At 65.0% G+C, this 53,527-nt stretch carries 62 protein-coding genes (1 of these 62 cut by a window edge); 37 read left to right on the forward strand and 25 right to left on the reverse strand.

Annotated elements, in window-relative coordinates:
* Together VLA65_RS08640 and VLA65_RS08645 are read left to right on the forward strand one after the other, a co-directional pair.
* Positions 1–576, forward strand: the 3' portion of a protein-coding gene (locus VLA65_RS08640; RefSeq protein WP_332602245.1) for a histidine phosphatase family protein. The gene continues 9 nt to the left of window position 1, outside the view; only the last 576 of its 585 coding nucleotides appear in the window; its start codon lies beyond the left edge, outside the window; the stop codon is at positions 574–576.
* Positions 497–1,981, forward strand: coding sequence for an alkaline phosphatase family protein (locus tag VLA65_RS08645; protein ID WP_332602246.1), 1,485 nt, complete (start codon positions 497–499; stop codon positions 1,979–1,981). Before VLA65_RS08640 ends, VLA65_RS08645 begins: the two co-directional genes overlap by 80 nt.
* Positions 1,982–2,027: 46 nt before the next feature.
* Here VLA65_RS08645 and VLA65_RS08650 read toward each other — a convergent pair whose 3' ends face one another.
* The 3 genes from VLA65_RS08650 to VLA65_RS08660 all read right to left on the reverse strand — a co-directional run bounded on the left by VLA65_RS08650 (position 2,028) and on the right by VLA65_RS08660 (position 4,767).
* On the reverse strand, positions 2,028–3,143 hold the full coding sequence (locus VLA65_RS08650) for an AI-2E family transporter (protein ID WP_307053391.1): 1,116 nt from the start codon (positions 3,141–3,143) through the stop codon (positions 2,028–2,030).
* A 151-nt stretch (positions 3,144–3,294) separates the two neighbouring features.
* Positions 3,295–4,464 carry a carboxylate-amine ligase gene (locus VLA65_RS08655; protein WP_332602247.1) on the reverse strand — a complete coding sequence of 390 codons (1,170 nt, stop codon included), beginning with the start codon at positions 4,462–4,464 and terminating at the stop codon, positions 3,295–3,297.
* Between the two features lie 99 nt (positions 4,465–4,563).
* Entirely contained in the window at positions 4,564–4,767 is a 204-nt protein-coding gene (locus tag VLA65_RS08660) for a hypothetical protein (protein ID WP_059389943.1), read from the reverse strand.
* Positions 4,768–4,867: 100 nt separating this feature from the next.
* On the opposite strand from VLA65_RS08660, the gene VLA65_RS08665 reads away from it, so the two are divergent.
* The 6 genes from VLA65_RS08665 (at position 4,868) to VLA65_RS08690 (ending at position 11,605) form a co-directional block, all read left to right on the forward strand.
* Positions 4,868–5,791 carry a phosphotriesterase gene (locus tag VLA65_RS08665; protein ID WP_332602248.1) on the forward strand — a complete coding sequence of 308 codons (924 nt, stop codon included), beginning with the start codon at positions 4,868–4,870 and terminating at the stop codon, positions 5,789–5,791.
* Between the two features lie 19 nt (positions 5,792–5,810).
* The gene (locus VLA65_RS08670; protein ID WP_332602249.1) at positions 5,811–6,764 is read left to right on the forward strand and encodes a phosphotriesterase family protein; all 954 of its coding nucleotides are present in this window, start codon (positions 5,811–5,813) and stop codon (positions 6,762–6,764) included.
* 69 nt (positions 6,765–6,833) lie between these two features.
* The gene (locus tag VLA65_RS08675; RefSeq protein WP_332602250.1) at positions 6,834–7,988 is read left to right on the forward strand and encodes an FAD-dependent oxidoreductase; all 1,155 of its coding nucleotides are present in this window, start codon (positions 6,834–6,836) and stop codon (positions 7,986–7,988) included.
* A complete protein-coding gene (locus VLA65_RS08680; RefSeq protein ID WP_332602251.1) occupies positions 7,985–8,926 on the forward strand; it encodes an alpha/beta hydrolase in 942 nt (313 codons plus the stop codon). Before VLA65_RS08675 ends, VLA65_RS08680 begins: the two co-directional genes overlap by 4 nt.
* Positions 8,923–9,891, forward strand: coding sequence for an MBL fold metallo-hydrolase (locus VLA65_RS08685; RefSeq protein ID WP_332602252.1), 969 nt, complete (start codon positions 8,923–8,925; stop codon positions 9,889–9,891). Before VLA65_RS08680 ends, VLA65_RS08685 begins: the two co-directional genes overlap by 4 nt.
* Positions 9,884–11,605 carry a CocE/NonD family hydrolase gene (locus VLA65_RS08690; RefSeq protein WP_332602253.1) on the forward strand — a complete coding sequence of 574 codons (1,722 nt, stop codon included), beginning with the start codon at positions 9,884–9,886 and terminating at the stop codon, positions 11,603–11,605. Before VLA65_RS08685 ends, VLA65_RS08690 begins: the two co-directional genes overlap by 8 nt.
* A gap of 184 nt (positions 11,606–11,789) precedes the next feature.
* Here the strand turns inward: VLA65_RS08690 and VLA65_RS08695 are convergent, their stop codons facing one another.
* The 4 genes from VLA65_RS08695 to VLA65_RS08710 form a co-directional block, all read right to left on the reverse strand.
* Positions 11,790–12,395 (reverse strand): DUF1326 domain-containing protein, encoded by a 606-nt coding sequence (locus VLA65_RS08695; protein ID WP_284989115.1) that lies wholly within the window; start codon positions 12,393–12,395, stop codon positions 11,790–11,792.
* Between the two features lie 79 nt (positions 12,396–12,474).
* A complete protein-coding gene (locus VLA65_RS08700) occupies positions 12,475–12,813 on the reverse strand; it encodes a YciI family protein (RefSeq protein WP_059389936.1) in 339 nt (112 codons plus the stop codon).
* Positions 12,810–14,153, reverse strand: coding sequence for an RNA polymerase sigma factor (locus tag VLA65_RS08705; RefSeq protein ID WP_332602254.1), 1,344 nt, complete (start codon positions 14,151–14,153; stop codon positions 12,810–12,812). Before VLA65_RS08705 ends, VLA65_RS08700 begins: the two co-directional genes overlap by 4 nt.
* Before the next feature lie 40 nt (positions 14,154–14,193).
* The gene (locus VLA65_RS08710; RefSeq protein ID WP_113990748.1) at positions 14,194–14,520 is read right to left on the reverse strand and encodes a YciI family protein; all 327 of its coding nucleotides are present in this window, start codon (positions 14,518–14,520) and stop codon (positions 14,194–14,196) included.
* A gap of 214 nt (positions 14,521–14,734) precedes the next feature.
* On the opposite strand from VLA65_RS08710, the gene VLA65_RS08715 reads away from it, so the two are divergent.
* Genes VLA65_RS08715 through VLA65_RS08755 form a run of 9 tightly spaced genes read left to right on the forward strand, consistent with a single transcriptional unit; the run spans position 14,735 to position 24,847 of the window.
* Positions 14,735–15,613, forward strand: coding sequence for an FAD binding domain-containing protein (locus VLA65_RS08715; RefSeq protein WP_332602255.1), 879 nt, complete (start codon positions 14,735–14,737; stop codon positions 15,611–15,613).
* A 5-nt stretch (positions 15,614–15,618) separates the two neighbouring features.
* Complete coding sequence (locus VLA65_RS08720) at positions 15,619–16,155, forward strand: (2Fe-2S)-binding protein (RefSeq protein ID WP_284989119.1); 537 nt, start codon at positions 15,619–15,621, stop codon at positions 16,153–16,155.
* Positions 16,152–18,545 carry an aerobic carbon-monoxide dehydrogenase large subunit gene (locus tag VLA65_RS08725; protein WP_307053794.1) on the forward strand — a complete coding sequence of 798 codons (2,394 nt, stop codon included), beginning with the start codon at positions 16,152–16,154 and terminating at the stop codon, positions 18,543–18,545. The genes VLA65_RS08720 and VLA65_RS08725 overlap by 4 nt, the downstream gene beginning before the upstream one ends.
* A 1-nt stretch (position 18,546) precedes the next feature.
* On the forward strand, positions 18,547–19,500 hold the full coding sequence (locus tag VLA65_RS08730; RefSeq protein WP_332602256.1) for an XdhC family protein: 954 nt from the start codon (positions 18,547–18,549) through the stop codon (positions 19,498–19,500).
* Positions 19,487–20,428 (forward strand): AAA family ATPase, encoded by a 942-nt coding sequence (locus VLA65_RS08735; RefSeq protein ID WP_284989122.1) that lies wholly within the window; start codon positions 19,487–19,489, stop codon positions 20,426–20,428. The genes VLA65_RS08730 and VLA65_RS08735 overlap by 14 nt, the downstream gene beginning before the upstream one ends.
* Entirely contained in the window at positions 20,421–21,710 is a 1,290-nt protein-coding gene (locus VLA65_RS08740) for a vWA domain-containing protein (protein WP_332602257.1), read from the forward strand. The genes VLA65_RS08735 and VLA65_RS08740 overlap by 8 nt, the downstream gene beginning before the upstream one ends.
* A complete protein-coding gene (locus tag VLA65_RS08745; protein WP_332602258.1) occupies positions 21,703–22,641 on the forward strand; it encodes an ABC transporter ATP-binding protein in 939 nt (312 codons plus the stop codon). The genes VLA65_RS08740 and VLA65_RS08745 overlap by 8 nt, the downstream gene beginning before the upstream one ends.
* The gene (locus tag VLA65_RS08750) at positions 22,638–23,747 is read left to right on the forward strand and encodes an ABC transporter permease (protein ID WP_307053790.1); all 1,110 of its coding nucleotides are present in this window, start codon (positions 22,638–22,640) and stop codon (positions 23,745–23,747) included. Before VLA65_RS08745 ends, VLA65_RS08750 begins: the two co-directional genes overlap by 4 nt.
* Positions 23,747–24,847: an ABC transporter permease gene (locus VLA65_RS08755; RefSeq protein WP_332602259.1), complete on the forward strand. Its 1,101-nt coding sequence runs from the start codon at positions 23,747–23,749 to the stop codon at positions 24,845–24,847. The genes VLA65_RS08750 and VLA65_RS08755 overlap by 1 nt, the downstream gene beginning before the upstream one ends.
* A gap of 47 nt (positions 24,848–24,894) precedes the next feature.
* On the opposite strand, the gene VLA65_RS08760 is transcribed toward VLA65_RS08755, so the two are convergent.
* A complete protein-coding gene (locus tag VLA65_RS08760; protein WP_284989127.1) occupies positions 24,895–25,821 on the reverse strand; it encodes a LysR family transcriptional regulator in 927 nt (308 codons plus the stop codon).
* Positions 25,822–25,973: 152 nt separating this feature from the next.
* Between VLA65_RS08760 and VLA65_RS08765 the strand changes: the two genes are divergently transcribed.
* Complete coding sequence (locus tag VLA65_RS08765) at positions 25,974–26,273, forward strand: muconolactone Delta-isomerase family protein (protein ID WP_307053787.1); 300 nt, start codon at positions 25,974–25,976, stop codon at positions 26,271–26,273.
* A 21-nt stretch (positions 26,274–26,294) separates the two neighbouring features.
* On the opposite strand, the gene VLA65_RS08770 is transcribed toward VLA65_RS08765, so the two are convergent.
* On the reverse strand, positions 26,295–26,561 hold the full coding sequence (locus tag VLA65_RS08770) for a GlsB/YeaQ/YmgE family stress response membrane protein (RefSeq protein ID WP_059388932.1): 267 nt from the start codon (positions 26,559–26,561) through the stop codon (positions 26,295–26,297).
* 95 nt (positions 26,562–26,656) lie between these two features.
* Complete coding sequence (locus VLA65_RS08775) at positions 26,657–27,556, reverse strand: diacylglycerol/lipid kinase family protein (protein WP_332602260.1); 900 nt, start codon at positions 27,554–27,556, stop codon at positions 26,657–26,659.
* A 290-nt stretch (positions 27,557–27,846) separates the two neighbouring features.
* Here VLA65_RS08775 and VLA65_RS08780 point away from each other — a divergent pair, with 290 nt between their 5' ends.
* Positions 27,847–28,746, forward strand: coding sequence for a transglycosylase domain-containing protein (locus tag VLA65_RS08780; RefSeq protein WP_332602261.1), 900 nt, complete (start codon positions 27,847–27,849; stop codon positions 28,744–28,746).
* Between the two features lie 26 nt (positions 28,747–28,772).
* Here the strand turns inward: VLA65_RS08780 and VLA65_RS08785 are convergent, their stop codons facing one another.
* The 3 genes from VLA65_RS08785 to VLA65_RS08795 all read right to left on the reverse strand — a co-directional run bounded on the left by VLA65_RS08785 (position 28,773) and on the right by VLA65_RS08795 (position 31,407).
* The gene (locus VLA65_RS08785; RefSeq protein ID WP_148667581.1) at positions 28,773–29,417 is read right to left on the reverse strand and encodes a hypothetical protein; all 645 of its coding nucleotides are present in this window, start codon (positions 29,415–29,417) and stop codon (positions 28,773–28,775) included.
* Positions 29,418–29,494: 77 nt separating this feature from the next.
* The gene (locus tag VLA65_RS08790; protein WP_332602343.1) at positions 29,495–30,526 is read right to left on the reverse strand and encodes an aldo/keto reductase; all 1,032 of its coding nucleotides are present in this window, start codon (positions 30,524–30,526) and stop codon (positions 29,495–29,497) included.
* A gap of 8 nt (positions 30,527–30,534) precedes the next feature.
* The gene (locus VLA65_RS08795) at positions 30,535–31,407 is read right to left on the reverse strand and encodes an NAD-dependent epimerase/dehydratase family protein (protein WP_284989130.1); all 873 of its coding nucleotides are present in this window, start codon (positions 31,405–31,407) and stop codon (positions 30,535–30,537) included.
* Between the two features lie 392 nt (positions 31,408–31,799).
* On the opposite strand from VLA65_RS08795, the gene VLA65_RS08800 reads away from it, so the two are divergent.
* From VLA65_RS08800 to arfB, 3 genes are read left to right on the forward strand one after another with little or no spacing between them, the layout of a single operon-like run.
* Positions 31,800–32,054, forward strand: coding sequence for a hypothetical protein (locus VLA65_RS08800; protein WP_059388936.1), 255 nt, complete (start codon positions 31,800–31,802; stop codon positions 32,052–32,054).
* Positions 32,055–32,099: 45 nt separating this feature from the next.
* On the forward strand, positions 32,100–32,684 hold the full coding sequence (locus tag VLA65_RS08805; protein WP_332602262.1) for an HhH-GPD-type base excision DNA repair protein: 585 nt from the start codon (positions 32,100–32,102) through the stop codon (positions 32,682–32,684).
* Positions 32,685–32,735: 51 nt separating this feature from the next.
* A complete protein-coding gene (gene arfB, locus VLA65_RS08810; protein ID WP_059388938.1) occupies positions 32,736–33,158 on the forward strand; it encodes an alternative ribosome rescue aminoacyl-tRNA hydrolase ArfB in 423 nt (140 codons plus the stop codon).
* A gap of 5 nt (positions 33,159–33,163) precedes the next feature.
* Here arfB and VLA65_RS08815 read toward each other — a convergent pair whose 3' ends face one another.
* From VLA65_RS08815 to trxA, 4 genes are all read right to left on the reverse strand, one after another.
* Positions 33,164–33,544 (reverse strand): carboxypeptidase-like regulatory domain-containing protein, encoded by a 381-nt coding sequence (locus tag VLA65_RS08815; protein ID WP_332602263.1) that lies wholly within the window; start codon positions 33,542–33,544, stop codon positions 33,164–33,166.
* A gap of 10 nt (positions 33,545–33,554) precedes the next feature.
* Complete coding sequence (locus tag VLA65_RS08820; protein ID WP_332602264.1) at positions 33,555–33,926, reverse strand: hypothetical protein; 372 nt, start codon at positions 33,924–33,926, stop codon at positions 33,555–33,557.
* A 46-nt stretch (positions 33,927–33,972) separates the two neighbouring features.
* Positions 33,973–34,362, reverse strand: a complete 390-nt coding sequence (locus tag VLA65_RS08825; RefSeq protein ID WP_442880273.1) for a heavy metal-responsive transcriptional regulator — start codon at positions 34,360–34,362, stop codon at positions 33,973–33,975.
* Between the two features lie 65 nt (positions 34,363–34,427).
* Positions 34,428–34,754, reverse strand: coding sequence for a thioredoxin (gene trxA / locus VLA65_RS08830; RefSeq protein WP_307053779.1), 327 nt, complete (start codon positions 34,752–34,754; stop codon positions 34,428–34,430).
* A gap of 409 nt (positions 34,755–35,163) precedes the next feature.
* On the opposite strand from trxA, the gene VLA65_RS08835 reads away from it, so the two are divergent.
* Complete coding sequence (locus VLA65_RS08835; RefSeq protein ID WP_332602266.1) at positions 35,164–35,724, forward strand: hypothetical protein; 561 nt, start codon at positions 35,164–35,166, stop codon at positions 35,722–35,724.
* Between the two features lie 16 nt (positions 35,725–35,740).
* On the opposite strand, the gene VLA65_RS08840 is transcribed toward VLA65_RS08835, so the two are convergent.
* Positions 35,741–36,280 carry an SDR family oxidoreductase gene (locus VLA65_RS08840; RefSeq protein ID WP_332602267.1) on the reverse strand — a complete coding sequence of 180 codons (540 nt, stop codon included), beginning with the start codon at positions 36,278–36,280 and terminating at the stop codon, positions 35,741–35,743.
* Positions 36,281–36,302: 22 nt separating this feature from the next.
* Positions 36,303–36,953: a dihydrofolate reductase family protein gene (locus tag VLA65_RS08845; RefSeq protein WP_332602268.1), complete on the reverse strand. Its 651-nt coding sequence runs from the start codon at positions 36,951–36,953 to the stop codon at positions 36,303–36,305.
* A gap of 252 nt (positions 36,954–37,205) precedes the next feature.
* On the opposite strand from VLA65_RS08845, the gene VLA65_RS08850 reads away from it, so the two are divergent.
* Genes VLA65_RS08850 through VLA65_RS08860 form a run of 3 tightly spaced genes read left to right on the forward strand, consistent with a single transcriptional unit; the run spans position 37,206 to position 39,397 of the window.
* Positions 37,206–37,634: a hypothetical protein gene (locus tag VLA65_RS08850; protein ID WP_059390279.1), complete on the forward strand. Its 429-nt coding sequence runs from the start codon at positions 37,206–37,208 to the stop codon at positions 37,632–37,634.
* Positions 37,635–37,685: 51 nt separating this feature from the next.
* Complete coding sequence (locus VLA65_RS08855) at positions 37,686–38,312, forward strand: dihydrofolate reductase family protein (RefSeq protein WP_284989136.1); 627 nt, start codon at positions 37,686–37,688, stop codon at positions 38,310–38,312.
* Positions 38,309–39,397 carry a DNA polymerase IV gene (locus VLA65_RS08860; RefSeq protein WP_332602269.1) on the forward strand — a complete coding sequence of 363 codons (1,089 nt, stop codon included), beginning with the start codon at positions 38,309–38,311 and terminating at the stop codon, positions 39,395–39,397. The genes VLA65_RS08855 and VLA65_RS08860 overlap by 4 nt, the downstream gene beginning before the upstream one ends.
* Positions 39,398–39,406: 9 nt before the next feature.
* On the opposite strand, the gene VLA65_RS08865 is transcribed toward VLA65_RS08860, so the two are convergent.
* Positions 39,407–40,213, reverse strand: coding sequence for an MGH1-like glycoside hydrolase domain-containing protein (locus VLA65_RS08865; RefSeq protein WP_332602270.1), 807 nt, complete (start codon positions 40,211–40,213; stop codon positions 39,407–39,409).
* Between the two features lie 131 nt (positions 40,214–40,344).
* On the opposite strand from VLA65_RS08865, the gene VLA65_RS08870 reads away from it, so the two are divergent.
* The 8 genes from VLA65_RS08870 (at position 40,345) to VLA65_RS08905 (ending at position 46,497) form a co-directional block, all read left to right on the forward strand.
* Entirely contained in the window at positions 40,345–40,941 is a 597-nt protein-coding gene (locus tag VLA65_RS08870; RefSeq protein WP_442880266.1) for a sulfite oxidase-like oxidoreductase, read from the forward strand.
* On the forward strand, positions 40,938–41,675 hold the full coding sequence (locus VLA65_RS08875; RefSeq protein WP_172465595.1) for a ferredoxin reductase: 738 nt from the start codon (positions 40,938–40,940) through the stop codon (positions 41,673–41,675). Before VLA65_RS08870 ends, VLA65_RS08875 begins: the two co-directional genes overlap by 4 nt.
* Positions 41,672–42,019 carry a DUF6510 family protein gene (locus VLA65_RS08880; protein WP_253257337.1) on the forward strand — a complete coding sequence of 116 codons (348 nt, stop codon included), beginning with the start codon at positions 41,672–41,674 and terminating at the stop codon, positions 42,017–42,019. Before VLA65_RS08875 ends, VLA65_RS08880 begins: the two co-directional genes overlap by 4 nt.
* Before the next feature lie 90 nt (positions 42,020–42,109).
* Positions 42,110–43,099, forward strand: coding sequence for an MTAP family purine nucleoside phosphorylase (locus VLA65_RS08885; protein WP_332602271.1), 990 nt, complete (start codon positions 42,110–42,112; stop codon positions 43,097–43,099).
* Positions 43,096–44,160, forward strand: a complete 1,065-nt coding sequence (locus VLA65_RS08890; RefSeq protein WP_307053770.1) for an NAD-dependent epimerase/dehydratase family protein — start codon at positions 43,096–43,098, stop codon at positions 44,158–44,160. Before VLA65_RS08885 ends, VLA65_RS08890 begins: the two co-directional genes overlap by 4 nt.
* A gap of 116 nt (positions 44,161–44,276) precedes the next feature.
* Positions 44,277–45,050, forward strand: a complete 774-nt coding sequence (locus VLA65_RS08895; protein ID WP_332602272.1) for a glycosyltransferase family 2 protein — start codon at positions 44,277–44,279, stop codon at positions 45,048–45,050.
* Entirely contained in the window at positions 45,047–45,751 is a 705-nt protein-coding gene (locus tag VLA65_RS08900; RefSeq protein ID WP_332602273.1) for a TIGR04282 family arsenosugar biosynthesis glycosyltransferase, read from the forward strand. Before VLA65_RS08895 ends, VLA65_RS08900 begins: the two co-directional genes overlap by 4 nt.
* On the forward strand, positions 45,748–46,497 hold the full coding sequence (locus tag VLA65_RS08905) for a class I SAM-dependent methyltransferase (RefSeq protein ID WP_332602274.1): 750 nt from the start codon (positions 45,748–45,750) through the stop codon (positions 46,495–46,497). The genes VLA65_RS08900 and VLA65_RS08905 overlap by 4 nt, the downstream gene beginning before the upstream one ends.
* Here VLA65_RS08905 and VLA65_RS08910 read toward each other — a convergent pair.
* Both VLA65_RS08910 and VLA65_RS08915 read right to left on the reverse strand, forming a co-directional pair.
* Positions 46,458–46,970 carry a hypothetical protein gene (locus VLA65_RS08910; RefSeq protein WP_332602275.1) on the reverse strand — a complete coding sequence of 171 codons (513 nt, stop codon included), beginning with the start codon at positions 46,968–46,970 and terminating at the stop codon, positions 46,458–46,460. The genes VLA65_RS08905 and VLA65_RS08910 overlap by 40 nt on opposite strands.
* On the reverse strand, positions 46,970–48,187 hold the full coding sequence (locus tag VLA65_RS08915; protein WP_332602276.1) for a molybdopterin-dependent oxidoreductase: 1,218 nt from the start codon (positions 48,185–48,187) through the stop codon (positions 46,970–46,972). Before VLA65_RS08915 ends, VLA65_RS08910 begins: the two co-directional genes overlap by 1 nt.
* 112 nt (positions 48,188–48,299) lie before the next feature.
* On the opposite strand from VLA65_RS08915, the gene VLA65_RS08920 reads away from it, so the two are divergent.
* Positions 48,300–49,694 carry a glycosyltransferase 87 family protein gene (locus tag VLA65_RS08920; RefSeq protein WP_332602277.1) on the forward strand — a complete coding sequence of 465 codons (1,395 nt, stop codon included), beginning with the start codon at positions 48,300–48,302 and terminating at the stop codon, positions 49,692–49,694.
* A gap of 24 nt (positions 49,695–49,718) precedes the next feature.
* Here the strand turns inward: VLA65_RS08920 and VLA65_RS08925 are convergent, their stop codons facing one another.
* Positions 49,719–50,201 carry a MarR family winged helix-turn-helix transcriptional regulator gene (locus tag VLA65_RS08925; RefSeq protein WP_059388955.1) on the reverse strand — a complete coding sequence of 161 codons (483 nt, stop codon included), beginning with the start codon at positions 50,199–50,201 and terminating at the stop codon, positions 49,719–49,721.
* 144 nt (positions 50,202–50,345) lie between these two features.
* On the opposite strand from VLA65_RS08925, the gene VLA65_RS08930 reads away from it, so the two are divergent.
* A complete protein-coding gene (locus VLA65_RS08930; protein ID WP_332602278.1) occupies positions 50,346–51,041 on the forward strand; it encodes a maleylpyruvate isomerase family mycothiol-dependent enzyme in 696 nt (231 codons plus the stop codon).
* Positions 51,042–51,133: 92 nt separating this feature from the next.
* On the opposite strand, the gene VLA65_RS08935 is transcribed toward VLA65_RS08930, so the two are convergent.
* Entirely contained in the window at positions 51,134–51,595 is a 462-nt protein-coding gene (locus VLA65_RS08935; RefSeq protein ID WP_332602279.1) for a GyrI-like domain-containing protein, read from the reverse strand.
* An 11-nt stretch (positions 51,596–51,606) separates the two neighbouring features.
* Positions 51,607–51,912 carry a hypothetical protein gene (locus tag VLA65_RS08940; protein WP_332602280.1) on the reverse strand — a complete coding sequence of 102 codons (306 nt, stop codon included), beginning with the start codon at positions 51,910–51,912 and terminating at the stop codon, positions 51,607–51,609.
* Between the two features lie 224 nt (positions 51,913–52,136).
* Between VLA65_RS08940 and VLA65_RS08945 the strand changes: the two genes are divergently transcribed.
* Positions 52,137–53,255: an alanine racemase gene (locus tag VLA65_RS08945; RefSeq protein WP_332602281.1), complete on the forward strand. Its 1,119-nt coding sequence runs from the start codon at positions 52,137–52,139 to the stop codon at positions 53,253–53,255.
* Positions 53,256–53,527: the final 272 nt, after the last annotated feature.

Raw genomic sequence — 53,527 nt, forward strand, 5'->3', positions numbered from 1 at the left:
ACTACCTTCGCCCTCGTACGCCACGGCCAGACAGACTGGAATGCCCAGCGCCGGCTGCAGGGATCCACCGACATACCGCTGAACGACGTCGGCCGCGGCCAGGCGCGCGACGCCGTCGGCGTCCTGTCCGCCTACGAGTGGGACGCCATCGTTTCGTCGCCGCTGAGCCGGGCTGCGGAGACCGCCGAGCTGATCGCCGCAGGGCTGGGACTCACCGTGGACCGGCGCGTGCCGGAGCTCACTGAGCGCCGTTTTGGACCTGCCGAGGGCCTGCAGGCAGGACCTGAATTGGACGCCCTGCGCATCCCCGGCGGTTTCCGCGGCGCGGAAAGCGAGGACGAGGCAGCCTCCCGCGGCTTGGCTGCGCTGGAAGCGCTGGCCAAGGAGTTCAACGGCCGCCGCGTCATGGTGGTCGCCCACGGAACGCTCCTCCGCGTGAGCCTCGGCCGTGCGGTGGGCCGCACCCTGCAAAGCATCGACAACGCCGTGCTCAACCTTGCCCACCACCATCCCGTTGACGGCTGGCGTCTCGAATACTTCAACGGCGAACGCGTCATGGCCACTGTTCCCGGCTGAGCCGCACCGGGTCGAAGGCATTTCCACCGGCACAGCGGCGTGGGAGACTGTTCAGCACGGACAGGAACTCTTTCCGAAGGGGATGGTCACCGTGGCGGCAACTGGTCTTAACGCCGTCGAGCACATCGTCGTCTTGATGCTTGAAAACCGCTCATTCGATCACATGCTCGGATACCTCTATGCCGATTCCGGCAATGTTTCGCCTTCGGGGGACCTGTTCGAGGGCCTGACCGGCACTGAGTCCTGCCCCGCATCCGACGGCAGTCCGGTGACGGTCTATCAGCTGACTCCCTCGACCCCCGACCTCTACTTCATGCCGGGCGCCGACCCCGGAGAGGGGTACCAGGCAACGAACGCCCAGCTCTATGGGAGCGCCGGCGCGCCGAAGGCGGGGGCTCTTCCTTCGATGACCGGTTTTGTGGGCAACTACGCCGGCGCCATCAAGGACAACCTCGCCAAGGGCTGGCACGTGGTGCCTGGAACAAGCGAGCACATGATCATGGGCTGCTTCACCCCGCAGACGCTGCCGGTGTTGTCGGCGATGGCGAAGGGATTCGCCGTCTGCGACGCCTGGTTCGCGTCCGCTCCGACGATGACGATGCCTAACCGGGCCTTCGCCTGCGCCGGCACCAGCCAGGGCAACTTGGATGACAAGGCCAAGCGGTTCACCGTGCCGAGCATCTTTGGGCACCTGGGCAACCACGGCATCCCGTGGAAGATCTACGGCGAAACCAAGTCGCCCCTGACGAAACTCGACTTCGACGACACCCGGCACGCCCCGCCGTCGAACATTGGCCTGTTCGCGAACTTCCAAGCCGACGCGGCAGCAGGGAAGCTCCCTGCATACGCTTTCCTTGAGCCGTCCTGGTCCTCGACGGGCAACAGCGAACATCCCAACTACAACGTCGCTCTCGGTGAGCAATTCCTTCTCGACGTCTATCGCGCCGTTCGCGATGGGCCAGCTTGGGACTCCACGCTGCTCATCATCACGTATGACGAACACGGGGGCTGCTACGACCACGTCGCCCCGCCATGGGGCGCGACACCGCCGGACGACGCCGCGGGGGAATTCGGTTTCGATTTCACCCGCTTCGGGGTGCGGGTGCCTACCGTGCTGATCAGTCCGCTCATCCCCGCCGGCACCGTCTTTCGGGCCTCCGGCGCTGTCCCGCTCGATCACACGAGCATCCTTGCGACCATCGAACATCGTTGGAACCTGCCGGCCCTCACCCGCCGCGATGCCGCGGCGCCCGACGTCGGCGGGGCCTTGAGACTCGCCGTTCCCCGCACCGACGACCCCCTCGCGGGCGTCCGGGCACCCAGTCCCCCGCCGACCACGCGGGCCCTGGCAGAACAACCGTCCCACCTGGAGCAACTGCGCGAGGAGCTCCTAGCGCAAGCGTAAGACCGGGTGCCGCCCTAGGATCGGGCTTTGGCTGTGTGAGTCCTTTTCAGGCCGCGGTTCCGTCGGCGGGGCCGATCCCGGCGGGCGCCGTGTCTCCGCGCCCGGTCCACGTCTTGATGGCAGTCCACGCGACGGCGGCAGTCGGTACGGCTAACAAGGCCCCGATAATGCCTGCGAGCATCGTGCCAATGGCCAAGGCGAGCAAAATGGCCAGTCCGTGGATGCTCAGCACCTTGCCCATCAAAACGGGCTGGAGGAAATGGTGCTCAAGCTGGTTGGCCGCGATGAGGACAGCGAGGACGATGAGCGATGTCACCGGACCGTTCGAGATCAAGGCGACACCCACGGCGAGGGTACCCGCAGCGGTGGAACCAACGATGGGAATGAACCCGCCGATAAACACAAAAACACCCAGAGGCAGGGCAAGCGGGACGCCGAGGATGGCCAGCATTGTTCCTATGATCACGCCGTTCACTGCTGCGATCAGAGCCGTGCCGCGGACGTATCCTCCCAGAACGACGGCGCTTCGTTCCGCGGCCAGGTGGGCCTTTCCGCGGTGAGCCGCGGGAAGGAATCCGAAGAGGAAGTTCCTGATCTTCTCGCCGTCCTTGAGGAAGAAGAACAGGATCACCACCATAAGAACCAAGCCGGCCAGGATTTCAGCGACCGTCCGCGCGCCGGTCAGCGCTTCGGCGCCGAAGCTACTGCTCGTGAAGAAGCGCTGGATGGAATCGGCCACGGATCGGAGCTGCTCGTCGCTGACTTTGAAGGGGCCGTTATTCAGGAATTGGTGCAGTTGCTCGATGCCGGCAGTGAATTTCACGGCAAGCTCCTTGGACTGCGCCCTGATAAGAAAGACGATTCCGGTGATGACTCCGCCGAAGACTGCAAGGATCCCCACGAACGACGCTGCGACGGCGAGGGCCCGGGGCCACCGGTGCGCAGTCAGCCAACGCACAAGAGGCGAAATTGCCGAGGCAAGAATGAGCGCGATTGTGACCGGGATCATGACGAGCGGAACGCTGGTCATCGCCCACACAATCACCGATGCCAGGGTGATGACCAGGAGCATCTGCCCTGAACGGATCCCTGCCCGGCCAAGGCCGTCGGACCACATCGCCGACATCGTGCGTTTGCTCGGCGAATTGTTGCTTTCAGTCATTGGATTCCTTCCTGGTGGTGGCTCCGGCACTGAACGCCCCGCCGTCGTGCATTCAGGCACGGTGCGCTAAGAACGGTCGGAGCGCTTGCCCTTATCGCTCATGCCTCACCCTAACGGCGAGCTCCGATGGAGCCGCAATTTCGTCCGACGGCTAGCTCGCCACGAGCGCGGCAGTCCCCGAGGCCGCCGCGAAGTACGGTTGGTCGGTGCGTTCGTGATCAATGGGTTCGAGGTGGGTGACGCCCGTTGCATATGCGACGACGCCGGCAAGACTGCCGGTGCGTTGGTGGGCTTGCCGTTGCCGCGCGGCTCCCGTGCCTTGGCTGAGGATCCTTTGCAGTCCCTCGTTGGCGTAGTGTGCGTCCCCGGTCCCTTCGAGGGCATCGCGGACGTGGGAGTGGAGTGCGGCAAGGACGTGCCTTGCTGTGGCCGGCTTGTGCGTTCTCGGGTGGAGCAGCTCGCCGTGCAGGCCGAACCGGCTGGCCCGCCACGTGGCTTGGCGCAGGACGGGGACAGAAACCATGTCCGGACGCTGTCCGGATTTCCATTCCCTGGCGGCTGTATCCACCAAGGCACGCACCAAGGCCGCGATCAGCAGGGCATCCCGGGCATCAAGGCAAACATCCGAGACACGGATCTCGACCGTAGGGTGCCGGGCAGACAGGCGAGCGTCGAAATCCGGGCTCACGATCACTCCCGTTGCCGACAGGTCGGCCACCAAAGTGTGGTAGGCCGCGGCAGATCCGAAGACATCGGTGGGACCGGCACTGGACCATCGGTTCCAAGCTTGGGTCCGGAAACTGGCGTAACCACTGTCGGACCCATTCCAGAACGGTGAATTCGTGCTCAGTGCAGTCAGCACCGGCAGCCAGGACCTGATCCGGTCCAGCACTGCCACGCCTTCCTCATCCGAGTCAACGGAAACATGGACGTGGTATCCGCAGGTCAGCTGCTCTCTGGCAGTCATAGCGAACTTTTCCAGGAGGGCGTCGTAGCGCTCGGTGTTTGTTGCATGCGGAGCGATCGCCAGCGGCGACGTCGCGAGGGCTGCAATTCTCGCGCCCGCCCTTCGGGCCAGCGAATCTGCGTAAGAGCGTCCGGCACGTATTTCAGCGCCGAGGGCACTCAGGCTGCTGTGCGGGGAGGTGATGACTTCGATTTGCTCCTGCTGAAGCTCGATCGCCAACGTCGGGCCGAAAGGAGGAGCCACCCCCTGGGGACCGGCACCATGAAGGCGCACGATATCGCCGGCGAGGGGCACGGGACTGCCGTTGTCAGGATCTACGATCAGGAATTCTTCTTCAACACCAAAAGTACGCACTTGCCAAGTGTGGGCCACAAAAGCTATGCCCCACGACCACAAGTCGCAGGACCTCTGGCATCAAACGTCTCTGGTCAGTTCCGAGACGGGCAACTGCTGCTAGCTGGCCGGCGTCACGACGTCTTCAAGGACTGACCTGTCGAAGAATCGGATCTCGCCGGTCGCTTGGAAAAACACGGGAACTACCGATGTGTTCGCGTCCTTCGAGGTTTCGTAGATCTCCGGCGCGCTGCCGTGTTTTCGGGCGATGGTTCCTACCAACTCGGTGCCGCGAACCCTGACGGTTCGATACTTGTAGCTCATGTGGACCCCTCTCGTCAGCCACAGCAAACGCTACTCCTGTGAAGCGCAAAGACCAGCTGGGCAGCTGCGTGGAGCTTGATTATCCTGCGTCGCAGAGCAAGTGGTACCAACTGTCGGCGAGCTCCCGGGCGCCCAGTACGCTCCCGACATCTCGATGGACCGGGCGGAGATCTTCGAGGCCCTGGCTGCGAAACTCACGGAGTTCCGTGGGTTCGGCGGGCAAACGATCGTCGACAGCACCGGCATGTTCCACGGCCGCGACCTCAAACTCTACGAGGCACTCTCCCGCTCCACCGGCGTCCACATCGTGGCCTCCACGGGCTTGGGCCCGGAGGAAGAACTCGGCGGGTACTTCCTGACGCCACAGACCAACCCGCCCACCCCGTGGCCGGCCGAAAAGTTCGCCGATCTCTTCGGGAGGGAGGTCAGCGAGGGGATGGTGGCTCCCCGGCTTGAACGCCGCGCCGCCGCGGGCATCGTGGCCGCCATCGCCGACCGTGCCGGGCTGACCCCCACCGAGGAAAGCCTGTTCCGCGGCTCCGCCCGCGCCGCCAGGGACACAGGTATTCCGGTCTCCATCCGCTTCGGCGCCGACGCCTTGCACGACTTGGACATCGTCCTGGATGAGCAGATCGGGGCCGAGCGGGTGCTTGTCGGTGACCTGGACCGCAAGGACGCCGCCGGAACGGCCATTGAGGTGGCCCGCCGCGGAGCATTCGTCGGCATCGACCACGTGGGCTTGAACGACCATCCGGGCTACCTCAGCGACCAGGAACGCACTGCACTGGTACTCGAACTCGTCAGCGCCGGCCACGCCGGCAAGATCATCCTCTCGGGCAACTCAATCGGAGTGGCCAAGGGCCTCCCGGAGTACGAGCTGCCCTACAGCCACGTGGTGGCCACGTTCGTGCCCCACCTCAAGACCCAGGGCCTGAGTGACGAAGACGCCCAACGCATCCTCGTGGACAATCCGCGCAATCTCCTGACCGTGCGCTCAGCACCCGCCCACCCGCAACAAGCTTGAGAACCCCTGAGGTGAACGAATGACCAAGGTCAATACAGTGCTGGGAACCATTCCGGCCGAAGAACTGGAAATCGTGGCGGTCCACGAACACATCGGGTACGGCATGCCCGGGTCCGAACTCGACAGCAAATGGTGGAAGACCCCGGAACAGGCCTATGAAGAAACCGTGCCGAAGTTGCGAAAGTTCCGCGAATACGGCGGCGGCACGTTAGTGGACGCCACGGGTATCTGCAACGGCCGTGACGTCGACTACTACAAGTCCCTGTCCCGGAAGACCGGGGTGCACATTGTGGCCTGCACCGGGTTCGTCGGCGGCGACACCGCCCTGCCGCATTTCTCCCGCGCCACCGTGGACTACCTCGCGAAAGTGTTCATCCACGAGATCACCGTGGGCATCGGAAACACCGGCGCCAAAGCCGGCGTGATCAAGGTGGGCGTGAGCCGCGGTGGACGAATGACAGAGCTGGACAAACGAATCTACCGGTCCGCGGCCCGCGCCGCCGTCGTCACCGGTGCGCCAATACTGACCCACCTGGCCATCGATCCAGAGCCGGCGGTTTCCATCTTCAACGAAGAGGGCCTCTCCCTGGACCGCGTGCTCTTCGGCCACGCCGACGACGGATTGAACGCTCCGATCACCCCGCATGACTGGATCTACGAGCAGGGCGGCCGAATCGGCTTCGATACCTTCGGCTACGACCTCGAACTTCCGGATCCCCCGTTTTGGGGCCGCAAGCGCGCCGAACGCATGCAGCACTTCGTGACCCTCGTGAAAAAGGGCTACGCAGACAAGCTGCTCGTTTCGGTGGACGCGAATTGCAGCCCGCTGGGCTGGCCGGGGGTCAAGGGCCACACCATCAACTACATCTTCGAGGACATGATCCCCGACATGCGCGCCGCGGGAATCGACGACGCCACTCTCAAACTTCTGCTCGAAGACAACCCGGCCGGCTTCCTGTCGCTGGACGCCTGACTTCCGGACGGGCACCACAATCTACCCGCTTCTCCAGACTTGGTCCCAGGCCAAGGAAGAGTCAAGAAAGTGATCCAAACAATGAAGGCTGAAGACATCAAGAACCTCAACATCGCCATCGTCGGCGCAGGGTATGGGGGCGCAGCTGCGGCCAAAGCCCTGAGCCTGCTCGGTGCGAACGTCAACGTGTACGAGCAAGCGTCGCAGATGCGGGAGGTTGGCGCCGGCATTGGATTACGTCCCGCCACCATGGACCGTTTCAGCAGGTGGGGGATCTTCGATGCTATCGCCAAGGTCAGTTCGCCGAGCGACTACTTCGAGATCCTCACGGCCAGCGGAACACCGATCTTGAAGGACACATGGCCGGAGTTCGGCGAGCAGGCCCACACCTACCTCATCCACCGGGGCGACTTCATCGAGGCCTTGCTCGGCGTGCTCCCGAAGGGAATGGTGCACCTGGGCCACAAGCTCGAGAAGATCGAGGAAATGGACGGCCGTTCCGTGCTGAGCTTCACGAACGGCAATACCGTCGAGGCAGACCTCGTGGTGGGTGCCGACGGCATCAAATCCGTGGTCCGCGAGCAGCTCTTCAGCGACAAAGGCCCCGTGTTCTCGGGAGAACACGCTTACCGTGTGGTCATTTCCGCCGACGACGCCCACGGCCTGGTGGTTGACGACAACCTACGGATGTACATCGGCAAGGGCACCAAGGTCTACCTGTTGCCGCTTCGCCACCGGAACCAGGTGTCCTTCGACATTACTGCCCTGAACCCGGACGGTACCTGGGCGCCGAAGGTGAGCAAGGAAAGCCTCCTGGAAACCGTCAGCGGATTCGACGAGCGCATCGTGAACATCACAAGGGGCCTCGACATGAACACGGTCAATGTCCGCGCCGTCTACGACATCGACCCGGTCGACTCGTGGCACACCGACTCCGTGGTGCTCATGGGCGACGCGGCGCACTCCATGTTGCACCACCAGGGACAAGGCGCAAACTCGGCCATTGAGGACGCAGGTGCACTCGCCGACGCGCTCACCCAGGCCGCCACGGTCAAGGAGGCGCTGGCCCTGTTCCAGGCAACCCGCAAGCCGGTGACGGATGAGCTGCAGCGCATCTCCCGTCAAGGCTGGAGCGAGGAAGAGGTCAACGATGTCTTCCCGGGTCAGAAGCCCACGTCGCAAAAGCCCGCCAGCGCGCCCGTAACAGCAGAAGCGAGGGCATGAACGCCATGGCCATCCATCCGGAAATCGCCAAGGTCCTGGCCACTTTGCCGGCACCCGATGGTTCGCCCTTGGACCCTCGAGCCATGCGCGCCGGCGAGGCAGCCCAGGTCCCGCCGCTGGCGGAGCGGCTACCGCTGTACTCGGTGGACGACGCCACGGCTGTCACGTCGTCGGGCGAAGTGCCGGTGCGGATCTATACGCCGATGGAGGCCGACTCCTATGGCCTGCTGGTGTACTTCCACGGCGGCGCCTTCTTCCTGGGCAGCCTGGACACCCACGACTACGTGGCACGCGCCCTGGCGAAGGAAACCGGACACAAGGTCATCTCGGTTGGCTACCGTTTGGCTCCCGAGGCCGTGTTCCCTGCAGGGCTTGACGACTGCTACGGCGTGGTCCGCTGGGCGGCCGGGAAGGGCGGAAACCTGAAGTGGGACGGGAAGAACCTCGCCGTCGCAGGTGATAGCTCTGGAGGCAACTTCGTTGCCGCCGTCGCCGCGAAAGCCCTCGACGACGGGTTCAACCGGATCACCCACCAGGTCCTGTTCTACCCGTCGCTGGACCTGGATTTCGACGTCGAGCGTTACCCCTCACTGCGCGAAAACGCCGAAGGGTACGGGCTGGAGACGGCGGGCCTCAAACCCTTCAACTCGTTCTACCTTGAGAACGGGGCCGACCCTGCAGACCCCCGTGTCTCCCCCGTCAAGCGGGAAGATCTCGCCGGGCTGCCGGCAGCGCTGGTCATCACCGCCGAGCATGATCCCCTCCGGGACGAGGGCGAACTCTATGGCCGGCGCTTGGCGGAGGCCGGCGTCGAGACAAAAGTGACCCGCTACCCCGGCGCCAATCATGGTTTTGTCCAGCACTTCTCCTGGATACCGGAGCTGTACCGGGCATTCGAGGAGACGGGCGAATTCCTGAACGCGAGGACCGGCCAATGACGAAGCCGCTTGCTGTACATCCCCTCGTCTCCCCGTGGGGCCGCTCCGGCCTCTACAGCTTCTTCATCGACACCGCTGAACCGGCCATCGTCGACACCGGGATCGCGTCCTCCCCCGCCGACGGCATGGTGCCGGCACTGGAGGCAATCGGACGCCGGATCGAAGACGTCCGCTGGATCCTGCTGACCCATGGACACATCGACCACATTGGCGGCGCCTACGCCCTGTGGGAGCTCACCGGACGGCGCGCCCAAGTGGTCATTCATGAGGCCGACGCACCGTTCTTGCGCTCGCGCCGGGCCCATGTGGACGAATACCTTTCCGGGCGGGCGCAGTGTCTGCAGGATCCCGACGGCGAGGCGAAGCTCACCGCGGCCACGAATGCCGTGATCTCGGGCGAGATGGAGCCGACGCTGTTGGTGCGGGGAGGCGAGAGCATCCCGCTGGGCGGCGGCGCCACGGTTTCGGTCCATTGGCTTCCGGGCCATACCCCGGGGTCGGTGGCCTACGTCCTCGACGGGCAGAATGACGTGTTCGTCGGCGACGCGGTCCAAATCCACGGCGCGGCAAACGGCTTTCCGGGGTTCGTGGACCCGGCCGCCTACCGCTCGAGCCTTGAGTACCTGCGCGATGAGGTCCGTCCACGGCACTTGTACCTGGGGCACCCGTACCGCCGCAGGGACGGCACGCCCTACGGCGTCGAGCTCGACGCCGGACAAGCCAGAGAAGCGCTCCAAGGGAGCCTGGACATCGAGGCCCGTGTCAGCAAAGCGGCCTACGGCTGCATAGCATCCGGCCTGCAGGATACGGACTCGCCCTACTCCCCCTTCACCCCCGTGGCAAAGGAGCTTGGATACGACGGGGACCCCACGCTGGAGCCCTCCCCGTTCTTCACCACCCTGCAGGGGTACCGCACGTCGCTGGACCATTTGATCGAAGATGAGGAGACCACCACTCATGGATGACTTTCAGTTGCTGAATGCCAGCGGGCAATCCATAGCTGTCCGCAAGGACCTTCGGGTCTCGATGCGGGACGGCGTCGAGCTCGCCGCGGACGCCTACCACGGCCCCGAAAACAAGCCGCGCCCGGCATTGGTGGCACTCAGCCCGTACGGCAAGGAGCTGCAGGCCCTTGCCCTCACCACTCCCCCGCAGCGGCGTCCCAGCCCCATGTGGGACGGCTGCATCGAGGCCGGGGACATCGCCAGGATCGTCAAGGAGGACTACGTCCATGTCATCGGCGACCTCCGAGGCTCGGGCTTCTCGGGCGGCGAGCACATCGGCAACTACAACGCCGGCGGTGTGTCGCTTGGCCAGGACGCCTACGACTTCATCGAATGGGTCGCCGCGCAGCCATGGTGCGACGGGAACGTCGGCATGGTGGGCATCTCCTACTTCGGTTCGATGCAGGTTCTGGCCGCCGCCGAGCGTCCGCCGCACCTCAAGGCGATCTTCGTCTCCGGCGGCCATTACGACTTCTATGAAACGACGTACCACGGCGGCATCATGTGGTTCATGCCGCGTGCCGCCCGCGAAGGACGCGGAGGGGACTCGGGCTGGGCGTTCACCGACAACGTGAAGTCCCGCATGATCGAGAAGCATTCTCCAGGGGAACTCAAGAAGCTCGTCGCCGAGCGCCTCGAGGATCCGGACATCGCGGCCTGGCCGAACCTGGTCCATGTACTGAACTACCCCAAGAACCACGAGGCCTGGTTCGACATCGTCATGAACGAACTGGACGGTGAATGGTACGAAGAACGCAACCCCATCACGCTGGCCCCGAACATCGACATCCCGGTCTGGCTGCAGCTCGACCAAGGCCGCGGGTGGACCCTTGACGGCACCATCGAGTTGTACAACGCACTCAAGGGCCCGAAAAAACTGACCATCGGCCCCTACCCGCCCATGCAATCACGCCCCTTCATCGAGGAGCACGACAAAATGTTCCGGTGGTATGACTACTGGATCAAAGGCATCGACAACGGGGTCATGGACGAGCCGCCCGTCAGCGTCTTCGTGGAGGGCTCGCGCGAAGTGGTGACCGCCGGGCAGTGGCCCCCGAAGGACATCGAGTACAAGTCCCTCTATCTCCGGCCGCGCCACAAGCTGTCGGAAGAGCCGGAGCCCATGGGTGCGGAGTACGCCGCCCCCGACGGTTTCTACCAGGCCCCGCTAACGGTGACAGATAAGGTGGAGATCCTCTCGTGGAGCACCCAGCCGTTCGAGCAGGATTCTGAACTCATCGGCGCCGGCGCGGCCCACATCTTCGCGGAAATCGACCAGATCGACACAAACTTCATCCTGCGCCTCTGGGACACCGCGCCGAACGGGAAACGCCAGCTGATCACCACCGGCTACCTCAAGGCATCGCACCGTGAACTGCACGAACGGACTACCGAGGGCAACCCCTACCACCCGCACACCCGATCAGTGCCGGTGGAGCCCGGGACGATCGAGGAGTACGTACTGCGCCTCTACCCGTTCGCCAACACGTTCAAGGCAGGTCATCGCCTCACGGTTGAACTGTCCAACGATGAGCCGCTGGCCGACGAGCACAACGCACTACTCCCGCCTGACGCCTTCCACTTGCCGGTAGGCCGCCCCGTCACGCACAAGATCTACCGCGACGCCACCCACCAGTCGCGGCTCGTCTTGCCGTTCACGACGGTGGCCGGCTAAGCGCACCGGGTTGTCGGACCGCTTGACTAAGCTTCGCGTCCCCGGACGCTCGCTCACTTTTAGGGTGCTTTCCGTCGACGCTCGCTCACATGATGTGAGCAAGCGTCCCGGAATTTGACGACATATCAGAGCGAGCGTCGTGGAATTTGACCGTATAAGCGAGCGGGCGTCCAGGAAGCGGCACCTAGGCCGACCAGGCAAAGGGAGCCGAGAAGGAGTTCTTTCCGGCGTTGTCCCAGGTCATCCCGAACACGTCCACGCGGGCCGTGCTGGCTGTGCCCGCGGCCAAGGTGTCCGCCGGGAATCCTACCCCGCTGACTTTCACTCCCAGCCCTGTGGCATCCATCGGAGACACGAAGTCCTCAACGGCCAAGTCGACGGCACTGCCGACGCGGACCTGGTGCGAACGACCGTCTTCGGTGTAGGCGATTTCCAGGGATTCCATTCCCGCCATTTCACCGATCAGGGGTGTGAGGCCCTCCATCGGTCCGCCGAGCTGGCCACCGAAAACAGCGCCGAGCGCTTCGGCTTGCTCGGGTGAGGCGGCGGCGTCCATCAGCACGCCGAGTTTCCATCCCCCGTCGCTCATGAGGGCAGGCGTATCGGCGACGACGCAGACCGTCAGGCCACCGACGTCGACGCCGTTTACCTCACCTGTGTCCACATGAAAGGCCAGGGCCACGTTGCATCGATCGTTATCCGCCGGTGCGGTCAGCCCTGAAGTGGAACACGGGCAGACCATGTCGCAGTTGCAATTCTCAAAATACGTACCCTCGACGTGCCACGACATCTGGGGCTCCTTTCGGCGAGGCATCCCCAGAAAAAAGTCTCCTCGCGGCCCGGAACAGTGTCAACGCTCTCCGGATCGCTCACGGGTCCATGGGTCGTACCTCGATAGGCCACAGCCTGGCCTCTCCGAACTTGCCGGCGATCTCCACAGCCCTTGCCATGTCCACGCAGTCAACCACGTAGTAGCCGGCCACGATTTCCTTCGTCTCGATGAACGGGCCGTCCGTCACCGTAGGCCCGCTGCCGTTGTTTCTCACGAACTTCGCTTCTTCACCGAGTTCATGAGCCTCCACAAATTCTCCGGAGGCCCTGAGTTCCTGCTGCAAGGAGGTGTGCGCCTCCATGATCGCGTCGATCTCGGACTCTGGAAGGGCGTTCCAGGCGTCGAAATTGTTTTGAATCAGCAAGAGATGTTTCATTTTTTCTCCTTGACGGCGGATGTCGCATTGCTATTCGGCGTGGATTCAGATGAGGACGAGGACGCAGAACCAGTCTCCGCCAGGCGTTTGCCAAGGTAGCGGCGTTCCGCCTCGGATGGTGCGAGTTCGCGGGCCCGCTGGTATTCGTCCCTCGCCTCCGACCTTCGGCCGAGCCGCCTCAGGAGGTCCGCTTTCGCGGCGGGCAGAAGGTAGTACCCCTCGAGCGAGCGGGATCGGTCCAGTTGCTCGATGAGGGCCAGCCCGGCCTCCGGACCTTGGGACATTGCGACGGCGACAGCGCGGTTGAGTTCGACAACCGGCGACGGCGCAATCTGCGCAAGGGAGTCGTACAGCAAGGCCACCCGGGCGAAGTCTGTACTTCCTGGGGTGCGGGCGGTCATATGGCATGCCGCAATAGCGGCCTGGACACGGTAGCTCCCTGGCCGGGATCGGTGTGAAATGCCAAGCCGTTCGGCAGCGGCAAGGAGCGCAACGGCCTCGGCAACCTCAGCGTGGTCCCACGATTCGCGGTCCTGCTCCTCCAACGTCACCAAGTCTCCCGCCGCGTCCGTTCGAGAGCTTCGCCGGGCATGGTGGAACAGCATGAGCGCGAGGAGGCCCATGGCCTCCGGTTCCTGCTGTGAACCGGCAAGCAACGAAACGAGCAAGCGGTTGAGGCGAATCGCTTCCCGCGCAAGGGACTCCCGGATCAAGGAATCGCCGCCCGTGGCGGAATAGCCTTCGTTGAACATGAGATAGAGCACCGCCAGGACCCCGGACGTGCGTTCGGCTCTCAGCTCCGGGGGCGGTACCCGATACGGGATTCCTGCGTCACGTATCTTGGCCCGTGCGCGGACCAGCCGCTTTGACATGGTTGCCTCCGAGACGAGGAACGCACGCGCAATCTCACCCGTCGTCAGCCCTGCGACGGTACGCAGCGTCAACGCAACCCTTGCGTCGAGCGGGAGGGCAGGGTGGCAACAGGTGAAGATCAGCCGCAGCCGGTCGTCTTCCGCACCCGGATCATTGCTGCCCCCATCCCCCAGGCCTTCGAGTTGGGCGATGATCGCGAGTTCACGGACAGCCCTCTTTTCGCTGGCCGCACTCCGCATGCGATCGATCGCCCTGTTCCTCGCCACTGTGGTCAGCCAAGCCCCGGGGTTCCGCGGAACGCCGTGCTCCGGCCAGTCGACCAATGCCTTTGCGAACGCGTCCTGGACGCAATCCTCCGCCAGGCTCCAGTCTCCCGTCACCCGGATGAGGGTTGCGGTGATCCGGGCGTTCTCCTCGGCGGAGGCAGCCTCGACGGCGGTCCGGGCATCCGTCAGTTCTCTCGCCATTTCATCTCCCCGCTCAAGACGCCGGACGCCGGGCGAACCGCTACAGCCCCAGCGGCCACACTGGCCTGATCTCGATCTTGCCGAATCGTGCCATGGGATGCTTGGACGCCACCTCGATGGCCTCATCGAGATCGGCACACGCGATGACGTCGTAGCCCGCGATCCACTCCTTCGTCTCCGCAAACGGCCCGTCCGAGACAACCACTTCGCCCGCCCGCACCGTGACGGTGGTGGCGTCCTCGACGGGACGCAGCCGGTCACCGTGACGGGTTACGCCGCGGGCTTCCATCTCGGCCACCCATTCAACGATATTGTCCTCGGCGGCGACATATTCCGGCGCTGCCGGGTCGTTGCAAATGAAAAGCATGTACTCCACGATGACTCCTTCTTCTCGGGTTGATACACCATGACGACGGGCGGGACGTCGCGAAAAGGACACTGCCTGGGAAATTCTTTTTTCGGGTCAAAATGGCTGTGATCTTGCCCCTTGACTATGTTGACACCCACAATGACGCGGGCAAGACTGATCATAGGTCCGCGTCCTACGAGGTGCAGGACGTCTGGCCCCTAAGGGGTGGACAATGCAGATTCCGGGTCCATTTGATTATGAGCGCGCGAGCGACGTCGCAAACGCGCTGTCCCTCCTCGAACGCCACGGTCCCGAGTCGCGCATCATCGCCGGCGGGCACAGCTTGCTGCCGATGATGAAGCTGCGCCTGGCGCGGCCGGAGTGGCTGATCGACATCAACGACCTGACGGAACTGGAATTCATCCGCAGGGAAGGCGAGCAGTTGCGTGTGGGCGCGTTAACCCGCCACACAGCGCTCCTCGAGTCAGCCGAAGTCGCCGAGCTCTTTCCGATATTCCGCGACGCCGAGCAGGTGATCGCGGACCCTGTGGTCCGCAACCGTGGAACGATCGGCGGCTCGCTCTGCCAAGCGGATCCGGCCGAAGACCTGTCTACCGTTTGCGATGTCCTGCGCGCCGAGGCCGTGATCCGCGGGTCCGACGGCGAACGGATCGTCGCGATGTCGGATTTCCACCGCGGCCCTTACGAAACCGCCGTGGCGCAAAACGAACTGTTGTACGAAGTCCGCTTCACGATCCGCCTGCGCTCGGGCAGCGCCTATGAAAAAGTGGAGCGCCGGGTGGGTGACTGGGCAGTCGTCGCGGCCGGGGCCGCCGTCGGGCTTTCCGCAGACGGCACGGTAGAGGAGGCCGCCATCGGGCTGACGGCGGTCGGGCTGGACGGCACTATCCCCGAGGCCGAAGCCGTGCTCCGCGGACAGCAGCCGCAGGAAGACCTGTTCGCCGAGGCTGCCCGCATCGCAGCAGCCGCTTGCCACCCGGTGGACGACCAGCGCGGGCCAGTCGACTACAAACGGCACTTGGCCGATGAACTCACCCGCAGGGTCCTGCGCCGTGCTTGTGCACGCGCGGCAGGCGCACAGGAAGGCTGAAAGCAATGCAGGTCAGCATGACGGTCAACGGGGACAAGGTGACCCGGGAGATCGAACCCCGCGTGTTGCTGGTCCACTTCATCCGCGAAAACCTTGGATTGACCGGCACGCACTGGGGATGCGACACGAGCAACTGCGGAACCTGCGTGGTCCTGATGGACGGACAACCGGTGAAATCATGCACCGTGCTGGCAGCCATGGCCGACGGGCACGACATTCGGACCGTCGAGGGACTGGCCGTCAATGGCACGCTCGATCCGGTGCAGCAGGGGTTCATGGAGGAGCACGGCCTGCAATGCGGATTCTGCACTCCAGGCATGATGCTCACGGCCAGGGCCCTGCTGGACCGCAACCCGCATCCCGACGACGGCGAGATCCGCCAAGCCATTTCCGGCCAGATTTGCCGGTGCACCGGTTACGCGACGATCGTCCGCTCGGTGAAGTGGGCCGCAGCCCACCCGCCCGGTTGGGACGCTGAGACGGACGCCCAGGCGGACGACGGCGGTGCCGGAGGGACCATCGAAGAAGAGGTGACGGCATGACCACAGTCCAGGAGCATGCACCCAACCCGGCGGCCGGAGACCCGGGCCGCCCGATCGGGTTCGGCCGCCTCCAGCGCAAGGAGGACCCGCGGTTCGTCCGCGGCAAGGGCAATTACCTCGACGACATTGTGCTGCCCGGCATGTTGCATGGGGCCATTCTGCGCGCTCCCGTTGCGCATGCCCGACTGGTTTCCATAGACACGTCCGAAGCATTGGCGCATCCCGGGGTCCTCGCCGTCATCACCGGCAAGGACCTGCAGGCCCTCAACCTCGCGTGGGCGCCCACCCTGTCCGCGGACGTCCAGGCAGTCCTCGTCACGGACAAGGTCCGCTTCCAGGGCCAGGAAGTCGCCTTCGTGGTCGCGGAGGACCGCTACGCCGCCCGGGACGCCTTGGAGCTGATCGACGTCGAATACGACATGTTGCCTCCGGTGATTGATGCCCGCCGCGCCCTCGATCCCGGCGCGCCGGTCATCCGCGACGATATCGAGGGCCGGACGGACAACCGGATCTTCGATTGGGAGATCGGCGATGCGGCCGAAACCGAGGCGGTGTTCGCCGCTGCCGACGTCGTCGTCGCCCAGGAGGTTGTGTACCCCCGAGTGCACCCGGCGCCCATGGAAACCTGCGGCGCCGTGGCGGACTTCGATCCGATCGACGGCAGGCTGACCCTCTACGAAACGACCCAGGCCCCGCATGCCCACCGGACGCTGTATGCGATAGTCGCCGGCATTCCGGAGCACAAGATCCGGATCGTCTCCCCCGATATCGGCGGGGGCTTCGGCAACAAGGTGGGCATCTATCCCGGCTATGTCCTGGCCGTCGTCGGCTCGATTGTCACCGGCAAGCCCGTGAAATGGGTGGAGGACCGCTCGGAGAACCTGATGTCCACGTCGTTCGCCCGCGACTACATCATGCAGGGCGAGATCGCAGCCACCAAGGAAGGCAAGATCCTGGCAGTCCGGACCAACGTGCTGGCAGACCACGGTGCATTCAATGCAACCGCGCAGCCCACCAAGACCCCGGCCGGCTTCTTCTCCATCTTCACCGGGAGCTACGACCTGAAGGCGGCCTACTGCAAGGTCACTGGTGTCTACACCAACAAGGCCCCCGGTGGCGTCGCCTATGCCTGTTCCTTCCGCGTGACGGAAGCGGTCTACCTCGTGGAGCGCATGGTGGACATCCTGGCCCGGAAACTCGAGATGGATCCGGCAGAGCTCCGGCTGAAGAATTTCATCAAACCCGAGCAGTTCCCCTACGCCAACAAGACCGGCTGGATCTACGACTCCGGCAACTACGAGCCTGCCATGCGGCTGTCCATGCAAATGGCCGGGTACGAGGATCTCCGGCGCGAGCAACTCGAAAAGCGGGAGCGCGGCGAGCTGATGGGCATCGGCGTGTCGTTCTTCACTGAGACCGTCGGCGCCGGGCCCCGTAAGCATTTTGACATCGTGGGACTCGGCATGGCCGACGGCGCGGAACTCCGCGTCCATCCCACCGGCAAGGCCGTCGTCAGGATCTCGGTGCAAAGCCAGGGGCAGGGCCACGAAACCACGTTCGCCCAGATCGTGGCGGAGGAACTCGGCATCCCGCCTGAGAGCATCGACGTCGTCCACGGCGACACTGATCAGACCCCCTTCGGCCTGGGCACCTACGGGAGCCGCTCGACGCCGGTCAGCGGCGGCGCGGTAGCGCTGGTGGCGCGGAAGGTACGGGACAAGGCGAGGTTCATTGCCGCTGCGATGCTTGAGACCCGGCCCGAGGACCTCGAGTGGGAAAAGGGCCGCTGGTTCGTCAAGGGCGATCCAAGCGCCGGCAAGACGATCGCCGAGATCGCCTTCGGCGCCCACGGCACGGTGGCCCTCCCGGAGGGCATCGACGGTAACCTCGACGCGGAGGTGACGTATGACCCTCCCAACCTGACGTTCCCGTTCGGCGCCTATATCTGCGTGGTGGACGTCGACGCCGGTACCGGCCACGTCAAGGTCCGTCGCTTCATCGCGGTGGACGATTGCGGGACCCGGATCAATCCGATGATCATCGAAGGCCAGGTCCACGGCGGGCTGACCGACGGCGTCGGGATGGCGCTCATGGAAATCATCGCGTTCGACGAGGAGGGCAACTGCCTCAGCGGCTCGTTCATGGACTACCTCATCCCGACGGCGATGGAAGTCCCCGACTGGGAGACCGGGTTCACCGTCACGCCATCGCCGCACCACCCCATCGGCGCCAAAGGCATCGGTGAATCCGCCACGGTCGGGTCCCCGCCGGCCATCGTCAATGCGATCGTGGATGCCTTGACGCCATATGGAGTGACCCACATGGATATGCCGTGCACGCCGGCCCGGGTGTGGGAGGCCATGCAGGGCCGGGCCAGGCCACCGGTGTGACATGCCGCTGCACGGAGAAGCCTTGGCCGCTAAGGTGCAGGAACTTGTGGAGCGCCGGGAACCGTTTGTGCGTGCCACGGTGGTCCGCGCGCAGCACCCCACCAGCGCCCACGCCGGGGACACCGCCCTGGTGCTGGCCAACGGGGACATCGACGGGTTCCTGGGTGGCACGTGCGTCGAGGCGTCCGTGCGCGAATACGGCCTGCAGACGCTTTCCAAGCACGAACCCCTGTTGCTGCGCGTCGTCCCCGGTGAACCGTCCCGCACCCGCGAGGAGGGCGCCGTCGAGGTTTCAAACCCCTGCCTCAGCGGCGGCGCCGTGGAGATCTTCCTCGAGCCGCAAATGCCCGCTCCCCGGGTGGTGGTGGTCGGCGGGACCCCCGTGGCACAAGCGTTGGGTGCCTTGGGTGCCATCCTCGACCTGGACATGGAACTCAGCGACGGAGCCACGGCGGAACCGCGGGCCGACGACGCCGCCCTCATCGTCGCGTCGCAGGGCCGGGACGAGGAACCCGCATTGGAGGCCGCGCTCCGGCTAGGGGTGCCGTACGTCGCCCTTGTCGCAAGCCGCACGCGCGGCGCCGCCGTCCTGGCCTCGCTCGACGTCGACGACGGCCAGCGTGCGCGCGTGCACAGCCCGGCGGGGCTGCTGCTGGGCGGCCGGACTCCTGCCGAGATCGCGCTGTCGATCTTGGCCGAGCTAGTGTCCGTGCGCCACCTCGGCCGGACTGTGGACACGACGACTCCGGAGGCTGCGACCGTAGAGGCTGCGACGGCGGATCCGGTGCCGGCGAGCGCCGAACCTGCGAGCGCCGTGGATCCCGTCTGCGGCATGAGCGTCGCGGCCGTGGAGTCCACGCTGCACGCCGAATATGCCGGAACGACGTACTACTTCTGTTCCCCTGGATGCAGGAGGGCCTTCCTCGCCGATCCGGAACGATATGCCGCGTCCTGAGCCCCGGACCTCCGGGCCGGTGAGGGCAGGCGCGGAAGACGAGGTGCGGCGTCTTGTCCCGGACGTTTCCGCGCTCACGTCCGCGCTCGACGACGGCGACTATCTTGCCGACGTCGGACTGGCGACCGCACTGTTCCTGTCCGTCCGCTTGCCGCAACCCATCCTGCTGGAGGGTGAGGCCGGCGTCGGGAAGACCGAGGCGGCGAAGGCACTGGCGAAGGTGCTCGACACTCCCCTGTATCGCTTGCAGTGCTACGAGGGCATCGACGTGGGCGAGGCGCTCTACGAGTGGAACCATCAACGCCAGCTCCTGGGCATCCGATTGGCGGAAGTCCGGGACGTCCGTATGGAGGAGGCCGACCTCTTCGGGGAACAGTACCTGCTGCGTCGCCCGCTACTGAAGGCGATCGAGCATCCGGGCCCGCGTCCCGCCGTCCTGCTACTGGATGAGATCGACCGGGCCGACGCGGAGTTCGAGGCCTTCACCTTCGAGCTGCTGGCCGAAGCCGCCGTGACTATTCCTGAGCTGGGCACTATCCGCGCCACGCACCCGCCCGTCGTCGTCCTGACCTCCAACCGGACCAGGGACCTGCACGACGCATTGACCCGGCGCTGCCTGTACCACTGGATTGACTACCCCCGGCCGGAGCGGATCGCCGCGATTGTTCGCCGTAGGGTGCCTGGGAGCGCCGAGCCACTCGCCCTGGATGCCGCAGCTGCCATCACCAGGCTGCGATCCTTGGACTTGGCCAAACCTCCGGGGATCGCGGAGGCAATCGACTGGGTGTCCGCCCTCACTGTGCTTGGCGTCGACCGGCTGGATCCGGTTGCGGTGAATCAGACCTGGGGTTCGGTCCTGAAGAATCGCGATGACCTGGACCTTGCGTGGGCCCGCGGCCCGGGATGGGTGGCGGGCGGCAATGCCTGAGTACGCGCCGAGTGATGGCCTGGCGGGCGTCGATGCGGCGGCTTTGGCGGTGGGGTTCAGCATGGCCCTGCGCCGTGCAGGGATGCCGAGTTCCCCGGACCGTGCGGGCTGGCTGGCCCAGGCGCTCCGGATCGTTCCTCCTACTGCGCGTGAGCCGCTGTACTGGACCTGCCGGGTGGCGCTCGTCTCCTCGCATGAGCAACTGCCGGCATTCGATGCCGTCTTTTCGGCGGCATTTGACGGGATGCTCGATCCGGCAGACACCCGCGGTGATGCCAACAGTCCTCCAGCAATCGGCGCGGCGGAGCACGCCCGGGCCGCTGTAAGCGAGCGACGCCTGGCACGTGCCGACGGCCACGTCCCGGCGTCGCGGGCACCCCTCGCCGTCCCCGGCGTAGGGAACGACGACGAATCCAACGCACCCGGGTTCGAGGCCATCCTGGCCATGGCCTCCGCTGACGAGCACCTGCATGCGAAGTCGTTCGCCGAGCTCACCCCCGAAGAAACTGCCCAGGTGCGCCAGCTGGTGCGGCGCATCGTGCTGGCAACCCCTGAGCGCCGCAGCCGTCGGACACGCCAATGGGCCCACAACGGTGCGAAGCTCGACCTCCGGCGCACCATCCGCGCGGCCCGGCGCACCGGCGGCGACGCAAGCTCCTTGGTCTACTCCCGCCGTCGCGCGCGTCCGCGCCGCTTGGTGTTCCTGTGCGATATATCCGGGTCCATGGAACCGTATACACAGGTCTTCCTGTCCCTGGTTCAGGGAGCGGTGGCCGGTGCCCAAGCCGAGGCGTTTGTGTTTTCCACCCGGCTGACCAGGCTGACCCGGCAGCTTTCGAACCGGAATGCCGACGAGGCCCTGGCCCTCGGAGCCGCAGCCGCCCCGGACTGGGCGGGTGGCACCAGGCTGGCGGAGAGCCTCCGGCATTTCGTCGACGGCCATGGACGCCGCGGGCTGGCACGGGGCGCGGTGGTTGTGGTGCTCTCCGACGGTTGGGCCCAGGACGCGCCGGAATTGGTGGAAGCCCAGATGGCGCGGTTGCGACGCCTTGCGTACCGGATCGTCTGGGTTAATCCGAGGAAGGCTGGCACCGGCTACCAACCTTTGGCAGGCGGGATGGCCGCTGCGCTGCCCTATTGTGACGCCTTCGTGAGCGGGCACAACTACGCCGCTTTGACGGAAGCGGCCGCCGCGATTCGCGCCGAGCGGCCGCGCCCGTCGCGCCCGTCTCGAGTGGCGGCTGTGCAACCCGCCAGCACGGGGAGGAAGAAGCATGAATGAAACGGCCATCGAGCTCGTAGGTGTGACCAAGCGTTTCGGTTCCCTCACCGCCGTCCACGATCTCAGCCTGCAGGTGGAGCGCGGGGAGATTTTCGGCCTTCTGGGGCCCAACGGCTCAGGCAAAACGACCATCATCAACATGATCAGCGGCCTCAGCCGCCCAAGTTCCGGCCATGTCAAGGTGCTGGGCATCGATCTGCTGAAGGATCCACGCGGGATCCGGCGCTCGCTCGGGACCGTACCGCAGGAGAACGCCCTGTACGAGGAACTCACGGCCGAGGCCAACCTGCGGTTCCACGCCGATCTCTTCGACGTGCCCAGGCATGGTCTTGAGCGGAAGATCACCGCGCTCCTCGAGTTGGCGCAATTGGAGGAGCGCCGGAAGAGCCGCGTCGCCACGTTCTCCGGCGGCATGAAGCGAAGGCTGGCATTGGTCCGGGCCATGCTCCACGAACCGGAGTTGCTCTACTTCGACGAACCGACCCTCGGCGTCGATGTGCAGAGCAGGCATGCCCTCTGGGACCGGATCCTCGAACTTAAGGACCGCGGTACCACGGTGCTCATCACCAGCAACTACCTTGAGGAAGCGAACGCCCTGTGCGATCGCCTGGCCATCATCGACCGCGGACGGCTCGTGGCGCTCGATTCGCCGTCGAAGCTGCGGCGCAGCTTCGGTGACACGGTGGTCGAAATGCGCACCCATCCGGCGCCTGGGGAAGACATCGTTCAAAAGGTCCTCGCGCTCCCCGGCGTTGTCTCGGCAGTTACATCCGACGGCTCGCTGAAGGTCACTGTGGAAGGCGGTTCCGATGTCACCGGCAGGGTGGTGACCGCCGTCGTCGATTCCACGAGCCTTGAGGAGATCCAGAGCCGCGAGCCGAGCCTCGACGAGGTTTTCCTCAGCCTGACAGGCAAGGAGCTCCGGGAATGAGCCTCCGCCATGACCTCCGCGTGATACGGGCCGTGGCGGCGACGGACATCCGCCTCACCCTCCGGGAGCCGCTCTTCGCGATCATCGGCGTCCTCATCCCGATCAACTTCCTGCTGCTCTTCCTCCTCTTTGCGATCAGCGGGGGCCAGGCACCGATCGCCGTCGTGATGAACGACCACGGACCGCTCGCGCAACGCTTCGTCCAGGCCATGGACGGCTCGCATTCGTTCATCATCCACACCGCAACCCCCGCCGAAGCGGAGAGCGAGATCCACTCCGGCAGCATCGTCGCCGTCGTCACCGTGCCGCAAGAGTTCGACGCCGCACTTGCCGCCCGAGCGCGGATCGAGATTCCCGTGGAAGTCAACAACTTGAACGTCGACTTCACCAACGACATCCGCCGGGCCGTGCCGCTGTCCATCACGTCCTTCTACGCGGACGCCTTCCCGGACCAAGTAGTAGTGACCGCCCGCGAATCCGACGTCCATGCCCAGGACACCGGCTACATTCCGTACCTCGCCGTGAGCATCATGGTTGCCGGCCTGATGCTCGCGTCCCAACTACAAGGCAGCGTCAATACCGCGAGGGACTACGAGCTCGGGACCATCAAGGAACTCGCGCTGGCGCCTGTGAGCCGTTTGACCATCGGGGTAGGCAAGGTACTGGGAGCCGCGGTCCTCGCGGCGGCGTCCGCGCTGCTGCTACTCGCCGTCGTGGTCCTGTTTATCGGAGTCCATCCGCTCCATCCCCTCGAAGTATTGGGCTTCGGACTCCTGATACTGGCAGCGTTCCTCGCCCTCGGCGTCCTCGTCGGGACGCTGGTCCGCCGGAGGCAGCAGGCAATCCCCTTGTCCATCGCGGCCGTTCTTCCCCTGTTTTTCTTGAGTGGACCGTTCGGGCCGGCGAACTGGCTGGGTGCCATCCCGGGCGGGATCGCCGCGATATCGCCCCTCACGTATGCCATCGCCGCTTTGCAGCACGCCTTCCACGGCTACCAGACGGCTCCGCAGGGCCTGACTGTCGACGCGATCGTGCTGGCGGGCTTCACCGTGGTGGCCGTAGGGTTCGCGGCCTTCGTGTTCAGCCGGCGGGGGGCGAGGCACTGATGGCGTCCGGGCGTGCCGTGCTCGCTATTGCGGCGAAAGACATCCTGACCTGGTTCCGCACGCCGTCGGCGATTCTGGCCAGCCTGCTGCCGCCCGTCGCGTTCCTGCTGATCATCTTCGTAGTGGCCGGCGCGGTCGGCCGGAACCCGGTCGCCCTGGTGGTCGAGGACAGCGGGCCGCAAGCGCAGAGACTCGTCTCGATCCTTGAGAACTCGGACGCCTTCCGCGTCCAGCGGGCAACTCCCTCTGAAGCCACCCAGCTGCTGGACACCCTTCATGTTGCGGCGGTCATTACCGTGCCCGCCACGTTCGACGACGACTACCGGGCACAGCGGTCCGACCCCGTCAGCGTGCAGATCAACAACCTGAACCTCGACTTCACCAACGATCTGCGCCGTTCAGTGCCAGCCGCTATTACGAATTTTTATGCCGGCCAGCCGGACACTCCGATCATGGTCGGCGTGTCCGAATCGGACCTGAGGCCGCACGACGTCGACCTGGTCCAGTTCCAGCTCGTGCCGATCCTCGTGCTCCTTCTCACGATCATGGGGATCGTCAACGGCGGGTTGGCCGCGGCCCGCGAGTTCGAAGACCTGACCATCAAGGCGCTGTTGCTCTCGCCGATTGGCCGCGGGACACTGATTGCCGGCAAAATCCTGGCGTGCTGGGTAACGACAATGCTCGTGGCGGCGGTGGTGCTGGCCTTGTCGTTCGCCTTTGGGGTGCTCCGGCCTGCCGGCTGGTATTGGTTGCCGGCTCTGGCCGCGATCGGATTGATCGCGGTGGCGGCCGCGGGGCTTGGGACCGCTTTGGGAGGCGCGCTGCGACGCTTTTCAGCCGTTGCCGGGGCAGGCATCAACCTCTCCATCTACCTGTTTTTCCTCAGCGGAGGAATCAGTGTTGCAGCCTTCCTGCCGGATTGGATCCAGGCCATAGCGCATTTCACACCAACGTTTTATGGCGTGGATGCCTTGGAGGCCGCGATCTTCTACCAATCGACCGACAACCTCGGCCGCGACCTGGCGGTACTGCTGGCTACGGCCGCCGTCGGACTCGTCTTGGGGACGGTGTCCCTCCGGCGGCGGCTCGTCGATTATTAGGCTCCGGTGGCTGCCTCAGTTCCCTTGACCTAGGTGTGCGAAACGTTTCATGCTTGCTTTTCAGTGGTTGGGGGCCAGTGGGTTTCGGTCGGGGGGATTCGCCACCCAGCCGCCGATGCACCGTCGATCAACGTTCGGATCGCGCCCGTGACGATAGGCCGTGTGTCATCCGCGCGATGCAGCAAGTCCCATGCCCACAGCGGTACCGGGGACGTGACGGGCCGGCGGGTCAAGGTGGGTGGCATCGGCGCCGCATGGCGTTTAGGCGATTGCAGCACTGGCCGCCTCAAACGAGCCACATGTTCGAAGAATGCCGGTCCGGTAATGCCACCGTCGTCGATGTGTGTGACGGACGCCCCGCTGGCCTTCGCGAAGGCCAACGCATAGCGGTTCCACGAGTCCCAGGACGCTTCGTCAACATCGACGAGAACCGTGAGCTCGGCTGCTGGCACGCTGTCGTGACGGGTCGCGTGGTGGGCGCCTGGCATGACCGCCTGCAGTCGCTCGTACATTAGGAGCTCGGCCACCAGGTTCTGCCGCACGACGTCGGCATTCTCAATCCACGCGATGGCGAGGTCGAGGCTGCCTTCGGCCACCCGCGCCGCTTGGGTATGGGATGGCAGGACCCACTCGTCGATACGGATCCGAAGGGTGGGCATTGTCGCGATCCCCGGGGGAAGCCAACTGACATAGCCCAGCCGCAGCGGCAACTGTCGGTCTCCGTTGCGAGCCCGATCGAACGCTCGCGTGGCAGCGGCCAACACCTCGCGGGCGTCAGTCAGGAACTCGCTGCCGGCGGGCGTCAACTCGACATGCCTGCGATCACGGATGAGGAGCTGAGTCCCGAGCTCGCGCTCAAGGTTGATGATCTGCTGGGACAGCGACGGGCCGGCAATGTGGAGCCGCTCTGCGGCTCGACCGAAATGCAGCTCCTCGGCGACAGCGACAAAGTAGGTGAGCTGCCGGAGTTCCACGGGTTGATTGTACGCCGGAATGACCGCTGGGAGGCGGGGCCTACCAGTGCTCGGATACAAGTCGTGGACCGCAGACGTGGACTCGGGTTGACTCAGAGAAAGGGCACCCGCCCGCAGGCCAACAATCACACAACAAAAAAGAAATCAGTCCGATGGAATTCCTCACCACCCTCACCACGAACGTCCCGCATGGAACGCCGGAATCGACGGTCGACTCCACCAAGGATCGCGAGGCTATCCGCGCTGCCGAACTCGCGCAGATGGGCCACCTCCTGCGATTGTGGCGGCCGCCCACAGAGCCGGGCGAGTGGCGCACTGTCGGCCTCTGGAGCGCCGACACTGAAGCCGATCTCAAGGAAATCCTTGCCTCGCTCCCGTTGCACGTGTGGATGACCGTGGAGATCACGCCACTGAATCCACACCCGAACGATCCTGTGCCGGCGAAGGCCTGACCATCTGCGGGCCATCCACGTCTAGACCCTGCTTCGACGTCCTCTGAATAGGCCGAAGATCAGCAGCACGATGACGGCCCCCAGGATGGACAGCAGCCAGGTCCTCAGATCGAAGAAGTCTCCCAGCCCACCACCGAAGACGAGGGAACCGATCCAACCACCAAGAAACGCCCCGACAACTCCTAGAAGGAGGGTAAGCAGCAAGCCGCCGCCTTGCCGTCCAGGAAGAATGGCCTTTGCGATGGCGCCCGCAATCAGGCCGAGCAGAAGAAAAGCGAGAAGTCCCATGGTGCATCTCCTTTGCAACGAAGACGAGCGCCAGTCCGGCGCTTCGCCTCTGAGTCAATCAGCATGCTTACTGGCAGGCAAGGCCCCGCGCCCTCCTATCCCAGGGTGGAGAGGGCCGCCGGTGCGCACTCAATCCTGACCGGCACGTCCGCGTCAACGGATTTCACTTCACCGTCGATCTGGTAGATCAGGGGCTTGAGGGTGGTGAACGAGTAGCTGCTCACGCTGGGCTGGTCCCCCAGCCCCTTGGTAGCCGCCCGCAGCGCCGTCAAGAGGACCCGCCACTTTGGCTTGTGGGCAAAGAGGACCACTTCGAATTTTCCGTCAGCGAGCTTGTCGTCGGCGTCGCTGAGCGTGGCATACTTGGCCATCTCCGGAATGTTGGCGAGCACGAGGCTGTCCAAACGGCGGCGCTTGCCGTCGGCCAGGCGTATTTCGAAGGGCTCGAACTTCGAGAAGGTCCGGATCACGGAGACCATTTCCTTCATGGCGCCCTTGCCGCCCTTTTCCAGGTCAATCGCCATTACCGGGGTCAGCCCGAAGCCGACATACGAGTGCGCGTACTCCCCCGGCGAGCCCGACCCCTTTCCCGTGTGCACGCGCAGCAAATCGATGCTCCGCACCCTGCCCGCGGCGATCGCCTCCCCGAGCGGCTGGGTGCCCGTGCTCCGCCTGTGATCATTGGCATTGCCCGCCCCCAGCACCGCGCACACCGCCTGGGGGTTGCCTCCTTGCATTACGCCGTTGACAACCTCGTTGTAGCCGCCGTCACCACTGACGGAAACCACCAACACATCCCCGCCACCGCTCACAGCGTCGCGCGCCAGCTCGACGGCATGGCCAGCATGGGCGGTTGGCTGGAGCCTGATGTCCGCGGTGTAGCTGAGAAGATTCTCCAGCTCGTTGTGGAGACCCTCAGCCAGCCTGCGTGCATCCCCCGTGCTGTTGGGATTAAAAATAATGACGATCGATTCAAAGGTCCGTGCAGAAGTCATTGCCGCTCCGATATTCGCTCGTGATGACTTCGGTAAGTGTACTTACAATCTTCTCCTGCACGCTAAGGACCGGGTTCCGGCCAACTTAGCTGGACGGAACAATCAGCAAGGCCCGGTAGACTCTCGTGCCATCCTCTCCCCCCATCCAGGGGTAACCGCGCGGGACGAGAAGCAAAGGCAGGCCGATGGACACTCCAACACCACCGACCCCGCCTCGGCGTCCGCAGCCAGGAAGACCTCCTTCAGCGGGCCGCCCTTATCCTGCCCGGGCCAAAGTCATCAGCTCCCCGGTGCCTGTCCCGCTGGAGCCGCAAGAGCCGGATCGGGCCCAGCCGCCGGTACCCCCGGATGGCAAGAAGGCCAAACGATCCAAAGGGAAGTGGCGCCGCAAGCTCCTCTTGGCGCTGATCGCCCCGCTTGTTCTGGTCCAAATCGTCGCTTTCATGTTCAGCATGGGCGTGACCCCACCGCGCACCGCCTACATGCTGGAAGCGGGTGAACCCAACGTCTACCAGTTCGTCTCGATCAACCACATGAGCCGGCACTTGCTGGCGGCGACCATCGCCCATGAGGACGAACAGCTCGGCACGCGCAGCGGAGCCTTCGACGTCGGAGACCTCCAGGCGAGGGCGCAGGCGTACTTCCAGGGAAAGGCGGACCCCAGCGGTTCCACCATCCCCCAGCAGTTGGTCAAGAACATTTTCCTTTGGGACGACCAGAATGCCGTCCGCAAGGGAATTGAAGCCGTCCTGGCAACTCAGTTCAGCTACACGTTGAGCCCTCAGCGCACCTTGGAGCTCTACCTGAACTATGCCCAGTTCGGTCCCCATCTGTACGGGGTCTGCGCCGCAAGCTGGTACTACTTCGGAACACCACCGTGGAACATGTCCGATTACCAGTCGGCCCAGCTGATGGGCGTCCTTCCGCTGCCGGATCTGGTCAGGCGGGATCCCAGCGGAGGCATCTACCTCGGCACAGGCGTCAACCCTGCCGTGTGGAACCTTGTGAACGGCGCCGCGAACGTCTGGGTCCCCCGGCAACTCGATGGCCTGGGCGGATGGCAAGCGGCCGTTGGAACGATCGGCATCACAGACACTGCCGACAGCCATGCCGGCCAGCGCTCCGACAACGACGCGTGCTCAACCATGCCCCAAAGCGTGAAGGACCGGATCCAAAGCGAAGCCGGCTAGGAACGCGGCCGGCGCCGTACCCGGGTTCAGCCGCGCGGCGCTGGCAAGTCCAGGTTCCAGTGGCGCGAGACCATCAGCAGCCAGTCGACGTCGTCGTCGTGGCCCGCTCCGCCGGGTCCGGGCGTGATGAAGAAGCGGGACACAACGCGCTGCGAGCCTTCGGCGTCTCCGTAGAGGACATCGACCGTGAAGCCTTCTCCGGCTGCTCCCGCGGTGGCGTTGCGGAAGTCGGCCGACTCAGGGTCCCGGATCGCAACCTGGCAGAATCCGGCGTCGTTGGCAGGCACGTAGATGTCCCGGGTCAGCCGGTGGAACTCTTCCACAGGCGCCAGCGGAGCCCTGGCGTCCGGTGGCAGGTGCCAACCATGCAGGACCGCCACTCCTGCACCGGCATTGCGCACAGACATCAACAAGTACACGGCGTTGCTGCTGATCTCCAGCGTGGCGTGGCCACCGCGCACCACCATCCACTTGCCTTCCATGAACCGCACTTTCTGCGGCGCGTCAGACCAGTTGGAGGGCAGCAGGATCGGGCGCAATCCGTTCAGCAGGGCACGCTCGGCCAGCCGCGCGGATCGGTTGGCCGATCTCGTGGAGATGAACGTCGCGACGGCGAGAACCGTCGTACCGAGGGCGGTGCCGAGGTTGGAGATCAGAACCCAATCGACCATAAGGCACATTCAACGCCTGTCCTGCCTCGCGGGCAATCGGCTGCGAGGCCGGACAGGCGTCGAACCCGGGCTCGGCGTTACCGGCCGCCCTCGATCTTCCGGCTGCGCTGGTTCTGCGCCATCGGACCGTACGGATAGACGCCGACGCGCGGTTGGCTGGCCTCCGTGAGCCGGCTGGTTTCCTCAGGGCTGAGTTCCAGGTCAGCCGCCGCCAGGTTGTCCGCCAACTGTTCCGTGGTTCGGGCGCCGAGGATCACGGAGGTCACGGCAGGCCGGTCCGCCAACCATGCCAGTGCAACTTGGGAATCACTGACGCCATGATCTGCCGCGATCTTTTCCACTGTCCCGATGACGTCCCAGGTGCGGGGGTCATCGTTGCGTGCCTGCCATGCTTCCATGCCGCGTTCCGGGTTTTCACCGAGGCGGGTGGCTCCGGTAGGCGGCACGTCGCGCTTGTACTTGCCGGAGAGCCAGCCTCCGCCCAAGGGAGACCACGGCAACAGCCCGATGCCGGCATCCAGGGAAGCCGGAACGATTTCCGATTCGATTTCACGGACCAGCAGGCTGTACTGGGGCTGCAACGTCACCGGCGCGCTCCAGCCAAAGGCTTGGGCCACGTGCACGGCCTTGGTCAACTGCCACCCCAGGAAGTTGGAAAAACCGTAGTAGGCGATCTTGCCGCTGCTGACGGAGTCGTGCAGGAAGCGCAGCGTCTCCTCCAATGGCGTAATCGGGTCCCATGCGTGCATTTGGTAGAGGTCGATCTGCTCCACGCCCAGGCGGCGCAGCGAGTCGTCCAACGCCCGCGTGAGGTGGCGTCGGGAGGTGCCGACGTCGTTCGGGGCCGTCCCCATGGGGAAGCGGCCCTTGGTGGCCAGCACCACGCGGTCCCGCGCATCGGGCCGTTCGGCCAGCCAGCGGCCGATGATCTCCTCCGATACTCCGGCGCTGTAGACGTCTGCGGTGTCGATGAAGTTGCCACCGGCCGCAACGTAGCTATCCAGGATGTCGCGGGACGTTTCCTCGGTGGCCTCGGCCCCGAATGTCATGGTTCCCAGCGCGTAGTTCGACACCACGGCGCCGCTGTTGCCCAAAGTGCGGTATTGCATCATGTTCCTCAATCCTCGACGGGGGTGGTGCGGTTCGAATGGTAGGTGCGCCAGGTGTGTTCGGGCTCGAAGCCCAGCAGCCGCCTGGCCTTGTCGATGGACAGCATGGTCTCGTGCTCTCCCAGTTCCTTGATCACCTTGACGCCGGGGAATACCTCCGCAGCCAGGCTCGCACTCGACCGGCGCATGACGGTGTCCGCGTTGGCGATGATGAATGCTTCGAACCCCGGCTTGCCGTTCTCAAGGGCCCGCGCCACGGCCTGCGCGCCGTCCCGGCCGTCGATGTAACCCCACAGGTTCCACTTACGCAGCGTGGCGTCGGAGTCGAAGGATGGAAACCGTTCGTAGTCTTCCACGTCCATGACATTGGAGAACCGGAGTCCCACGATGCTGAGCTCAGGGTCCCAGCGAGTCAACTCGATGGCCATCTGCTCTTCCAAATGCTTCACCAGCGAATAGGTGCTTTCGGGCCGCGCCGGGTATTCCTCATCCACCGGAATGTAGGGAGGGTCGACGTCGAACGGCAGGCCCAGCACCGTCTCACTTGAGGCGTAGACGACCTTCTTGATGCCGGCCCGGCGGGCCGCCTGGAACACGTTGTACGTCGAGAGCATGTTGTTCTCGAACGTCGCAGCATCCGGGATAATGCCGGGAGCTGGAATGGCCCCGAGATGCACCACGGCATCGAAGCCGCTGTGCCGGTCGTCCAGCCCCAGGAACACATCCAGCACTTGGCCATAGTCACGCAGGTCGACGATCGCCAGACCCGGGCTCCTTTCGCCCGCACGGTCCAGGTTCAACACCTGATGCCCGTCCCCGCTAAGCCGGCGCACCACGTGCCGGCCCAGTTTTCCGCTTCCACCCGTCACTGCAATTCTCATCAGTACTCCCTCGATACGGCTTGGTGGTCTCACATCGACACTAGGGCAGAAGCCGGCTCCTGCGCATGGCCCTCCTGGTCCTAGGAACGTCAGGCACCCGCTGACACGTGAGGTGGTCCACCGATGGTGCGACCACGGGATTTTGCCGACACGCCAGACTTTTCGGCATTTCACCTTGTGCCCGGGCCGCCGATCATCCACACTGGCTACAGATCCGCAGGAAGATGCTTCCGCCGATCAAGCCCGCCGGACTCTACGGCCGTCAACCGCCCCATCACAGAATGCCGGGCAACCGCTCTCGAACCACCGCTTTCCGCCTCGCCGGGTGCGCCCGGCCCTGGAAGCCCGCGAGCGCCGAGAGCCCCGGTACTTCCGCCGAGAAAGAGACCACAATGATCAAACGCCACTCGGACGTCGTCCTGGAAGTCACCGCCCACGACCCCGACACCATCGAAAACGACCTGAACACCGCCGTCGAAATCGCCCGCGAACATGCCGTCAAGGAGAGCCGTCACGGCATCCTCGTCACGCAGCATGGGTTCACCAGGTACACCGTCGCCATCAGCCGGGACGTTCCCTTCGGGCAGACACTCGAACGACGCGAATTGCCGGCGAGCCCGCTGGCAAAGACCGAATCGGGCTCGTGAGCACGCCACCATGACGCGATTCGAAGCAGGTGGGAGGATGGGCGCATGGAACTGCACATTACTGGCGACCCTGCCGCCGACCAATTGCTCAGCGATGACGCGTTCGCACTTCTCATCGGCATGTTGCTGGACCAACAGGTGACCATGGAGTCGGCGTTCGCCGGACCCGAAAAGATCCGGATGCGCATCGGATCCGTGTCCCCTGCCACAATCGCCGAATATGACCCGGATGGCTTCGTCGACGTCTTCAAGGAACGGCCGTCCGTCCACCGTTTCCCAGGCTCGATGGCCAGCCGCGTCCAGGATCTAGCCGCAGTTGTTCAGCGCGATTGGAACGGAGACGCAACCGCCATCTGGACCCGGGACGAGCCTGACGGCCAGGAAGTGCTCAACAGGTTGAAAGGGTTGCCCGGCTTCGGAGAGCAAAAGGCAAAGATCTTTCTGGCACTGCTCGGCAAGCAGCGCGGACTCCAAGCGCCAGGTTGGCGTGAGGCTGCGGGCGCCTACGGCCAGGAGAACGCATTCCTTTCTGTCGCCGACATCGTGGATCCGGAGTCGCTGAGAAGAGTCCGCGCCAACAAACAGGCTGCCAAGGCCGCGATCAAAGCAGCGAAGGCATCCGGGAGCTGAGAGATACGCGGCGGGGATTTGTTCCCGCCTATATCGTGAAACGCTTACGGCATGGATCTCGAAGTGTCGCCCGCGCTCACGATTCCGACGTCGGAGCTTGGCTGGCGGTTCTCCCGCTCGTCGGGGCCAGGCGGTCAACACGTCAACACCTCGGACAGCCGCGTCGAACTGTCATGGGATGTCGCCGGCTCCGCGGCGCTTTCCGATGACCAACGGCAGCAGCTCGTCACGCGTCTTGGACCACGCCTCATCGCCGGGGTGATCACCGTGACCGCCTCCGAGCAGCGGTCGCAATTGCGCAATCGTGAGATTGCCCTGGCCAAGCTCTCCCGCCTCGTGGCGGAGGGGCTTGCTCCCGAGCCTGCTGCCCGCCGGGCGAGCAAACCCACCCGGAGCTCGAAGCGCCGGCACCGGGTCACAAAGGAACACCGGGCGGCGACGAAACAACAACGAAAACGACCGTCCGCCGATTAACTGGCTTAGCGAATCCCGCTGTCAACAACCAGCGTGATGTGAACGGGGGTCTCCGAGATGACTACCGGCTCGGTCGCAGTCGAAACGTAACCGCCGACGTTGCTCGCTTTGATGACGTAACTGCCGTCAGGCAGTGTGAGTTGGAAGGCTCCGGTTCCATCGGTCCGCGTCGAGCCCCGGACAGCTTCTCCGTCCAGGGCGACAACCGCGGCCCCGGCCACGGGGCGCGGCGGACACTCGTGACCGACGCGCTCAACGGGGCACACCGGGGCCGTCAGCACAACACCGGTGACAACTCCGGTGTGGCCCGCGTCCGGACCGCCCGGGCCGGCGCACCCGGACAACCAGAGGACCGTGGCCAGCAGGGCCACGACACATCGCTTCACGTCGCTCACCTTAAGAACAGGTTCTCAGAAAGCCCGTGGCACCAGCACGTTCGTGGAAGGTCACCGTATGGCCGCCGTCGTCATGGAAGACCGCCCTTTGTCCCTCGACAGTCATGATGCCCGGCTGGTAGGGGTTGCCCCAGCCTGCCGGAGGATTGCCGTGACCGTCGTCCAGCGGTTCGTCTGCAATAAAGAATGAGCCCTGCACCTGCGCCTCGTGGATACCACAGTGCGTGAACAGAGCGAAAGGTATACCCGGGGCAGCGGATGTTGTCGGACTTCCCGGAACGTTGGTTTGCGGCGTTGCAGGCGACGCACATCCGCCCAGCACCGCCAACGTGGCCGCCGCGGCGGTGATTCCTAGGCTTAATCGAGTTGCCATGCGCAAAGCCTCCCGCTCATAGGGACTGCCGCTGCTGAGGCAGCCTTCAGATGTAGCTGCAGATCCGCTCGGCGTCGCACGCGTCCGGGTCCGCGGCAGCCGCGATAGCGTGGTAGTCGGCGACGGCGGCTCTCAGCGCGACGAGTTCTGCGATCTGCGCGTCGAGGTCTGCCAATTGACCGGCCAGAAGGTCGCGCACATGGGTGCAAGGGGCGCGGCCCGCATCGCGAAGGGCCAGGATTTCGCGGATCTGTGCAAGGGCCAGTCCAGCGGCGCGCCCGCGGCGAATGAAGTCGAGCCTGCTGATGGTTTCACTTGTGTAATCGCGATATCCGTTGGCGCTCCGTTTTGCAGCCGGCAGCAGCCCATGCTCTTCATAGAACCTCAAGGCCTTGCTCGTCATCCCCGCCGCCTGGGCGGCTTCACCGATTCGCACCTTGTACCCCGTCTTCCCCGATTGACTCCCACTGTAGGGGAAGGCGCTCATGGGGTGAAGCAGGACTAGCGCAAGTATTCAGCGAATTCCACTTCGAAGTACCGCTTCGCGCCGACGCCGATCACGGAGATTCTCCGTTCGCCGTCCTTGAACAAGAACACGGACGGAATTGAGCTGATCCTGAAGGCAGCAGCGGTTTCCGGATTCTTATCGACGTTGACTTTCACAACGTCGATTTTGTCGGCGTATTCGACCGCGAGCTGTTCCAGAACCGGGGCAAGCCTGGTGCAGGGTCCAGACCAATCCGCCCAGAATTCCACGACGACGGGTTTGGCTGACTTCAGCACTTCAGCGTCGAAGGACGCGTCAGTGACCTCCTTGTTTTTTGCCATGCTTTCCCCTTCTTGAATGGCCCGAATTGTGATGCCGGGTTACTCCCCATCCCATTCATTCCGATGTCAACGCGACTGGCAGCGCCCCTGCTTTCCACCTTCGCACCTTCCCCTAAGGGAAAAGTCAAGGACGGAATCTTGTGACGGAGCTACGGTAGCCGGAGTGGCGACTTCCGTGAAAAGCCATCAAGCTAGGTACGGGGGAACTGAGGGAAGGACCACTCCCTCCGCAGAGGAAGGCCCCGCAATTCCTAGCCCAAAACGACCACTCTCTCCATGGATCCGCACGTACCTGAAGGGTGGGGACGCGGTCCGCGCAGATGCCAAAGGCCTCGGCGCCCTCAAACCTGTCGAGCCGGCCGCGCGGCGCGAGGGTAAGCCCCTCCTCGGCGAAGACCAGGTCTACGTGATGAAGAACGGCAAGGAGTACCACCCGGCGTGGTGCCACGTTGTGGCCGACAAGTGGAGCAAGGCCCCTAGGGGACTTCTTGTGACCCTTCTGGCCGACGTGGGAACGCGCACCAAGTGCCGGGAATGCGATCGCTCGTTGAAGACGGTCACTGAACCTTTAACCGGGGAACACGAAAGGCACCTCAGGCCCACCCGGCAGCCCGACACAGTAATCCCGTTGCGAGTCGTCGGCTTCTCCCACGGCATTCTGTTCCTGGCGGCCGGGCCGAAATATCAGCATCTCCTCAAGCAGACCGCGGTTGAGCCGGCCACCCCGCTGCTCGTCGATGGACTCCGGCACGGAATGCTGCTGCGGGTGGACGCCTCACGGCAAGAGCCGCTCCTGGTTATCCAGATGGATCCGCGCGCCAAGTTCCGGAGCGGCGCTTATCAGGTGCGCTTGCGTCTTCCTCTGCAGCGCTCGGCCACCAAACCCTATGCCGTGGACTCCATTGAGCCGGCGGCGCGGGCCAGGCATGCCGCCTTGCACCCGCCGGCCGTGGACGGCATGGAAAGTTGAGCTCACCCCGGCCGCGTCACCTCCGGACAGCTCTGGACACATGCTCGGTGAGAAACTCCTCCCAGGTCCTCCGGCCGACTGACCTGTCCTCGGAAAGGTTCGCCCCTTCCCGTATTGCCTTGGCGGCACTCCCCGGCATATGAAGCGGGACGAGAAGGCGTCTCTGACCGGCCGCGGCGAGGTAGGAGCGGATGAGGCCACCCATCGGGTAGCAGGCCGGCCCGGCGAAATCGGGTACCAGACCTGCAGGCTCACCGAGCGCGAGCTCAACGAGCTGGTCCGCGACCTCGCGGGAAGCCACGGCGACCAGGCGGCGGGCCTTGTCGCCGTCGCCCTTTTGCGCGCCTGCGCAATGCACCACCGTCCGGACACCGCTCAAGGCGGCTTCGACTCCCTCGCCGGTGTCGAGGTCACACTTAACGAATTCGATGTGCTGCTCCGGTGGAGGGGCATGACGGCCTGCCACGCGTGCGGCATGGCCCCGGTCCCGAAGCCGCGAAACCACGAGCCGCCCGAGGGTGCCGGTGCCGCCGGTTACCAACATCGTCGAGTTCATGACCGATTCCCTTCGGATTGGCTCACGCCGGACCGCTGCCCGGCGGACCGCTGCCCGGCGGACCGCTGAGGACGGTGGGAACGTATTCGAGCAGCTGGAGCCGGCCATCGAAGGTCCTGCTTTCCACCATCTCGAGCTTGACGTCGGGATAGCCGTCGTAGATCCGTTCCCGACCGGTGCTGCCCGTGATCACCGGGAAAACGACCACCCGGAACCTGTCCACGAGTCCGGCGGTCAGCAAGGACCGGCACAGGCTCAGGCTTCCGAGAGTGCTTAAGGGCGCGGTCCGGGTCCGCTTCATCTCCGCCACGGCCCGGATCGCGTCCCCGGTGACGAGTTCCGAGTTCGGCCACGTGAGGGGATCCTGCAGCGTGGAGGAGAAAACGACCTTCGGTACCGCAGCAAGGCCGGTCAGGGCGGCCCCCTCATCCTCCGAGAATCCCGGGCCTTGGGCCTCGGCCTCCTCCGACATCCTGGACATCAGCCGGTAGGTGTTCGCCCCGAGAAGGAAGGTGTAGCCCTTCTCCCCCTCTTCAGCGAGCCATGCCAGATATTCCGGCCCCTCCAGACCCCACCAGCCGGGCCATCCCTCGGCAGATGCATATCCGTCCAGGGATATGATCAGGTCGACCATCAGGTCCGCTGATGACGCGTCCGCAGTTGTCCCGCCCATGACCGTCTCCCCGAAGTCGACCGATGTCAGTGTCCGCCCGGCCTCTCGGCCAAGGACAGCCGGGTCCGGTGGCCGCAATGCTAGCCCTCGAGCGACCGGACGTTCAAGGGTCCGCGGGCACGAGCAACTTCAGATGAACGTCCAAGCGGCCCACCGCCCGCGGGAATCATGCGGGGTTCCCGTCCGTTCTCTCCGTTGATGACCTGCTTTCACAGGCGGGAACAGACACGACAGGAAGTTTGGGGACAGACCATGACGTTGAACGAAACGATTGCCCGTCTCCGGGCCGGACACCTCATGGTCCGCGACGCCCGGGAATGGGACGAGCTTTCCATGGACCTGGGGCGCGCTTACGAAAGCAACGACGACGAACTCATCGAACAGTTGCAGCCACAGTTCCTCCAGTCATGGAGGACAGTCACACGATATGTCCTCCGCGACACCTTCGACGCGGCGGGAATCGCAGTCACGGACCCCAGCCATCCTTGGGGAATCGCACGGCTGACCGCGAAGGGAACCAGTTGCGAACCCCTCCTCTGCCACACCGACGAAGCAGGCAACGAAAGGGCAGAGCCCGGCACCGAAGGCGGACCCAGGCTTCTCACTTTCGCGGACGCAATGACCAACTATGTCGACTGCCTGTCGCGCCTGTTCGACGAGCTGGACACGGCGAATAGCTAGCTTTTACACAGGCTCTTGCCAACTCGGCCGCGCCCGCCGAAAAATGGGCGTGTGGGAATCATCGTGGTCGACCTGTTCAGCACCCTTGACGGGGTTTACCAGGCGCCCGGCGGGCCCGACGAGGATCGCGAGGGCGGCTTCGAGTTCGGCGGCTGGCAGGCACCATACTTCGACAAGGAATCCGGTGAGGCGATCACCGCGGGAATCGAACGCCTCGACGCGCTTCTCCTCGGCCGGAAGACGTACGACATTTTCGCCGGTTTCTGGCCCACCGCACCGGCCGATGACCCGATTGCTGCCCGGTTCAACGCTGTGCCGAAATATGTCGCATCACATACCCTGAGCGACCCCGCTTGGGCCGGGACCACGGTGCTGACGGATGTCGCCTCCGAGGCCCGCGAAATCCGCGAACGGCACGCCGAGACCCACGTCATCGGCAGCGGCGACCTCTTCCAGTCCCTCCTCACCGAGAACCTCGTTGACCGGCTGAATCTCTGGCTGTACCCGGTGACTTTCGGTACAGGCAAGAAGATCTTCCGGGACGGTACCGTTCCAGCCGCCTTCACGGTCACGCAGCCGCCTCAGGCCTTCCCGAAGGGCGCAATCTGGCTCGTCTACGAGCGCGCCGGAGATGTGGTCACGGGCATCGACATCGAGGCGGAGCGCACGCAGCCATGACAGCTGGTGGCGTGGGCGGAATCCCGTGGGTGCTGCACGTTGATCTCGACCAGTTCATCGCAGCGGTCGAAGTGCTCCGACGGCCGGAACTTGCGGGCAAGCCGATCATTGTCGGCGGTCGGGGCGACCCCACGGAACGGGCCGTTGTGTCGACCGCGTCCTACGAGGCCAGGGCGTTTGGCGTGGGTTCCGGCATGCCCTTGCGCATTGCGGCCCGGAAAGTGCCCGACGCCGTGATCCTGCCCGTCGATCAGGAGGCCTATCTCGCGGCGTCCGAAAGGGTGATGGCTACCCTCCGCGCGCAGCCCGGGGCCACGGTGCAGGTGCTGGGTTGGGATGAAGCCTTTGTGGGCGTCGAGACGGAGGACCCTGAAGCCTACGCCCGGCAGGTGCAGGCCGCCGTCCTGGAGCGCACACGGCTGCATTGCAGCGTGGGCATCGGCGATACCCTGGTCCGGGCCAAGGTCGCCACCGGTTTCGGCAAGCCAGCCGGCGTCTTCCGGCTCACCGCCGGGAACTGGCTCGACGTCATGGGCCGCCGGCCCACCAAGGAACTGTGGGGCGTCGGGACCAGGGTGTCTGCCCGGCTGGCCAAGCTCGGCATCGACACAGTGGCCGAACTCGCCGCGGCCAATCCCCAGGACCTGGTCCCGGAGTTCGGCCCCAGGATGGGTCCGTGGTACGCGGAACTCGGACGCGGCGACGGCACGAGCGTCGTGGACGACACCCCGTGGGTTGCCCGCGGACATAGCCGCGAGACCACCTTCCAGCACGACCTGACCGATCCGGCCGAGGTGGAGGACGCGGTGCGGGAGCTGGCAGCGCATGTCCTTGAGGATGTTGTGGCCGAAGGACGGCCCGTCATCGGGCTGACCCTGAAGGTCCGGTATGCGCCGTTCTTGACCACGACCCAGGGGAGGAAGATTCCGGAGACCTTCGACCGGGACGAAATCCTCGCGCGGGCCTTGGATCTCGCAGCCGGAATCGAGGCGGGCCGTCCGATCCGGCTCCTGGGCCTGCGGGCCGAGATGGCAATGCCCGGCGATGCCCGGAAGGGACATACGCCCACGCGCGGCGGTTGGTGACGGCGTCTTTCACTTCCTTAAGCGGTGCGCACCTACCAGCCCGGCCCGATCCATTCGAGGCAGGCCGCGGCTGTCCAGGACTGGTTCAGGCCTCCCAGCGGTCCTCTGCGCCGAGAGCAACGACTCTTCGCCTCCGGACACCAGCGGTGCAAATCCGGAGACAGTGTCAGTAGAGATCCACTCGCTGGCCAGGACATCGCTGGAAGCGGCCATGATCGCGGAAAAGAATACGTCCCGCACCCGGAAGTCGACGACGCTCCGCACGTCGCCGTCGTCGTAGCCTATGGTAGCCATCTGCTGAACGAGCCACAGATACTTGGTGCATTCGCTGTCATCGGCCCGCTCGCTGGAGTCCGCGACGTGGAGGGTGTCACGCCGGGTGAAGGCCGGGACGGCGCCGGGCTGGACGCGGGCGTAGGGCCCGTCCCACCGCGGAGAGTTATCGAACCCGGATTCCCGACCATGGTGGATTTCAATCAGCCCTGTAGCGTCCGGGTCGCGCACGGTGGCAAGCCAGCGGTGCCACGCCAGCCAGCCGTCGAACGATTCGTCGAGGAAGGACTCTGCCGCTTCCCGGTCGGCGCCGCCGTTCTCCCTCCCCCGGTCAAGGATGTGCCGCAAGGCAATCGAGTGGACGGGAAGCTGGCAAATGCCGCTGCTCTTGATGCCCGAAAGGCGTGCCTTCGCGGACCCGGTGCCCCAGCGATCAAAACCGGGAAAGTAGTCTGTGCTGTTCTCGCTGAAGACAATGTGCGGGATCATTCCCGTGGACCACTGGGCGGACAGCAGGGTCCGGAGCTCCGTGATGGCGAGCAAGACACCTACCAAGCTACTGCAGCGGGCGTGACCGGGTCAGGCTTTGCCTAGTGTCTGGACCATGCCCGGCCGTTGCCCTATCGTGGGGGGGAACCGGGCACAGCCGGCTTGAGTCTCCGCATCGGAGGTACATGGTGGGCATTATCTCTTCTGGATTTCATGGAAGACGGCAGAGCGGCAATCCCGCTTTGCCACCGGGCCAATACGAGACCGGCAGCTTCCCGGTCCTAACCGCCGGCCCCGCTCCCCGGATCCCCACAGACGACTGGGAATTCTTTATCACTACTGAGGCAGGGCAGCGCCATGCGTGGTCCTGGGACGCCTTCATGGGATTGCCCCAAGTGGACATCCATACGGATATCCACTGCGTGACCAGCTGGTCCAAGCTGGGCACCTCGTGGCGGGGAGTGTCCCTGGATTCTCTTTTTGAGAACGTGGAAACAAGCTGCAGGTTCACCACGGCCCACTCCTACGGCGGATACACGACCAACGTCCCGCTCCAGGACCTTCTTGGCGGCCGGGCGTGGGTGGCCTGGGAATTCGACGGTGAGCCCCTTGAACGCACCCACGGCGGACCTGCCCGTCTCCTGGTGCCGCATTTGTACTTCTGGAAGAGCGCAAAGTGGATCAACGGCATCGAGTTGACGCAGGATGATGTTCCTGGTTTCTGGGAATCCAACGGCTACCACCTCCACGGCGACCCATGGCGCGAGGAGCGCTACTCATGAGTACGCTATGGCGCGTGGCCGACGTCGTCAGCAGCATGCCCGAAACGGAAACCGCGCGAACCATCGGGCTGCGGGTGAACGGCTTGAACGGCAACCTCGCCGGACAGCACATCGACATCCGCCTCACCGCGGACGACGGTTACACGGCCGTCCGCTCATATTCCGTGGCCAGGGCAGGCCTGGACGAAACCTTGGAGATTACCGTTGACGAATTGGCCAACGGAGAAGTCTCCCCCTATCTGGTCCGGGAGCTGGCGGTCGGGGACCAGTTGGAGATCCGCGGACCAGTGGGCGGCTGGTTCGTCTGGAAGCCAACGGACACGAACCCCGTTCAGCTGATTGCCGGAGGATCCGGGGTCGTACCGCTCATGTCCATGATCCGTGCGCACCATGTTTCGGAGAATCCTGCGCAGTTCCGGCTGCTCTATTCGCTCAAGTCACCGGAATCGGGCTTCTATCGGGAAGAGCTCCAAGCCTTGACCCGGGAATCCCGCAAGCTCATCATCGACTACGTCTACACACGCAAGGCGCCCGCGGATTGGCCGACTCCTCCGCAACGGCTCACGGCGGAAACCCTGCTGGCCAACATCTTGCCAACGGACCCTGCCCCGGACGTCTTCATCTGTGGCCAGACGGTCTTCGTGGAAACTGTCGCGGAATGGCTCGTGCAGGCGGGATATCCCGCCGGATCGATCAAGACCGAGCGCTTCGGCGGAACAGGAGGAACCCGGTGAGTGGCAACAACGGCCCTGATTCTTCCGGTGCCAAAGATCCGGGCTTCGAGGATCAGGACATCGCTGGAATCGCAGGCAATGCTATAGCCCATCTCGACGGAAACGCGGTGGCAGGACCGCTGTGGGAACTGTTCCGCTTCGATATCGTCGCAGCGATCGGACGATGCAAGCACTGCGGCGCGGTCCGGGTCTTCGGGGAGACGATGGTCTACGTTGACGCTCCGGGAATCGTTGTGCGCTGCGCTTCCTGCGAGGGCGTGCTCCTGCGCCTCGTGGAGACGCCCACACGGTACTGGCTCGATGTGAGCGGACTCAGTTATTTGCAAATCGACCGCGAGGGCTAAGTCAATCCAGTCCAGGCGTCCCGGCGCGCGTTCTGAACCCGTAAGGATTCCACCCGCGACGGCGCGGGCCGGCGTTGGCATGATGGGGTCATGTCATCGCTCCCGGAACACCAAGCAGGACACCGCGCACGGATTGCAATCATAGGCGGGACCGGCCTCTACAAGCTGCCCGGGGCTGTCGTGCTCAGCAGGCTCGACATCCCGACGCCGTTCGGGCCTCCCTCCAGTCCGGTCACGATTGCCCGGCTCACCGCGCCGGCCGGCACCAGCGGCGACGACGGCGGCACCGGCGCAGACGGTGACCGCGACGGCGGCCCGGTGGTCGCGTTCTTGAGCCGGCACGGCCGCGGGCACAGCGTTGCCCCGCAGCAGATCAACTACCGCGCCAACCTCTGGGCCCTCAAGAGCCTCGGGGTAGAAGCCGTCATCTCCTCCGCGGCCGTGGGCGGACTGGTCTCAAGCCACGGAACCGGTACTTTTGCCATACCCGATCAAGTCCTGGACAAGACCTGGGGACGGGCGGACACCTTCTACGACGGCTCGCTGCCCACCGGGGTGCAGCACCTGCCTGCCGCCGAGCCCTACAGCGCCCCGCTGCGGGCGGCACTCATCGCCGCCTTGGAGCACCGGAGCGAAGACTTCGCTGGGGCGGGCACCGTGGCCGTCATCAATGGTCCGCGATTCTCCACCAAGGCCGAGTCCGCGGCCTTGGTTAAGTCCGGGGCACAGCTGATCAGCATGACCCAGTACCCGGAACCGATGCTCGCGGCGGAATTGAACATGCACTTCGCCGCATTGGCATTCATCACTGATGCCGATACGGGGCACGATGGCTCCGAGCCGGTGACGGCGGAACTGGTCCTGGGACGCCTGGCGGCGGCGCAACCGCGGATCCTCGCGGTGTTGTCAGACGCGGTGCGGACTGTGTCCGCGGGGCTTGGCGGCGCAGAACCAGCGGACGACGGCGGAACGTGGCGGATGGTGGCCATGCCGCCCGGCGCTGTGGCCACCGTGATGGGAGCCGCCGGCCCTGTCCTCCCCGGCCCTCTCCTCCCCGGCACGGGACGAACAGCGCCGTGAGGATTCTGGTCACCGGCGGAGCCGGTTTCATCGGCGGCCATATAGTCGAAGCCGCTATGGCACGCGGCTGGGAAGTCCGGATCCTGGATTCATTGGATCCGGCAGTCCACCCGGATCCACCGCCGGGAATTCCTGGCGTGTCCGTGCTGGTGGGCGACGCCGGAGACCCGGACGCGGTGGCGCAGGCGCTCGCCGGAGTCGACGTCGTCGTGCACCAGAGCGCCAAAGTGGGACTCGGCGTGGACTTCTTCGACGCACCGGACTACATCCGCAACAATGATTTGGCCACGGCCGTGCTCCTGGCAGGCATGGCAGCCGCCGGCGTCGACAAACTGGTCCTCGCTTCCTCCATGGTGGTTTACGGTGAGGGGGCCTACACCGATTCGGCAGGCAGGCCGGTGCACCCCGCCCCGCGCCGGGTGGAGGATCTGGAGCACGGAATCTTTGACCCCCGGGACCCCGCCACCGGCGAGTTGTTGCTCCCGGCACTGGTCACCGAAGACGCGGCCATGGATCCGCGGAACGTCTATGCCGCCTCCAAATTGGCCCAGGAGCACCTCGCTGCCGCGTGGGCGCGCTCAACCGGAAGCACTGCGATTGCCCTCCGGTACCACAACGTCTATGGCCCTCGGATGCCCAAGAACACCCCGTACGCGGGCGTGGCCAGCGTGTTCCGCTCTGCGCTGGCCCGTGGGGAGGCAGTGCGGGTATTCGAGGATGGCGGCCAGCGCCGCAGCTTCGTCCATGTCCGGGATGTTGCGGAGGCAAATCTGTTGTCCGTTGACGCGTTGGTTGGCGGCCGGGTTGCCTCGGGCTGCGTGAGGGCATATAACATCGGCGCGTCGGAGGTCCACACCGTAGGGCAGGTGGCGGAGGTCCTGAGTTCTGTTGCCGGGGCGCCCGCGCCGGTGGTCACAGGAGAATTCCGGCTGGGCGACGTCCGTCATATCACCGCCAGCTCGGCCCGGGCCTGGGCCGAGCTCGGTTGGATCCCCAAGCGTGGTTTCGAGGACGGAATGCGAGAGTTCGCCATTGCACCGCTGCGCGGGGATCAGGCCTAGGCCGTAGGAGGCAAACGTCCCGGTTCCGTAAGGAAATCCGCCTGTCGCACCGGGCCTGCGGATTCTACGGTCAAAGGGTGGAGAAAGAGCAAAGCGGTTCGCGCGATCGAAGAGGAATGGCCGGCCTCCCCAACGGACCGGCCGACGATGGGGGCCCACCCGCCGCACTCGTGGACGTCGTCTTACCGTGCCTCAACGAACGTTCGGCCCTTCCCAAGGTGCTGGGAGCTTTGCCGCCTGGATACCGCGCGATCGTCGTGGACAACGGATCAAGCGACGGCTCCGGCGCCCTGGCCGCGAGCCTGGGGGCCACCGTCGTCGACGAACCGAGGCGCGGTTTTGGCGCAGCGGCGCATGCCGGACTGCTGGCGGCCACGGCGGAGTTTGTGGGCTTTTGCGATTGCGATGGTTCGCTGGACCCCGCCCAATTGGCCCCGATGCTCGAGCTCGTGCGCACAGCCCGTGCCGATCTGGTGTTGGGTGCCAGGCGTCCGGCCCGCGGTGCTTGGCCGATCCACGCCCGCTTGGCCAATATGGTCCTGAGCCGGCAGTTGCGCAGGCTCACGGGGATCCCTCTAACTGACCTCGGCCCCCTTCGCCTTGCGCGGCGCAGCGCACTCCTCGGCCTGGACCTCAAGGACCGACGCAGCGGCTACCCGTTGGAAATGTTCCTCAAAGCGCACCGCGACGGTTGGCGTGTGGCTGAAGTTCCGGTCGACTATGCTCCCCGGCTGGGAAAGTCCAAAGTAACGGGCACACTCCGCGGAACCGTCACTGCGCTCAAAGACATGGGGACCCAGTTGGCCGCCGCATCGCAGCGGACTCAGGCGACGAAGGGCGACGGGCCGGCCGATCGAGCACCGGCCGATCCCCATGGAGCGACGCCGTGAACCTCACCATCGCCGTCATTGCCAAAGAATGCAGCCCGGGCAGGGTCAAGACGCGCCTCACTCCCCCGCTCACCCCGGAGCAGGCCGCAGCCTTGGCCCAGACCAGCCTGAGCCAGACCCTGGAAACAGTGCGATCCCTTCCGGCGGATAGGCGTTTGCTCGTCTTTGACGGCACGCCGCACGAAAGAGATGCAGCCGGTTTTGAAGTATCCGCCCAGTGCTCCGGTGGCCTGAACGAGCGGCTGGCGGCCATCTGTTCGCTCACGGCCGGACCCCTGCTGATTCTGGGCATGGACACGCCCCAAATACGCGGGGAGCAATTGGCCCCGCTCCTGGCGGACTGGGCAGCCCCCGCTCCGGTACCGCATCGCGGCGCGTGGTTCGGCCCGGCGTCGGACGGTGGCTTCTGGGCGTTGGGCCTGTACCGGCCCGACGGCGGTTTGCTCCGCGGGGTGGACATGTCCACTCCGCGGACCGGGGCGCTGCAATTGGCCCGGCTTGCCGGCGCTGGCCTGGAGGTCGGACTGCTTCCCGTCGTGCGGGACGTGGACTACTTCGCCGATGCTCTGGCTGCCGCGCGGGAATGCAGCGGAACCCGGTTTGCCCTCGCAGTGGAGCGGTTTGGCGTCGGACTGCCCGAGGCGGGCATGCCGCTTGGGGTGCCGGCCGGCGTCGTGCCCGCGTGGGGTTCCTCGCGATGAGCATCCAGACAGCTCGCGGAGGCCCTGGTGCCCGGTCCGATTCCTTTGCGCCTGACTCCCGCCCGCTCGCCTTGTTTGGACAGGCTCTCTTTGGACAGGGCGGCCACGAGCCTTATGCCCGCAGCCTGCCCCTCGGCCTGGGGCGACTGACGCTGCGTCCGGAGTCGGCATTGCCGGAGTCCATCGGGCCCGTCCACTTCAACATGCTCGGCTGGTCCGGCCCGGCCACGGCAGGTGAGCGCGAGTTGCTTCGCGCCCTCCGCGGGCCCGTTCTTGATGTGGGCTGCGGCCCAGGGCGGATGCTGGAAGCCGCCCGGGAACTGGGGCTGGCCTCCATGGGTGTCGATTCGAGCCCAGCCGCCGTGAAGCTGGCCACCGCCCGGGGCGGTGCGGCCATCCTGGGCTCCATCTTTGACCCCGTCCCGCACGAGCGAGGTTGGGGTTCGGCCCTGTTATTAGATGGCAACATCGGCATCGGCGGAAACATCCGGGTGCTCCTGGAGCGTGTTGCCTCTTTGCTCGCCTCGGACGGGCAAGTGCTTGCGGAGGCCGAAGCACGCGATTTTCTCGATGTGGCCTATCTGGCGGTGCTGGAGGATTCAGACGGACGTGCCAGCGCGGCCTTTCCCTGGGCCCGTGCCGGCGCGAAAGCGCTCGCTGTCCACGCGGCCCGCGCGGGATTGGATACCGTGGCAACCCGGACGGTTCAGGGCCGGGTCTTCCTGACCTTGGAACGGCGGCCGTAGAGTCCGACGGCGGCCACAGCAGCCGCTGCGGCCACCACCAGGACCATCCAGAAAGCGCCCAAGGCCAGCACATAGTCTGCTTGCAGGACGGTGCTGTTGGCGCCGCTGCCCGGCCCGGTTGGCTGGAGCACCTGCTGGGCGCGGATGAGCGGGGCCGCCACCAACGTCATCAATGCCCCCACCAGAAGGGCCCCGCGCACGATCCCCCGTTGAACGGGGCCCAGCCCATACGTCAACCTCGACAAGCCGCCGCCGGCCAACGTCGTCAACGGAACCAGCACGCCGTCGTGCACCAACAACGCCACAGCAAGCCAGGCAGCCACACCGATCAGCTGGGCAGGCGGCACATTGGCAAGGAATCCGAAGAGGGCGTATCCGAGGGCTGCCAGTCCTAGGATGCCCAGGGCTGCACGCACCCACCAGACGGTCCCGCGCCTACCGGGCGCCGTCGGAATCCCCAAGGAGAGCCGCATCAGATCACCTCCACTTTGTGCACCCATTTGGTCTGCAAGACGCCCGGGCGTCCGGGTGCGATGATCCGTGCAGGATAGCCGTGGTCGAGGTCCAGGGGTTCGCCGTTGAGCTCGAGCGCCAGCAAGGTCTGCTCGTCCTGGCTGTACGCAGCGGGCATGAAGGACCGCCCGTAGACGCCGCCTTTCTCCATGCTGGAAATCTGCAACTCGGCATCAGCCGGTGCGCCCACCGTTGCCATCAGGTCCCTGACTCGGACACCGCGCCACTGGGCTCCTTGGCTCCAGCCTTCCACGCAGGCGATGGGCAATCCGTAGCTGTACTGCGGCAAGGCCGCGAGCTGCGCCAGTGTGAACGTCTTCTGCACCGATCCCGAGGACACGGTCAGCACCCAGTCGGGGCCCAGCGCAGCGTCAGCCACACCGGCCTGGGCGGCCGTCCTGTTGATGGGGACGGCCTGGGGGCCGGTATCCATTCGGCGCGGCGCGAAGAGGTTCAGGCCCGACAGCCAGGCGAAGGACTGGCCCCCAGTCGTCAAGACGACGACGCCGGTGCCAGCAGTGATTGCCGCCAGGAACCCCCTGCGGCTCCAGCCGTGCCCGGTTCGAGCCTTCGCGGCTGCCGGAAGAGTTTTGCTGTCCGGCACTCCCCCTTCAGTCTCCGCAGCGATGGTGGCCGTGTCCGATCGACGGCTCCAATGGGCCAGGATCAGGGGCATCTTGACAGCGATGTGAAGCGCCAAAGATCCGATGATGACCCAGGCCAGCCAATAGTGGACATCCCTGAAGGAAAACGGCCAGGGGTACCACTGGAAAGTGTTGAGCAGGCCGATGGTGACTTCCACCAGCGAAGCGGCCACGAAGAGCGCAATGGAGGCCCGTTCCAGGCCGTGCACCACGGACTTCAGCGGGGGCCAACGCAAGAGTTCGGGATACACGGACCAGAGCTTGGCGACGAGGAGCGGGATGGAAGCTATCCCGGTGGTGACGTGGATGCCCTGCGTAGCCACGTACAGCCATACGGGGCGGGTAAGGAAAAGCATCCACGTTGGCGGATCCTGCAGAAGGTGGCTGAACAGTCCGGTCAAGAAGCAGACGGTGAAGGCAAGGCCGAGCCAACGGCCCAGCACCACCGTCAGCCGCCTGCTGCGCAAGGGCGAGGAGAACCGTCCGTTCACCGCTTCCATCCGCTGTTGGAGGAAAGTGGTCAATCTGTCCATGCCTTGATCACACCACCAAGACCCTCCCGCCGTCCCGATGCAGACCTTACGAAAGGCATACGGTGCCGCGGATCGATGGCCCACCAGCCTGCACGTGGTGCACGATCGAAGGGTGAGCGAACCAACAACCCGGCGCGCGTCCGGCATTTCGGCCGCGGTGATGGCGCTGGCACTGGTGGCCCTGCTCGCCGCCGTCGTCTGGTGGACCGTCACCACCGATCCGTCCGCGGAGTGGGTGTCTCCCCTTGGCACGCTGGCCGCCTGGATTGTCTTCTTCCCGGCGGTACTAGTGGCGCGCCGGATCCCGGCGCGGCACGCGGCCGCCGTCGTCCTTCTGGGCTCGCTCTTGGTAGGAGCCGCGGCCATCGCCGCACCGCCGGCCACCAGCAACGACTCCGCACGCTATGCGTGGGACGGCATCGTCCAGAAGGCCGGAATCTCTCCATATGCCCACGTTCCGGCGGACGAAGCGCTGCGGCCGCTGCGGCCGCCGTGGCTGTTCCAAGACGCCGGGCCGGATGGAACATGCCATAGCAATCCCTTCCCCACAGGTACGGAGACCACCACCGACATTCCCGGCGGCAGTACCCTGTGCACGGCCATCAACAGGCCCGCCGTGCCCACCGTCTACCCGGCGGTGGCAGAACTCTATTTCCTGGCCGTGCGGCTCGTCCCGGGTCCCGAGGTTGGATTCATCGCCTTCCAACTGGCAGGGCTCCTGCTTAGCCTCGCCATCACGGTGGCATTGCTGGCGTTCCTGCGCCGCACCGGAAGGCCCGCGCACCAAGCCGTCTGGTGGGCCTGGTCTCCGCTGGTGGCTTTTGAAGCCATCAACGGGGCGCATGTGGATGCGTTGGGCACCGCCCTGGCCTTGGCGGCGGCGCTACTGCTGGTGGGCGGGCGCACACTGGGTTCCGGAGTCGCCTTTGGCGCGGCCGTGGCCACCAAGCTGATCCCCGTCATCAGCGCCCCGGCACTCCTGTACCGGCGGCCGTTCCGCTTCGGCGCGGCCGCCGTGGCCACGTTCGCCGTGGTGTACGTACCGTACGTCCTCGCCAGCGGTTGGGCTGTCCTGGGCTATCTTCCCGAATACCTTCGTTCGGAGGGGTACGACGGGCAGGACAGCCCGCGGTTCGCTTTGTTGAAGCTGGTGCTCCCTGCCAGTTGGGCGGCGCCGGCCGCACTCGTGTTGCTGCTTGCTCTCGCCATTTACGTGTGGCGGACCACCGACGTCTCCCGGCCGTGGGACGGGCAGGTCTTGATGGTCGGAGGGATGCTGCTGGTCGTTTCGCCCAGCTACCCTTGGTACGCACTGCTGCTTCTGCCGTTCGTCGTGTTGAGCCGTCGCTACGAGTTCACAGCCATCGCGCCCGTGCTGGCCCTGATGTATTTCACCGGCGCCGAACCCTACGGCCCGTTGGCGGAGCGACTCGGCCTGGGGACCGTCGTCGCGCTCCTGGTGGTTGCAACGGTCGTGAGACGACGGCGGCAGCACGCAGTGGCGTAATCGGGCGGCCATGCTGCTGGTGCGCTAGCTCTGCTCAGGCAGATCCTTGCTGGTTGCCGTTGACTCGTTCTCGGGCATTTCTTCGCCCCAGCGCGCAGAACCGAGCCAGCGGATAACGGCCACTAGCTTGCCGCGCAGTTCCTCCACGCCGACTTCGACGCCGGGAGTCAGATTCCGGTCAAGCGCCCGGGCCTGGACAAGGGCCGTCCGGCCCGACTCGGAAACAGCCACCCGCTGCGAGCGCCCGTCCAGGCGGCTACGTTCCCGGGTAATGTGCCCATGCGCCTCCAACCTCGAAAGCGTCTGTCCCATGGTCTGCGCCCGCACCTGGACTTTGGTGGAAAGCCGGGCCTGCACCATGGCCCCTTCCGCGTCGAGAACCTCCAACGCTATGACACCCGCATGGGTCAGGCCCAAGACAGCAAGCTTTTCATTCCAGGCATGCTCGACCAGTCGCGCTGCAGTTGAGAGCAACCGTGGAGTCGTCCAGTCGTTTAAGTCCGGCATACATCCACCATAGTAAGCCTGCTTCCTAAGTGCGGGATGCCAGTGTGAAACGACCCGCGCCAGGAGCATCGTTGGCGTGATCGCCACACCGTGTTGGAACCCGCTGGAATTCAGGGAAACCGGCCGGCCCATTATGCTCGGCATATGTCGCCGGATCGCCTTCTTACTGAGCTGGCCAACAGCCTTGACCGCCTGAGCGTCCTCGCTCGCCAACCCGAGGACATTCTGACCCGTCCTGTCCCTGCGTGCCTTGGCTGGACACTGAGGGATCTCTTCGGGCATCTGGGGTCGATCGAACGTTGGGCAGCCCAAATTGTCCTTTCGGGCAAGTTCGTCGAGGAACCTGAACCACCGGTCACCGGAGCCGAAATGTGGTTCCTCCAAGGCGCGGACGCCTTCCTCGCGACAATGTCGGCACTCGAACCCGAGGAGCCGTGCTGGAACTTCGGCCCGCCTCCGCGCAAAGCCGGGTTCTGGCGCCGGCGCCAGGCACATGAACACGCCGTCCACCTCATCGACGCCTGCCAAACATCAGGGTTGACAGACCCTGTTTTCGCAGAAGATTTCCTGCTCGACGGAATCGACGAAATCCTGACAATGTTCACTCCGCGACAGCTTCGCCTGGGACGGATGCCCCAGCCGAAAGGGGCAGTGATCTTCCACGTACCCGGAGCCCGGAGCTGGAAACTCGGCCAAGGGGTAGCCGAGGCCTCCATTGCCGCCCCGCTGCACGGGATGTACCTGGGGCTCTGGGGCCGCTCCAACCTCGCAGAAACTGCTCTCATCGAAGGTGACAAAGCGCTTGCCGTCCAGGTTCTGCAAGGCCCCCTCACCCCCTGACCACCTGGTTTTTCGGCCTATATGCATAGCGGCGCGCAGCCATTCCCCCGGCCATGTTCCGCGAACTCGGCGAAGGCGCCCCGGCCGGCCAGCTACTTCAGCAAGTGCACGATCGTGGTTTCAGTGTCCGCCGGATCTGGTGTCGGATCTCCGTAGATCTCCCACGAATGCCCGGCAGACTCCCTATGATTCGCCGCCATCCACTCCTCGATCGTCTTGTATGCCTCGTCCATGCGGTGGTACGGCCCACGGTGGACTGCCACGGCAGCCTGGCCCGCGGGGGTTTCGGTTGCATGAACCTCGCCCGCCGGTTCAAAGGTGCGCGTGACTTCGACGCCGAAGTCGCACAGAAGGGGTGCGTCAGGCGTGTTCGGGTGGTGGTAGACGAAGATATTGTGGCCGTCCGTCCACAGACCCGGCTGACTGCGAATGAAGTCCCAGACCAGCGCCACAGCAGGGCCCCATGCCGAGCCGACTTCGCCCGGAACGACCTCACGCCGGACGGCGGCCAGCATGCGGGGGCGAACAGTCTGTACGTTGACGGGGACCGACATGCAGGAGTCGGCTAGTACTTGTCCGCAGAGTCGACCGATTCCCCGACGGTGACTTCAGGGGCCACGTTCGGGTCGCCGCCGACCGAGCCGATGAACGTCTGGATCTCTGGGTCACCGAAGAATTTCTGGAATGCTTCTGTCGATTCCCATTCATCGACTACGAGGACAAACCCGTCGCCGACCGCGAACTGATGGTGGATGGCCCCAGCAGCCCGGCCGCGCTCCCCCCATTGGCGATACTCGTCAGCGCGCTCCTCCAGCGACTTGGCGAAAACGCTCGTGTCACCGGATACCTTGGTTGCAATGATGACGGACATGATGTGACCTCCTATGGCCTGTACTCAGCTCGTGGCAGCCAGCCACGCGACGATCCGCCTGAAAGGTCTGACACGAGAAAGACCATACTCATTCCGCCCTGTAACCGCCCGAGTGGCCACTACTTGTCATTCGCGGCGACCTGCCGACGGGTTCTCTAGTTACTGAACCCGGATAGGATCTCCGGGTACCCAGCTTCCGGAACGTCCTGAAAGAACCGCATCGCATGCCGCACCTTGACCCCGCCCTCCCTCTCAACACCTTGCCGCAGATGCTCCTGGAGGTTGCCGCCGTCGAGCGCAATATCGGCATCAAAGAGGCCTGGACACGCGAACGCGGCATGGTGCTGGCCCCGCATATCAAGACCACCATGACGGGCGAGATTGTCCGTCGGCAGTTGCCCGGTTCCTGGGGCGTGACCGTGGCGACCACCGCGCAGGCCGCGCAGGCCATCGAGTGGGGTGCCACCAGGATCCTCATCGCGAACGAGGTGCTGTTCCGCGGCCACCTCGAGGAGCTCCGCGCCCGGCTGACAGCCTCGCCGGAGCTGGAGATCTACTGCCTGGCCGATTCGACGGCGGGCGTCCAAGCCATGGCCGAAGTGTTCGAACACTCGCCACGGCCGCTCAACGTACTGATCGACGTCGGGACCGCCGGCGGCCGCACCGGGATCCGCAGCGAAGCCGAAGCCGGGCCTCTCGCTGCTGAGGTTCGTGCCGCCCAGGGATTATTGTTGGCCGGCGTCAGCGCCTACGAGGGCGTGGCACCGAACACCAGGACCGATGCAAACCTGGCCGGGATCGATTCGCATTGCCGCCTGGCCCGCGACATTTTCGACGAACTGCACGCCACTTTCGAGGTGGATCTGCCGGTGTTCAGCAACGGTGGCTCGGCGTTCCAGGACCGTGCCGCCGCGTTCCTGCCGCACAGCACCTCCGTCAACGTGCTCCGGTCAGGCTGCTACGTCGTGCACGACCACGGCACCTACCAGAGCGTCTCGCCAATCCCGGGTCTCACCGCCGCCGTCGTGGTTCGGGCACTGGTCATCTCCGCCCCTGAACCCGGGCGCGTTGTCCTGAACGCGGGCAAGCGGGAGTTGGCGTACGACGCCGGCCTGCCGGTGATCGTCTCCCGATTCCGTAACGGGGCCCTCCTGCCGGACGGCGAAGGCGCCACGCTGACGCGCCTCTTCGACCACCACGCCATCGTGGACGACGCAGAAGGCCTGCAGGTCGGCGATATCGTGGATCTGGGCATCTCCCACCCTTGCTCAGTGTTCGACCGCTGGCGTGAGATCGTTGCTGTCGGTGATGACGCCGTCGAGACCTGGCGGCCTGTGTTCTAGATGGTCTTACTCTTTGGTTTCCCAAGGGAAGGATTCAACGCGCTGCAGTGCCTTCTGAATATCCTTGACGCGCGATTCAAGCCCCAGATCCACAAGGTGTCCCAAGCCGTACGTCAGCCACGTCCGCCCGAATTCCCTTTGCTTCAGAGATAGGACAGCCTCACTCGAGAGATCCAGAGCCCTTAAGACACGCTGGCGAGGCGTCGGCCGCCAATCGAACCATCCCTCGATAAGGTCTGCCACCACTTGGACAATGATGTCCGCAACCATTT

It is taken from the genome of Arthrobacter sp. S2(2024), from assembly GCF_036662515.1.
Lineage (GTDB): Bacteria > Actinomycetota > Actinomycetes > Actinomycetales > Micrococcaceae > Arthrobacter.

Bases quoted from the DNA above. Each gene is read 5' to 3' on its own strand.
- VLA65_RS08650 (WP_307053391.1), bottom strand. From the start codon at position 3,143: ATGACTGAAAGCAACAATTCGCCGAGCAAACGCACGATGTCGGCGATG.
- VLA65_RS08660 (WP_059389943.1), bottom strand. From the start codon at position 4,767: ATGAGCTACAAGTATCGAACCGTCAGGGTTCGCGGCACCGAGTTGGTA.
- VLA65_RS08670 (WP_332602249.1), top strand. From the start codon at position 5,811: ATGACCAAGGTCAATACAGTGCTGGGAACCATTCCGGCCGAAGAACTG.
- VLA65_RS08680 (WP_332602251.1), top strand. From the start codon at position 7,985: ATGAACGCCATGGCCATCCATCCGGAAATCGCCAAGGTCCTGGCCACT.
- VLA65_RS08685 (WP_332602252.1), top strand. From the start codon at position 8,923: ATGACGAAGCCGCTTGCTGTACATCCCCTCGTCTCCCCGTGGGGCCGC.
- VLA65_RS08690 (WP_332602253.1), top strand. From the start codon at position 9,884: ATGGATGACTTTCAGTTGCTGAATGCCAGCGGGCAATCCATAGCTGTC.
- VLA65_RS08695 (WP_284989115.1), bottom strand. From the start codon at position 12,395: ATGTCGTGGCACGTCGAGGGTACGTATTTTGAGAATTGCAACTGCGAC.
- VLA65_RS08700 (WP_059389936.1), bottom strand. From the start codon at position 12,813: ATGAAACATCTCTTGCTGATTCAAAACAATTTCGACGCCTGGAACGCC.
- VLA65_RS08705 (WP_332602254.1), bottom strand. From the start codon at position 14,153: ATGGCGAGAGAACTGACGGATGCCCGGACCGCCGTCGAGGCTGCCTCC.
- VLA65_RS08710 (WP_113990748.1), bottom strand. From the start codon at position 14,520: ATGCTTTTCATTTGCAACGACCCGGCAGCGCCGGAATATGTCGCCGCC.
- VLA65_RS08715 (WP_332602255.1), top strand. From the start codon at position 14,735: ATGCAGATTCCGGGTCCATTTGATTATGAGCGCGCGAGCGACGTCGCA.
- VLA65_RS08720 (WP_284989119.1), top strand. From the start codon at position 15,619: ATGCAGGTCAGCATGACGGTCAACGGGGACAAGGTGACCCGGGAGATC.
- VLA65_RS08725 (WP_307053794.1), top strand. From the start codon at position 16,152: ATGACCACAGTCCAGGAGCATGCACCCAACCCGGCGGCCGGAGACCCG.
- VLA65_RS08730 (WP_332602256.1), top strand. From the start codon at position 18,547: ATGCCGCTGCACGGAGAAGCCTTGGCCGCTAAGGTGCAGGAACTTGTG.
- VLA65_RS08735 (WP_284989122.1), top strand. From the start codon at position 19,487: ATGCCGCGTCCTGAGCCCCGGACCTCCGGGCCGGTGAGGGCAGGCGCG.
- VLA65_RS08740 (WP_332602257.1), top strand. From the start codon at position 20,421: ATGCCTGAGTACGCGCCGAGTGATGGCCTGGCGGGCGTCGATGCGGCG.
- VLA65_RS08745 (WP_332602258.1), top strand. From the start codon at position 21,703: ATGAATGAAACGGCCATCGAGCTCGTAGGTGTGACCAAGCGTTTCGGT.
- VLA65_RS08750 (WP_307053790.1), top strand. From the start codon at position 22,638: ATGAGCCTCCGCCATGACCTCCGCGTGATACGGGCCGTGGCGGCGACG.
- VLA65_RS08755 (WP_332602259.1), top strand. From the start codon at position 23,747: ATGGCGTCCGGGCGTGCCGTGCTCGCTATTGCGGCGAAAGACATCCTG.
- VLA65_RS08765 (WP_307053787.1), top strand. From the start codon at position 25,974: ATGGAATTCCTCACCACCCTCACCACGAACGTCCCGCATGGAACGCCG.
- VLA65_RS08770 (WP_059388932.1), bottom strand. From the start codon at position 26,561: ATGGGACTTCTCGCTTTTCTTCTGCTCGGCCTGATTGCGGGCGCCATC.
- VLA65_RS08775 (WP_332602260.1), bottom strand. From the start codon at position 27,556: ATGACTTCTGCACGGACCTTTGAATCGATCGTCATTATTTTTAATCCC.
- VLA65_RS08785 (WP_148667581.1), bottom strand. From the start codon at position 29,417: ATGGTCGATTGGGTTCTGATCTCCAACCTCGGCACCGCCCTCGGTACG.
- VLA65_RS08790 (WP_332602343.1), bottom strand. From the start codon at position 30,526: ATGCAATACCGCACTTTGGGCAACAGCGGCGCCGTGGTGTCGAACTAC.
- VLA65_RS08795 (WP_284989130.1), bottom strand. From the start codon at position 31,407: ATGAGAATTGCAGTGACGGGTGGAAGCGGAAAACTGGGCCGGCACGTG.
- VLA65_RS08800 (WP_059388936.1), top strand. From the start codon at position 31,800: ATGATCAAACGCCACTCGGACGTCGTCCTGGAAGTCACCGCCCACGAC.
- VLA65_RS08805 (WP_332602262.1), top strand. From the start codon at position 32,100: ATGGAACTGCACATTACTGGCGACCCTGCCGCCGACCAATTGCTCAGC.
- arfB (WP_059388938.1), top strand. From the start codon at position 32,736: ATGGATCTCGAAGTGTCGCCCGCGCTCACGATTCCGACGTCGGAGCTT.
- VLA65_RS08820 (WP_332602264.1), bottom strand. From the start codon at position 33,926: ATGGCAACTCGATTAAGCCTAGGAATCACCGCCGCGGCGGCCACGTTG.
- trxA (WP_307053779.1), bottom strand. From the start codon at position 34,754: ATGGCAAAAAACAAGGAGGTCACTGACGCGTCCTTCGACGCTGAAGTG.
- VLA65_RS08835 (WP_332602266.1), top strand. From the start codon at position 35,164: ATGAAGAACGGCAAGGAGTACCACCCGGCGTGGTGCCACGTTGTGGCC.
- VLA65_RS08840 (WP_332602267.1), bottom strand. From the start codon at position 36,280: ATGAACTCGACGATGTTGGTAACCGGCGGCACCGGCACCCTCGGGCGG.
- VLA65_RS08845 (WP_332602268.1), bottom strand. From the start codon at position 36,953: ATGGGCGGGACAACTGCGGACGCGTCATCAGCGGACCTGATGGTCGAC.
- VLA65_RS08850 (WP_059390279.1), top strand. From the start codon at position 37,206: ATGACGTTGAACGAAACGATTGCCCGTCTCCGGGCCGGACACCTCATG.
- VLA65_RS08860 (WP_332602269.1), top strand. From the start codon at position 38,309: ATGACAGCTGGTGGCGTGGGCGGAATCCCGTGGGTGCTGCACGTTGAT.
- VLA65_RS08870 (WP_442880266.1), top strand. From the start codon at position 40,345: ATGGTGGGCATTATCTCTTCTGGATTTCATGGAAGACGGCAGAGCGGC.
- VLA65_RS08875 (WP_172465595.1), top strand. From the start codon at position 40,938: ATGAGTACGCTATGGCGCGTGGCCGACGTCGTCAGCAGCATGCCCGAA.
- VLA65_RS08885 (WP_332602271.1), top strand. From the start codon at position 42,110: ATGTCATCGCTCCCGGAACACCAAGCAGGACACCGCGCACGGATTGCA.
- VLA65_RS08895 (WP_332602272.1), top strand. From the start codon at position 44,277: ATGGCCGGCCTCCCCAACGGACCGGCCGACGATGGGGGCCCACCCGCC.
- VLA65_RS08905 (WP_332602274.1), top strand. From the start codon at position 45,748: ATGAGCATCCAGACAGCTCGCGGAGGCCCTGGTGCCCGGTCCGATTCC.
- VLA65_RS08910 (WP_332602275.1), bottom strand. From the start codon at position 46,970: ATGCGGCTCTCCTTGGGGATTCCGACGGCGCCCGGTAGGCGCGGGACC.
- VLA65_RS08915 (WP_332602276.1), bottom strand. From the start codon at position 48,187: ATGGACAGATTGACCACTTTCCTCCAACAGCGGATGGAAGCGGTGAAC.
- VLA65_RS08925 (WP_059388955.1), bottom strand. From the start codon at position 50,201: ATGCCGGACTTAAACGACTGGACGACTCCACGGTTGCTCTCAACTGCA.
- VLA65_RS08930 (WP_332602278.1), top strand. From the start codon at position 50,346: ATGTCGCCGGATCGCCTTCTTACTGAGCTGGCCAACAGCCTTGACCGC.
- VLA65_RS08935 (WP_332602279.1), bottom strand. From the start codon at position 51,595: ATGTCGGTCCCCGTCAACGTACAGACTGTTCGCCCCCGCATGCTGGCC.
- VLA65_RS08940 (WP_332602280.1), bottom strand. From the start codon at position 51,912: ATGTCCGTCATCATTGCAACCAAGGTATCCGGTGACACGAGCGTTTTC.
- VLA65_RS08945 (WP_332602281.1), top strand. From the start codon at position 52,137: ATGCCGCACCTTGACCCCGCCCTCCCTCTCAACACCTTGCCGCAGATG.